The organism is Myxacorys sp. (genome assembly GCF_059501405.1).
On sequence record NZ_JCACCM010000205.1, the window covers coordinates 1 to 57,671 of the forward strand.

At 48.4% G+C, this 57,671-nt stretch carries 54 protein-coding genes (1 of these 54 running past the window's edge); 25 read left to right on the forward strand and 29 right to left on the reverse strand.

Annotated elements, in window-relative coordinates:
• Positions 1–456 precede the first annotated feature (456 nt).
• The 5 genes from AC5I6P_RS29265 to cypC all read right to left on the reverse strand — a co-directional run bounded on the left by AC5I6P_RS29265 (position 457) and on the right by cypC (position 3,967).
• A complete protein-coding gene (locus tag AC5I6P_RS29265) occupies positions 457–717 on the reverse strand; it encodes a DUF3146 family protein (protein WP_495697306.1) in 261 nt (86 codons plus the stop codon).
• Between the two features lie 35 nt (positions 718–752).
• Complete coding sequence (gene pth / locus AC5I6P_RS29270) at positions 753–1,367, reverse strand: aminoacyl-tRNA hydrolase (RefSeq protein ID WP_495697307.1); 615 nt, start codon at positions 1,365–1,367, stop codon at positions 753–755.
• Positions 1,368–1,380: 13 nt separating this feature from the next.
• Positions 1,381–1,689, reverse strand: a complete 309-nt coding sequence (locus tag AC5I6P_RS29275) for a TatA/E family twin arginine-targeting protein translocase (RefSeq protein ID WP_495697308.1) — start codon at positions 1,687–1,689, stop codon at positions 1,381–1,383.
• 255 nt (positions 1,690–1,944) lie between these two features.
• Positions 1,945–2,544, reverse strand: a complete 600-nt coding sequence (locus AC5I6P_RS29280) for a DUF981 family protein (protein ID WP_495697309.1) — start codon at positions 2,542–2,544, stop codon at positions 1,945–1,947.
• A gap of 172 nt (positions 2,545–2,716) precedes the next feature.
• A complete protein-coding gene (gene cypC, locus AC5I6P_RS29285) occupies positions 2,717–3,967 on the reverse strand; it encodes a CYP152 family fatty-acid peroxygenase CypC (protein ID WP_495697310.1) in 1,251 nt (416 codons plus the stop codon).
• A gap of 654 nt (positions 3,968–4,621) precedes the next feature.
• On the opposite strand from cypC, the gene AC5I6P_RS29290 reads away from it, so the two are divergent.
• Both AC5I6P_RS29290 and AC5I6P_RS29295 read left to right on the forward strand, forming a co-directional pair.
• Complete coding sequence (locus AC5I6P_RS29290; protein WP_495697311.1) at positions 4,622–5,695, forward strand: fatty acid desaturase; 1,074 nt, start codon at positions 4,622–4,624, stop codon at positions 5,693–5,695.
• Positions 5,696–5,938: 243 nt separating this feature from the next.
• Positions 5,939–6,517, forward strand: coding sequence for an S-layer homology domain-containing protein (locus AC5I6P_RS29295; RefSeq protein WP_495697312.1), 579 nt, complete (start codon positions 5,939–5,941; stop codon positions 6,515–6,517).
• A gap of 90 nt (positions 6,518–6,607) precedes the next feature.
• Here the strand turns inward: AC5I6P_RS29295 and fumC are convergent, their stop codons facing one another.
• Positions 6,608–8,011: a class II fumarate hydratase gene (gene fumC / locus AC5I6P_RS29300; RefSeq protein WP_495697313.1), complete on the reverse strand. Its 1,404-nt coding sequence runs from the start codon at positions 8,009–8,011 to the stop codon at positions 6,608–6,610.
• Positions 8,012–8,209: 198 nt separating this feature from the next.
• On the opposite strand from fumC, the gene AC5I6P_RS29305 reads away from it, so the two are divergent.
• The gene (locus AC5I6P_RS29305) at positions 8,210–9,208 is read left to right on the forward strand and encodes an ABC transporter substrate-binding protein (RefSeq protein WP_495697314.1); all 999 of its coding nucleotides are present in this window, start codon (positions 8,210–8,212) and stop codon (positions 9,206–9,208) included.
• A 166-nt stretch (positions 9,209–9,374) separates the two neighbouring features.
• Positions 9,375–11,096 (forward strand): sensor histidine kinase, encoded by a 1,722-nt coding sequence (locus tag AC5I6P_RS29310; protein WP_495697315.1) that lies wholly within the window; start codon positions 9,375–9,377, stop codon positions 11,094–11,096.
• Between the two features lie 23 nt (positions 11,097–11,119).
• Here the strand turns inward: AC5I6P_RS29310 and AC5I6P_RS29315 are convergent, their stop codons facing one another.
• Positions 11,120–13,222: a S8 family serine peptidase gene (locus AC5I6P_RS29315; RefSeq protein WP_495697316.1), complete on the reverse strand. Its 2,103-nt coding sequence runs from the start codon at positions 13,220–13,222 to the stop codon at positions 11,120–11,122.
• Positions 13,223–13,869: 647 nt separating this feature from the next.
• On the opposite strand from AC5I6P_RS29315, the gene AC5I6P_RS29320 reads away from it, so the two are divergent.
• Positions 13,870–14,484, forward strand: coding sequence for a hypothetical protein (locus AC5I6P_RS29320; protein WP_495697317.1), 615 nt, complete (start codon positions 13,870–13,872; stop codon positions 14,482–14,484).
• A gap of 99 nt (positions 14,485–14,583) precedes the next feature.
• On the opposite strand, the gene rsgA is transcribed toward AC5I6P_RS29320, so the two are convergent.
• The 5 genes from rsgA to grpE all read right to left on the reverse strand — a co-directional run bounded on the left by rsgA (position 14,584) and on the right by grpE (position 20,092).
• A complete protein-coding gene (gene rsgA / locus AC5I6P_RS29325; protein WP_495697318.1) occupies positions 14,584–15,708 on the reverse strand; it encodes a small ribosomal subunit biogenesis GTPase RsgA in 1,125 nt (374 codons plus the stop codon).
• 20 nt (positions 15,709–15,728) lie between these two features.
• A complete protein-coding gene (locus tag AC5I6P_RS29330) occupies positions 15,729–15,968 on the reverse strand; it encodes a sulfurtransferase TusA family protein (RefSeq protein WP_495697319.1) in 240 nt (79 codons plus the stop codon).
• Positions 15,965–17,089, reverse strand: coding sequence for a molecular chaperone DnaJ (gene dnaJ, locus AC5I6P_RS29335; protein ID WP_495697320.1), 1,125 nt, complete (start codon positions 17,087–17,089; stop codon positions 15,965–15,967). The genes AC5I6P_RS29330 and dnaJ overlap by 4 nt, the downstream gene beginning before the upstream one ends.
• A 108-nt stretch (positions 17,090–17,197) precedes the next feature.
• Positions 17,198–19,138 (reverse strand): molecular chaperone DnaK, encoded by a 1,941-nt coding sequence (gene dnaK, locus AC5I6P_RS29340; protein WP_495697321.1) that lies wholly within the window; start codon positions 19,136–19,138, stop codon positions 17,198–17,200.
• A gap of 234 nt (positions 19,139–19,372) precedes the next feature.
• Positions 19,373–20,092: a nucleotide exchange factor GrpE gene (grpE, locus tag AC5I6P_RS29345; protein WP_495697322.1), complete on the reverse strand. Its 720-nt coding sequence runs from the start codon at positions 20,090–20,092 to the stop codon at positions 19,373–19,375.
• A 321-nt stretch (positions 20,093–20,413) separates the two neighbouring features.
• Here grpE and AC5I6P_RS29350 point away from each other — a divergent pair, with 321 nt between their 5' ends.
• From AC5I6P_RS29350 to AC5I6P_RS29365, 4 genes are all read left to right on the forward strand, one after another.
• Positions 20,414–22,411 (forward strand): GspE/PulE family protein, encoded by a 1,998-nt coding sequence (locus AC5I6P_RS29350; RefSeq protein ID WP_495697323.1) that lies wholly within the window; start codon positions 20,414–20,416, stop codon positions 22,409–22,411.
• Positions 22,412–22,664: 253 nt separating this feature from the next.
• Positions 22,665–23,771 carry a type IV pilus twitching motility protein PilT gene (locus AC5I6P_RS29355; RefSeq protein WP_495697324.1) on the forward strand — a complete coding sequence of 369 codons (1,107 nt, stop codon included), beginning with the start codon at positions 22,665–22,667 and terminating at the stop codon, positions 23,769–23,771.
• Between the two features lie 202 nt (positions 23,772–23,973).
• Entirely contained in the window at positions 23,974–25,191 is a 1,218-nt protein-coding gene (locus AC5I6P_RS29360; protein ID WP_495697325.1) for a type II secretion system F family protein, read from the forward strand.
• Positions 25,192–25,351: 160 nt separating this feature from the next.
• Complete coding sequence (locus AC5I6P_RS29365) at positions 25,352–25,924, forward strand: hypothetical protein (protein ID WP_495697326.1); 573 nt, start codon at positions 25,352–25,354, stop codon at positions 25,922–25,924.
• A gap of 196 nt (positions 25,925–26,120) precedes the next feature.
• Here the strand turns inward: AC5I6P_RS29365 and AC5I6P_RS29370 are convergent, their stop codons facing one another.
• Genes AC5I6P_RS29370 through AC5I6P_RS29380 form a run of 3 tightly spaced genes read right to left on the reverse strand, consistent with a single transcriptional unit; the run spans position 26,121 to position 27,226 of the window.
• Positions 26,121–26,588, reverse strand: a complete 468-nt coding sequence (locus AC5I6P_RS29370; protein WP_495697327.1) for a ferredoxin — start codon at positions 26,586–26,588, stop codon at positions 26,121–26,123.
• Positions 26,588–26,974, reverse strand: a complete 387-nt coding sequence (locus AC5I6P_RS29375) for a DUF1257 domain-containing protein (protein WP_495697328.1) — start codon at positions 26,972–26,974, stop codon at positions 26,588–26,590. Before AC5I6P_RS29375 ends, AC5I6P_RS29370 begins: the two co-directional genes overlap by 1 nt.
• Before the next feature lie 39 nt (positions 26,975–27,013).
• Positions 27,014–27,226, reverse strand: a complete 213-nt coding sequence (locus AC5I6P_RS29380; protein ID WP_495697329.1) for a DUF2997 domain-containing protein — start codon at positions 27,224–27,226, stop codon at positions 27,014–27,016.
• A 728-nt stretch (positions 27,227–27,954) separates the two neighbouring features.
• On the opposite strand from AC5I6P_RS29380, the gene AC5I6P_RS29385 reads away from it, so the two are divergent.
• Entirely contained in the window at positions 27,955–29,832 is a 1,878-nt protein-coding gene (locus AC5I6P_RS29385; protein ID WP_495697330.1) for a protein kinase domain-containing protein, read from the forward strand.
• A gap of 136 nt (positions 29,833–29,968) precedes the next feature.
• Here AC5I6P_RS29385 and AC5I6P_RS29390 read toward each other — a convergent pair whose 3' ends face one another.
• From AC5I6P_RS29390 to AC5I6P_RS29410, 5 genes are all read right to left on the reverse strand, one after another.
• On the reverse strand, positions 29,969–31,381 hold the full coding sequence (locus AC5I6P_RS29390) for a DUF4335 domain-containing protein (protein WP_495697331.1): 1,413 nt from the start codon (positions 31,379–31,381) through the stop codon (positions 29,969–29,971).
• 79 nt (positions 31,382–31,460) lie between these two features.
• A complete protein-coding gene (locus AC5I6P_RS29395) occupies positions 31,461–32,054 on the reverse strand; it encodes a DUF3038 domain-containing protein (protein WP_495697332.1) in 594 nt (197 codons plus the stop codon).
• A 171-nt stretch (positions 32,055–32,225) separates the two neighbouring features.
• A complete protein-coding gene (locus AC5I6P_RS29400; RefSeq protein WP_495697333.1) occupies positions 32,226–32,939 on the reverse strand; it encodes a diacylglycerol/polyprenol kinase family protein in 714 nt (237 codons plus the stop codon).
• Between the two features lie 327 nt (positions 32,940–33,266).
• Positions 33,267–34,871, reverse strand: coding sequence for an ABC transporter substrate-binding protein (locus AC5I6P_RS29405; protein ID WP_495697334.1), 1,605 nt, complete (start codon positions 34,869–34,871; stop codon positions 33,267–33,269).
• 266 nt (positions 34,872–35,137) lie between these two features.
• Complete coding sequence (locus AC5I6P_RS29410; protein WP_495697335.1) at positions 35,138–36,070, reverse strand: SH3 domain-containing protein; 933 nt, start codon at positions 36,068–36,070, stop codon at positions 35,138–35,140.
• Between the two features lie 392 nt (positions 36,071–36,462).
• On the opposite strand from AC5I6P_RS29410, the gene AC5I6P_RS29415 reads away from it, so the two are divergent.
• The 3 genes from AC5I6P_RS29415 (at position 36,463) to AC5I6P_RS29425 (ending at position 39,890) form a co-directional block, all read left to right on the forward strand.
• Positions 36,463–37,602 carry an anhydro-N-acetylmuramic acid kinase gene (locus AC5I6P_RS29415; protein ID WP_495697336.1) on the forward strand — a complete coding sequence of 380 codons (1,140 nt, stop codon included), beginning with the start codon at positions 36,463–36,465 and terminating at the stop codon, positions 37,600–37,602.
• 141 nt (positions 37,603–37,743) lie between these two features.
• Positions 37,744–38,190 carry a hypothetical protein gene (locus AC5I6P_RS29420; protein ID WP_495697337.1) on the forward strand — a complete coding sequence of 149 codons (447 nt, stop codon included), beginning with the start codon at positions 37,744–37,746 and terminating at the stop codon, positions 38,188–38,190.
• Between the two features lie 143 nt (positions 38,191–38,333).
• Entirely contained in the window at positions 38,334–39,890 is a 1,557-nt protein-coding gene (locus tag AC5I6P_RS29425) for a serine/threonine protein kinase (protein ID WP_495697338.1), read from the forward strand.
• Positions 39,891–40,114: 224 nt separating this feature from the next.
• Here the strand turns inward: AC5I6P_RS29425 and psb30 are convergent, their stop codons facing one another.
• On the reverse strand, positions 40,115–40,234 hold the full coding sequence (gene psb30, locus AC5I6P_RS29430; protein ID WP_495697339.1) for a photosystem II reaction center protein Ycf12/Psb30: 120 nt from the start codon (positions 40,232–40,234) through the stop codon (positions 40,115–40,117).
• A 215-nt stretch (positions 40,235–40,449) separates the two neighbouring features.
• Here psb30 and AC5I6P_RS29435 point away from each other — a divergent pair, with 215 nt between their 5' ends.
• From AC5I6P_RS29435 to AC5I6P_RS29470, 8 genes are all read left to right on the forward strand, one after another.
• Complete coding sequence (locus AC5I6P_RS29435) at positions 40,450–41,157, forward strand: response regulator (protein WP_495697340.1); 708 nt, start codon at positions 40,450–40,452, stop codon at positions 41,155–41,157.
• A gap of 6 nt (positions 41,158–41,163) precedes the next feature.
• Positions 41,164–42,294: a sensor histidine kinase gene (locus AC5I6P_RS29440; RefSeq protein WP_495697341.1), complete on the forward strand. Its 1,131-nt coding sequence runs from the start codon at positions 41,164–41,166 to the stop codon at positions 42,292–42,294.
• 278 nt (positions 42,295–42,572) lie between these two features.
• A complete protein-coding gene (locus tag AC5I6P_RS29445) occupies positions 42,573–43,397 on the forward strand; it encodes an alpha/beta fold hydrolase (protein WP_495697342.1) in 825 nt (274 codons plus the stop codon).
• A 413-nt stretch (positions 43,398–43,810) separates the two neighbouring features.
• On the forward strand, positions 43,811–44,122 hold the full coding sequence (locus tag AC5I6P_RS29450; protein ID WP_495697343.1) for a hypothetical protein: 312 nt from the start codon (positions 43,811–43,813) through the stop codon (positions 44,120–44,122).
• A gap of 11 nt (positions 44,123–44,133) precedes the next feature.
• The gene (locus tag AC5I6P_RS29455; RefSeq protein ID WP_495697344.1) at positions 44,134–44,544 is read left to right on the forward strand and encodes a hypothetical protein; all 411 of its coding nucleotides are present in this window, start codon (positions 44,134–44,136) and stop codon (positions 44,542–44,544) included.
• A 107-nt stretch (positions 44,545–44,651) separates the two neighbouring features.
• Entirely contained in the window at positions 44,652–44,840 is a 189-nt protein-coding gene (locus tag AC5I6P_RS29460; RefSeq protein ID WP_495697345.1) for a hypothetical protein, read from the forward strand.
• A gap of 7 nt (positions 44,841–44,847) precedes the next feature.
• On the forward strand, positions 44,848–46,218 hold the full coding sequence (locus tag AC5I6P_RS29465; protein ID WP_495697346.1) for a GH1 family beta-glucosidase: 1,371 nt from the start codon (positions 44,848–44,850) through the stop codon (positions 46,216–46,218).
• A gap of 188 nt (positions 46,219–46,406) precedes the next feature.
• Positions 46,407–46,784, forward strand: a complete 378-nt coding sequence (locus AC5I6P_RS29470) for a hypothetical protein (protein WP_495697347.1) — start codon at positions 46,407–46,409, stop codon at positions 46,782–46,784.
• Here AC5I6P_RS29470 and AC5I6P_RS29475 read toward each other — a convergent pair.
• Positions 46,781–47,500: an SPOR domain-containing protein gene (locus AC5I6P_RS29475; protein ID WP_495697348.1), complete on the reverse strand. Its 720-nt coding sequence runs from the start codon at positions 47,498–47,500 to the stop codon at positions 46,781–46,783. The two genes, AC5I6P_RS29470 and AC5I6P_RS29475, sit on opposite strands and share 4 nt — an antisense overlap.
• Before the next feature lie 217 nt (positions 47,501–47,717).
• Between AC5I6P_RS29475 and mnmA the strand changes: the two genes are divergently transcribed.
• Complete coding sequence (gene mnmA, locus AC5I6P_RS29480) at positions 47,718–48,773, forward strand: tRNA 2-thiouridine(34) synthase MnmA (RefSeq protein WP_495697349.1); 1,056 nt, start codon at positions 47,718–47,720, stop codon at positions 48,771–48,773.
• Here the strand turns inward: mnmA and AC5I6P_RS29485 are convergent.
• Positions 48,770–49,660: a YihY/virulence factor BrkB family protein gene (locus AC5I6P_RS29485; RefSeq protein ID WP_495697350.1), complete on the reverse strand. Its 891-nt coding sequence runs from the start codon at positions 49,658–49,660 to the stop codon at positions 48,770–48,772. The genes mnmA and AC5I6P_RS29485 overlap by 4 nt on opposite strands.
• Before the next feature lie 216 nt (positions 49,661–49,876).
• On the opposite strand from AC5I6P_RS29485, the gene AC5I6P_RS29490 reads away from it, so the two are divergent.
• The 3 genes from AC5I6P_RS29490 to AC5I6P_RS29500 all read left to right on the forward strand — a co-directional run bounded on the left by AC5I6P_RS29490 (position 49,877) and on the right by AC5I6P_RS29500 (position 53,323).
• Positions 49,877–50,767, forward strand: a complete 891-nt coding sequence (locus tag AC5I6P_RS29490; protein ID WP_495697351.1) for a S1 RNA-binding domain-containing protein — start codon at positions 49,877–49,879, stop codon at positions 50,765–50,767.
• Positions 50,768–51,041: 274 nt separating this feature from the next.
• Positions 51,042–51,917: a Tab2/Atab2 family RNA-binding protein gene (locus tag AC5I6P_RS29495; RefSeq protein WP_495697352.1), complete on the forward strand. Its 876-nt coding sequence runs from the start codon at positions 51,042–51,044 to the stop codon at positions 51,915–51,917.
• Between the two features lie 98 nt (positions 51,918–52,015).
• Positions 52,016–53,323 carry a TldD/PmbA family protein gene (locus AC5I6P_RS29500; protein WP_495697353.1) on the forward strand — a complete coding sequence of 436 codons (1,308 nt, stop codon included), beginning with the start codon at positions 52,016–52,018 and terminating at the stop codon, positions 53,321–53,323.
• On the opposite strand, the gene AC5I6P_RS29505 is transcribed toward AC5I6P_RS29500, so the two are convergent.
• The 6 genes from AC5I6P_RS29505 to AC5I6P_RS29530 all read right to left on the reverse strand — a co-directional run.
• A complete protein-coding gene (locus AC5I6P_RS29505) occupies positions 53,320–53,499 on the reverse strand; it encodes a hypothetical protein (protein WP_495697354.1) in 180 nt (59 codons plus the stop codon). The two genes, AC5I6P_RS29500 and AC5I6P_RS29505, sit on opposite strands and share 4 nt — an antisense overlap.
• Before the next feature lie 145 nt (positions 53,500–53,644).
• Positions 53,645–54,814: a zinc-dependent alcohol dehydrogenase gene (locus AC5I6P_RS29510; protein WP_495697355.1), complete on the reverse strand. Its 1,170-nt coding sequence runs from the start codon at positions 54,812–54,814 to the stop codon at positions 53,645–53,647.
• A gap of 72 nt (positions 54,815–54,886) precedes the next feature.
• Positions 54,887–55,309: a hypothetical protein gene (locus tag AC5I6P_RS29515; protein ID WP_495697356.1), complete on the reverse strand. Its 423-nt coding sequence runs from the start codon at positions 55,307–55,309 to the stop codon at positions 54,887–54,889.
• 124 nt (positions 55,310–55,433) lie between these two features.
• On the reverse strand, positions 55,434–56,603 hold the full coding sequence (locus AC5I6P_RS29520; protein WP_495697357.1) for a zinc-dependent alcohol dehydrogenase: 1,170 nt from the start codon (positions 56,601–56,603) through the stop codon (positions 55,434–55,436).
• Positions 56,604–56,654: 51 nt separating this feature from the next.
• Entirely contained in the window at positions 56,655–57,359 is a 705-nt protein-coding gene (locus tag AC5I6P_RS29525) for an SRPBCC family protein (RefSeq protein WP_495697358.1), read from the reverse strand.
• 110 nt (positions 57,360–57,469) lie between these two features.
• Positions 57,470–57,671, reverse strand: the 3' end of a protein-coding gene (locus AC5I6P_RS29530) for a DJ-1/PfpI/YhbO family deglycase/protease (RefSeq protein ID WP_495697359.1). 896 nt of this gene lie beyond the right edge of the window; the window shows 202 of its 1,098 coding nt (coding positions 897–1,098); the start codon falls outside the window, past its right edge; its stop codon occupies positions 57,470–57,472.

The window sequence follows — 57,671 nt, forward strand, 5'->3', positions numbered from 1 at the left end:
AAATAAAATTTTGATTTCTCAAAAGTGTATCTAATACATTAAGTGTAACGCTGTTTGGTCATGACATGGAATCGAGAGCAGAAGTCTTTCTAAGCTTCACGTTTCTCTCTATTTACAAAAACTTGTGATCTTGCGATTGAGCGCAATAGTTACAGAATTAAGACCTATAACTTTCTTTGGGAGAGGGATGCGAAACATCCCTCTCCCAAAGAAAGTTATTTTTGCAAGGATCCTAAGGACTGCAAATAGAATAGAACCTAGAGTTTTGTATCCGACATTCCGCCCTTTCCACTGGCACATTGACTATTAACGACGAAGCAATCAGCTTCATAGCGATTCAATTGAGAATTGCTATTCTTTAGTTCAAGTGAACCAACAATTTCTGGAATCCTTTCAGGGAAAGGGCCTCAGTTTTAATATCTTGAGTGTGCCAGTTAAAGAGCAGGGATTATTCGTTTACAAGTCTGCCCGGATTGTAAACGAATAATCCCCGCCCGGTTCCAATTGATAGTCCTTTGCTTCTAAAAATCGCCCCAACGGTTCCTTAATTAAGGCCCGCCCTAGCGATGGATGAATGACCAACTGACCGCAGCGAAACAGCCAGCGAAATTGCCATTCATACTGATTAGCGATCACTTCGCCCTCAATTTCGCCCTGTTGCCAGGACTGGCGAAAGATGCGGACATGAGCAGTCGTTTCAGGAAGGCGCTTAGACACAATACTTAAATCTAGAAGTGCTTGAATTTAGGTTTTTATTCGACACTACGATTGTTGTAAAGACTCATCGCTTTTTCAACCCCCTGCTTGAGGCTGACTTCGATCGCGCTCACAGTTAAGTCTAAAACGTCTTCGATGATCGGTTTTTCGGATGGGGCAAAAGTGCCGAGGACATGAGAAACAGCGTTGTCACCCGGAGTAGATTTAGGGCTACCAATGCCGATTCGCAACCGGGGAAAGGTCTGCGTGCCGAGGTGCGCGATCGCAGATTTCATGCCGTTTTGCCCGCCTGCTGAACCAGACAGTCGCAGCCGCAGTTTGCCGACGGGCAAATCCATGTCGTCGTAAACCACCATCACCGACTCGCTCGGCAGTTTATACCAATCGATCACGGCGCGAATTGCCTGTCCCGAATTATTCATATAGGTGGTCGGCTGGAGTAGGCGAATTTTTCCCGTCGGACCCATGCCTTCACCAAATAAGCCTTGAAACTTCTTATTTTCGGACAGGTTGATTTGCCAAACTTTCGCGAGTTTCGCGATCGCCATAAACCCGACGTTATGCCGGGTCTGCTCATATTTCGTTCCTGGGTTGCCCAGTCCTACAATGAGTTGCGGAATGACTAGCTTAGAGGGCGTATCGTCGCTCATACGTCAGGTCAAACTAGCCTTCTTTCTCGGTGGTATTGGTCACAGCCTCTTCAACCACCTCTTCACTCGTTGCGTTAGCTGGTGAAAGACTAGGTTTCTCAGGAGTTTCTAGAGTCGCCTCCATCGTTTGGGGAGTAGATCTCTTTAATTGATCTGCTTCTCGCTGAAATTCTGACTCAAATTCTTTAGACGCATCCTGAAAGCTCCGAATGGCTTTTCCCATGCTTTTGCCAATTTCTGGTAGTTTTTTGGGGCCAAACACCAGCAGGGCGACGACCATGATTAGCACCATTTCTGGTAAGCCGATGCCAAAGACGTTCATGAAAGGAGGCTCCTAGAGAAGAAGGGATGAGGGAGGACGGATGAGGGATGAAAAGTTAAGACAGATACATTGTAGTAGTTTAGGGATTTGAGTTGACGCACACGAGCAAATCCCATCTTTAGCAGCGCTTGTTTAGTAGCACTGGGGGAGTAGCCCGCTTCAAACCTTCACCATTGATGCTCAAGGCACCGTTGATGCTCAAAAAGTTGGCGTTGATTTCAAAACTTTTCCAGAGTCGCGGATGGCGAATTAAGCCTACGGCGATCCTGTTGACGGAGTGACTCCTCGCATCGGTAATGGCTTCCAGTTCGAGAATCCTTCTAGGTGTGACCAGTAGGCTCTGAGGGCAATGACGGTAAAGATAAGCGCCGCTAGACCTAAAACGATCGCTCCAACGGTTCTAAGCGATCGCGTTGATTTCCAATGCAGCGTTGGAGCCGCAAAAATGCCTCCTAACCCTGTCAAAATAAACGCGACACCTGTAACAAGAGGCGTTTGGGTTAGTCCTAAGTTGATGATGCGAACACCAATTATCGTTGCTGCTAAGCCTGCAAAAAATCCATAGGCGGCAAGCGTGATTAACTCCCAACCCACCGCTAATGCCCACGCTGTCCCTACAAACAGAATTCCAAACAGGACAGACGTTTCTCCAAATGCGATGTTGTAACTGCCCGGAACTGCCCAGGTAAAAACCATGTGCAAGCCCGTAACCAACGCGATCGCACCGACCACGCCAAATCCGGGAACCCATCGTTTTTGAATGGGCTCATCTAGTCCTCGATACACGTAAGCCGACAGAAGAGAAAGTCCGGCTGCCAAATTGATCAGCATCAATGTGATGTAGTCGATAAACATGGGTGATCTCGTAGAGAACGCTAGGACTTGATGAGTGATTTTAAGGCACTCATCAATTAAATCAATTCCTGAGCGAATCTTATCAGCCGTTGGCATTTAATTTAAGCGCGGGAGTTCTGTGGTTTGCCAAGCAAGTTCTCCTGCGGGTCATCGCTGCCGTCAAAGCGCAGTATCAGTCTGTTCGTCGGACGTTGCGAATGACAAAACGACTGTTTGGAATGGCGGGTATTCGCGATAGACTGATGCGCAAATCCTGTTCGGGCACATCATACTGTATCGATTGAGTCAAGAACTTTACCGAGGCTTTCATCAGTTCTATCGTGATCCATTCACCCGCGCAGCGATGCCCCACTTGGTAATCGCCTCCCCCTTGGGGAATGAAATTAAAGGGGCTTCCATCCCAATCGCGGAACCGTTCTGGCTGAAATTCATTCGGGTTCTCCCACAACCGGGCATCGTGGTTCGTGCCATACAGGTCTAGAAACACTCTTGTCTTTTTAGGGAAGTGGTAGCCATTCCAGTCGAAGTCCTGCCGCACACGCGCGGCGATCAGCGGGAAGAAGGGATAGAACCGACGAACCTCTTGCACAAATCGCTCAATATCCTTGTCGTCGCCCTGCTGAAGCGTCTGCTGACAGTCTGGATAGTCATGCAGCGCCAGTGCCGAGAAAACCACAAATTGCCCGATCGCAACGGTCGGTCGCAGCAGGTTAATCAGCTCTATGGCGGCTGTCCGCTTATTTAGCAGTTCTTCGTTTAGGTCTCTGTGCCACGCGATCGCGTGAACCGGACTCCCTTCAGCGACTTCTAGAGCCTGGCTACGCACGTTTTCGATGATATCTTCGATCCATTTTTCGGTTTGCTGACGAGCGATCCTTCCCCGCAAGTGCCGTAACCCGGCAGATCCTCCTCCCTCAAACAATGCCGCCAGTTCGTTTGTCCGTTGTTTGACTTCTCCCTCCTCAAGCGGAACGCCAGTCCACTGGCACACAGCGCGGCATAGGATTTCCCGCACCTCATAGAGGAGTACAACCTTGTCCATTGTTTCCCATTTTTTGCTGTAAGCGTGCCATTGTTCGGTTGTTAAAGCGGCTAGCTGCTGAATGCTCTCGCGGGTCATCAGCGACATGAACATCTGCTTGCGGCGTCGATGGGCATCACCATCTAATCCTTGCACACTACCTTCACCGAGCAATGTCTTCTTCAAGGGTTCAGGATTGGCATCTTTTCGCTCGAACCGCTCGGTATCGTAAAACAGTTTGGCTGCCTCTTGTCCAGTCATGCAGATGGATGGCTGGAACAGGAGTCGGGCTTGAAAGATATCCGATTGATAGCGTTGACACCTTTTGGGAATGAATAGGTAGCCATCTAGCAGCAGTGCCAGCGTGCTATCCAAGGCTTTGTCGCGAGGGATCTGTTGCATGAAGTCTCCTTGTATTTGCGTGACGAAATGACTAAGGATGAACTAAATGGATGCAGGCAAACACTACCGTCGGTATAAAAGCAACTGCTGTTTAGCAACAAATGGGAACTCAGAAACACGCGCTCGTTACTTACATCCCAAGGTGGGAACGAAGGATCACGGGATGGGAACGAAGATCATGGGATGGGAACGAAGGATCACGCGATCGTACCTAAGATCCCAAGGTGGGAACGAAAGATCACGGGATGGGAACGAAGGATCATGCGATCGTACCTAAGATCCCAAGGTGGAAACGAAGATCACGGGATGGGAACGAAGGATCATGCGATCGTTACTTTCATCCCATCATGGGAACAAAGGATCACGCGATGGGAACTTAACATCTCATCATGAGAACAAAGAATCTACGCGATCGCATCCAAGTTCACACGTAGAGAACAGTGCAACAAAGAGCGCTTGCTTCTCATGCCTCCAGGCAAATATTGCTTCAGCTTCTGATGAAAGCTTTGCCAGAGTTAAAGATCGGCTTCGTCACGCTTTTTGCGATCGCGCCACTTGCGTAGATTTCTAGAACGTGCATTGTGATAGATACCACCTCCTAAAGGTAGAATGTCCAAGTTACGTTTTGTTAATCTGACAAGAACAAGAAAATAAGTGCAAGTTCAACCTGTTCCATCTGTTTCATCTGGTGTAGGCTCCCATTCACGAGTTCAGGATCTACCATTCACACTGAAAGACGTTCGAGCCGCTATTCCAAACGTTTGTTTTGAACCTTCTACCGCGCGATCGCTGTCTTATTTCTTTCTTGATATTGGCATCATCGCTGCACTGTATGCAGCCGCCGCTTATCTCAATACTGGCTGGTTTTTTCCAATTTTCTGGTTCGCTCAAGGCACGATGTTTTGGGCGCTTTTTGTCGTAGGACATGATTGCGGACACGGTTCATTCTCAAAGCACAAGTGGTTAAACAATCTGATTGGGCATCTGTCTCATACGCCCATTCTTGTGCCCTATCACGGTTGGCGCATTAGCCATCGAACGCATCACGCCAACACAGGCAATATTGAAACCGATGAAAGCTGGTATCCCATCGTCCAATCCAAATACGAGCAGATGCCTTGGTATGAGAAGTTGTTCCGCTTTCACCTACCGCTCCTGGCGTATCCGATTTATCTATTTCGTCGTTCGTCCGGTAAGAAGGGATCGCATTTTATGCCGACCAGTCCGCTCTTTAAGCCGTCTGAACGCAACGAAGTGATCACCAGCACGGTTTGCTGGAGTATGATGATTGGCTTTCTGGGAGTTCTGACGGCGCAGTATGGGCTGTTGTTTTTCGTGAAATATTATCTGATGGGTTACATCGGATTTGTCGTTTGGTTGGACTTAGTGACATTTCTCCATCACACAGAAGAGGATATTCCTTGGTATCGCGGTGATGATTGGTATTTCCTAAAAGGTGCATTGTCTACCATCGATCGAGACTATGGCGTGTTCAATTCCATTCACCATAACATTGGCACTCATGTAGCTCATCACATTTTCTCAAACATGCCTCACTACCATCTCAAGACAGCAACCAAAGCGATCAAACCTGTTTTGGGAGCGTACTATCGTAAGTCAAATGAGCCGATTTGGAAGAGTTTCTTCCGCTCCTATGGGGCGTGCCATTTCATTTCAGATACCGGATCAAAGATTTACTATCAAGCACCGAGCCGTTTGCAAAAGTAAGCGCGAGTAAATAAAAAGAAGCGATTCCTTGGAGTGTCAATCTCTGAGGAATCGCTTTTTTAATATTGCTGCATCAATATCACCCACATGGGTAATCCCGAAAATCTGGAACGGCGACGCATAACCCTGAATCCTATAACAACACAGGATAGAACGGCAGAACGGTTATCGCATAACGGTTTCATCTAATCTAACTCCGTTCTATCTCTTGCAGAACACCGCATTCCATCAAGGAGTATTTACATGTTTTCAGATATCAAAGGTCACTGGGCAGTTGCGTTGATCGATTCCTTGGCTCAAGACGGAAAAGTAAGCGGAGACGGCAACAACCTCTTCCACCCCGACAAGTTTATGACAAGAGCAGAATTTAGCGCTTTGATTGTTCGCGTATTTAATCCTGCTCCTACACGTCCCGCCATTGTGTTCTCAGACGTTCCGGCAAGTCACTGGGCGTTTAAGGCAATTCGCCAAGCGCATCAAGCGGGTTACTTATCGGGGTTTCCCAACGGCACGTTTAAGCCGAATGAATCGATTTCTCGCCAAGACGCGATCACGTCGTTAGCGTCTCGTAACACGGGCATTGGCACACCAAATCTTGCCCTGCTCAATAAATACATTGACGCGGCTAAAATTAGTGATTACGCGAGACCCGGAATCGCACGGGCAACCCAACGAGGCTGGATTCTCAATTACCCTAACTTAGAAGCGCTCAATCCAAAGCTGCCTGCCACTCGTGCAGAAGTTGCTGGAATGATTCGGCTGATGACCAGTGATCAGTACAATTCCAAGTACGCGGTGCGAAACCTGTTCGCGATCGCGTAAGACATAAATTAGGTTTGCTAAATTAGTGCTGATCTGCCCCTCTTGCAATCACTTGGAGAGGGGCTTTTTTAATGGGAGAAGATGTTCATCCTATGGGCTAATCATGTTTTCTGGACGCACGATCGCATCAAATTCTTCTGCACTGAGAAAGCCGAGCGCGATGCACGCTGCTTTTAATGTAGTTCCTTCCCGGTGAGCTTTCTTGGCAACTTGAGCGGCGCGATCGTAGCCAATGTGGGGATTTAATGCCGTCACTAACATCAGTGAATTTTCAAGAAAATGTTGAATCTGCTCGCGATTCGGTTCAATGCCAACGATCATATGATCGGTAAACGAAGAACAAGCATCAGAAAGAATGCGAACAGAATGTAAAAGGTTATGGATGAGAACAGGTTTAAATACGTTTAGTTCAAAGTTTCCTTGAGTGCCAGCAATTGCGATCGCGGTATCATTTCCCAACACTTGCACACAGACCATTGTCATCGCTTCGCACTGAGTTGGGTTCACTTTGCCCGGCATGATCGAGGATCCGGGTTCGTTAGCGGGCAAAACCAGTTCGCCCAAGCCACAGCGTGGCCCCGAACCCATCCAGCGCAAATCATTGGCAATCTTCATTAAAGCGCAGGCGAGGGTTTTGATCGCCCCACTTGTTGCCACGATCGCATCGTGTGCTGCCAGCGCTGCAAACTTATTGGGAGCGCTGACAAACGGTAATCCTGTTAGAGTTGAAATTTCAGCCGCCGTTCGTTCTGCAAATTCCGGATGAGTATTGAGTCCAGTTCCCACGGCTGTCCCCCCGATCGCTAGTTGGTACAATCCTGACAGACTTGCTTCAATTCGGTCTAATGCTTGATCGAGTTGAGCGACGTAGCCCGAAAATTCTTGTCCTAACGTTAATGGAACAGCATCCATCAAATGAGTCCGACCAATTTTAATCATCGTTTCAAACTCAGTTGATTTCTGATGTAACGCATCGCGCAGTTTCTTGATCATCGGAATCAGTCGGTGATGAATCACTTCAACAGATGCAATATGCATCGCCGTTGGAAACGTGTCGTTAGATGATTGAGACATATTGACGTGATCATTTGGATGAATCGGTTCTTTACTGCCTATCACACCACCCGCGATCGCGATAGCTCGATTAGAAATTACCTCATTGGCGTTCATATTGGTTTGAGTTCCGCTTCCCGTCTGCCATACGCTTAACGGAAACTGATCGTCTAATTTACCTGCGATCACTTCATCTGCCGCTTGAATCAACACCGTTGCTTTATCTGAGGGTAATTTTCCAAGGGCTTGATTCACTGTGGCTGCTGCTTTTTTAAGGATGCCAAAGGCGCGAATCAATTCGGTCGGCATTGTGTCCTGACCAATCGCAAAATAGAGCAGCGATCGCTGCGTTTGTGCGCCCCAATAAGCCCGCGATGGAACTGCGATCGCGCCCATGCTATCCGTCTCGGTGCGAGTAGCGTTGAGTGATTCATCCTGCATATCTATCTCCCTAATCATCAAGCACTCTGAGAATAACAGAAGGCACGATCTAACGTGATGTCAGAGGTTTTGAAGTCAAGATTTTGAAGTCGAGGTTTTGACGCCAAGAAGTGAGCAAATCCTTCCTAGAAGAACGCTTATGTGAATTCCTTGGAACACTCCGGGCACTCTGTCACAGTACCTTGGTTTCAGGTCGTTATGAAACGTCATCGCTTCGGACTCGCAAACTGGATTGCTCGCCCCTCAACGTTTACGCCATTAGCACTGATCGCCTGTCTGTTGTCGATTTTGATTAGTTGCGCTCAACAACCTGAAACTCCCATTCGCGTCGGAGCAAACGTATGGCCTGGTTTTGAGCCTTTATTCTTAGCCAGAGAGCTTGGTTACTACCAAGGGCAACCGATCGAACTACACGACTATCCATCTTCAACAGAAATCAGTCAAGCGCTCCGCAATGGTGACCTCGACGTAGCAGCCTTCACGATGGATGAAGTGTTATCTTTAGCCGAGACAAACCCAGACATTCAAGTTGTCCTCGTGACCGACTTCTCTAACGGCGGGGATGTTTTCTTAGCAAAACCAGAGATTCAAACCCCAAACGACCTCAAAGGCAAGAAAGTTGGAGTTGAATCTAGCGCGTTAGGCGGATACATGTTGGCGCGATCGCTCGATAAGTTAGGGCTTTCGCTCGACACTCTAAAGATTTCAAGCTTAGGCGTTTCCGAACACGAACAGGCTTACAAGCAAAACGTAGTCGACGCGGTGATTACCTTCGAGCCTGTGCGATCAAATCTGATCAAAACGGGAGCCAAAGTCCTATTCGATAGTTCTCAAATTCCAGGTGAAATTATTGATGTCTTAGTCACCCGCAAAGATGTCCTTGCCAATCGTGAACGCACCATGAAAGCGTTGATTGAGGGTTGGTTTCGCGCCCTAGACTATCAGCAGCAACAGCCTCAAGACGCCGCCCGCAAAATGGCGCAACGCGAACAAATTACGCCTGAGCAATTCATAGAGTCACTCAAATTACTGACCATTCCCGATCGCCAAACCAACATCAAGCTGCTAAACAAGACCGAACCTTCTTTGATCGAAAATACGAAACGTTTAGGTCAAGTCATGCTGAAAAACAAGCTGCTAAAAAAGGTTGCGCCCATTGATCAGCTGATCAGCGATCAGCTAGTAAAGGAAAGTTAATGGAACTTCTGCCTCACGCGTGGCTCCGCGCTGCGCGGAGCCACGCGCAATCCTAAATAATTTATGATCTTCCATCATTCTGTTTTTATTACGCTCTCCACGAAGCAGAACGAAGGGATCAAATTAGCACAACATCTCGACTAAATTGAATGATTGATCAATTTTTATGAAAGCATTTCCCCTGCCTCTGCGGTTAACGATTCCGGTAACGCTCTTACTTGTGGGATGTATTGCAGGAGGGTTCTCTTTGTATCGCCAAGTTTCAATCTCTCATGAGCGGGCAGAAGACTACTTAACCCAACGGGCAAAACAAACTGCCACTGCAACGGCTCAACTCCTAGAGTATGTTTACCGTAGAGCAGAGGTTAAAGAGGAGCGGTCCGAGGGGGCTTCTTTGCTCATTAGTCGTCTCACTGGAGATGTTCATCTTAAACTAATCGTGTTGTGTGATGAATTTGATCGAGTTCAAAATTCTAATCGTTATGAACTACGCAACCGATTACTACAAGATACACCTTTAGCAGACACCGCTTCTGTCGTCGCCCAAGTGCGCCAGCAGCGAGCGGGAAAAGTTGCTCTCAACCGCCATCGCATGGGCATTACGGCAATCTATCCAGTGCTGCTGCCACCCAAACCAGGGCAACTCCGCTCAGACAACATTGGCGTACTTCTAATAGACTACGATCTGACGAAATTGGAACAGCGTGCGATCGTAGATGCTCAACAACAGTCGGTGCAGACCATTGGCGTGCTGATCTTGTTATGCATTCTCGTCGGATTTTTGTTTGATCAGATCGTCACGCGACGGGCAAGGCGACTGGTCTTAGGCAGCAATCGTCTTGCCCAAGGGAAGTTGACCACGCGAGTTAAACTGCAAGGCTCAGACGAATTGGCGCAGATTTCTGGTGCATTCGACCGCATGGCAGGACAAATTCAGCACAATACCGAAGCGCTGCAATTCTCAGAAATTCAACTGAAACATCAAGCAGAACAACTCGAAACAACACTGCGAGAATTGAGTCAAATGCAAGCGCAACTGATTCAAACTGAAAAAATGTCAGGATTAGGGCAAATGGTCGCTGGGATTGCCCATGAAATCAACAATCCGGTTGGATTTATTCACGGCAATCTCAGTTATGTTCGCCAGTACGCCGGGGACTTACTGAATCTCGTCGAACTGTACCAACACCATGTTTCCGCTCCGCCAACGGTCATTCGCGCCAAAATTGAGGAAATTGACCTAGAGTTTCTGACTGAGGATTTCAGTAAGGTTCTCCAGTCGATGGAAATTGGTACGCAGCGGATTCGTGAGATTGTTCTCAGTCTACGGAATTTCTCGCGGCTAGATGAAGCAGAATACAAACAAGCAGATGTCCATGAAGGAATTGATAGTACGCTACTCATTCTTCAGCATCGGCTCAAATCTAAAGATAACCATCCCACCATTGAAGTCCTAAAAGAGTATGGCGAACTGCCAAAGATTGAGTGCTATCCGGGACAACTCAATCAGGTCTTTATGAATCTCTTGGCAAATGCGATCGATGCGCTAGAAGACGCTGCTCTCAAAACTGAGCAACCTGCGTCACCTCAAATTACAATCCGAACGACTCGCCTCGATGCAGAGTGGATCAGAATCTCGATTGCAGACACTGGATCTGGCATTCCTGAATCGGTTAAAGCAAAACTGTTTGACCCGTTTTTTACAACAAAATCCATCGGAAAAGGAACAGGCTTAGGACTCTCGATTAGCTATCAAATTGTCAACGAACGCCACCAAGGTAAGCTGTACTGCAACTCTACACTAGGACAGGGTACAGAGTTTGTGATCGAAGTTCCGGTGCACCACGGTGCGGTTTGTTCCAAGCAAACGATCGCTGTTCACTCTTGATCGAGCGGGTTGATAGAATTAGCTCACACGCCCAAGGTCAGTTTCCAAAAATTGAGGGTTCCGGTATCGTTCGCGATCACATCGACAACTCGCAACTGCCAGCGCCCGCCAGCGCTTTGTCCTAACAATCGTCTCAGCGTCGGTGTCGTCTGCACAGTATAGACCGCTTGCAGTTGAGTTCTTCGTCCCAATGTCCGACCTTGCAACAAGATGACCGTTCCTACTGGAGAGATTAAGCTGACTTCAATATCTCCAAGGTAGGTGTGATCAATTCCTACACTGATTTGAATGTCACGGATGGTTGCCGAATCATTGATTTGAAGAACGCTAATCAACCCGCTAGCATTACTATCGGGAATGGCAGTTGGAGTTAAAACTTGGGCTGAAACCGAGCGAGTTGACGATAGTGGCGATCGCCGTTGCACTGCCGCTTGAACGGCTTTTGCAGCGTTAACCTTACCATACCCAAACCAATCACAGCGACCATTGGATTCGTATGTTCCTTTGCGTAACCCTAACTGTGGATCAGCATCCGTATCAATGATTTTATCTGCTGTTTGCTGCAAGATTTGTCGAACCTCCTGCGCGGTTAACTCTGGATTGGCAGAAAGCACTAACGCCGCGACTCCCGCCACGAGCGGACAGGCACTGGACGTTCCGCCAAAACCAGAGGTAAAGTTCGTGCGATCGTAGCCTCTATCCTCAACGCGGTCGGCTGTAAACACGCCTAATCCCCGCAGTGGAACCCGAATTTGCGGCGGCGTGTAAACGTACCCTAAATTCGGTAATCCTAACCCTGGAGGCGCGTTATTGCTGGGTGCACAGACCGAAATCTCCGCGCCCCAGTTGCTGTATGCCGCTTTCTTGTTCAAACTGGTGCAAGCAGAAACAGCAATCACGTCAGGATGTGCCGTAAAGCCGCCCAACCACTTTGTGGCTCCGCTAATCGCGTTGTTCTGCCAACCGGATTCATTCACCGTCCCATTGGTCGGACGGTTGGCGTTACCAGCCGCGAAAACGATCACGCAGCCTTTTCCGTCTCGTCCGGCGGTGGCAGCACGAGTAATGGCCGCTTTTTGTCTCAGAGACGGCGGATAGTAAACCGCGCTCGGACCCCAACTACACGAAATCACCGATGCGCCTCGATCGGCTGCCCAACCGAACAATTCCTCGATCGTCTCATCATCTAAAAAACCAGTTGTGCGAATCGGCATCAAGGCGCACTCAGGAGCCGCCCCAACGACGCCATAGCCGTTTTCTTCTGCCACGGCAACGCCTGCGCAAGCCGTACCGTGGTCTTCATTTGTTTCATCAGGAGTGGGGAGAAAATCTTTTCCCTTAAAGTCTCGCGGCGCAACAATTTTACCGAGTCCTTGGAAATCGGGATGATTGAGATCAACGCCATCATCCATAATTGCCACCGCGATCGCGCGACTGCCCCGCGTCATTTCCCAGGCTTGTTCTGCAAACACATGAGACCCGGATGCCAAATCAGAGCCGCCGCTGTGATTGAGATACCATTGCTTTGAATACAGGGAGTCTTGGGGGCGGTAGTGCGATTGCTGACGCACAATAATGTTCGGCTCGACCGTGAGAATACCTTGCCGAGTAATTAGGCGATTGGCGATCTTGACCGGATTTTCGGTGGCGCTAGCGGTGAGTTGAAAGACAAAAGTATTCGGAATACTAGAAATTGGTTTGACTTGCTCTAAACCAAATTCTTGTGAGATCGCCGCGATCGTGTCGGCGTTGACTTGAGGCGCAAACTGAATTGTAATCTGATTAGTCAGATACACCTGAGAGCCGGGATTATCTTTAAATTGATAAATATGGCTTGCATAATTCACCTGATCCAAAGCACGAATCTCTTGCATCACCTGATCTGATTGCGCCGGATCGACCATGAATTCTGTCAATTTGGGCGGAGCCATTCCCACCTTTCGTTCTGCCGGAAAATGGTTTGCCAAATCCCAAGCGGCTTCCTTCGAGGTCGCATTTACGGCAAAGCGATCGTCCACTTTTTCGAGTAATAGTTCTTCGCCTCCTCGCTGAAGGATGCTACCTCGATTTTCTGCTGAAATCTTGGCATTTCCTGCTCCATTTTCTGGCGTCGGCTGATTGGTCATAGCAATTCTCTAGATAGCGGTCTATGGCTCAGCGTCCTACGTACACGCTCCCCACCAGTTTAGTCTGCACAAGAGTGTTTGATTTTCAACAGCCATCTCTCCTTCACGGTTTTTAACTAACGGTTGAATAAATCCCTTTCAAGCGGTTGAGGAAGCGCTCGAAAGAGAGACCGCACAAAACTAAATTTCAACCTAACAAAAAAGCTATCTTGCGATCGTTGCGATCACAATCCAAATAATTAACAGCGATCGCAAAGTTCTTAGAATGCTAAATCAAAATCTTGCTCAGCAAAAACTGCTCGATCTTCTAGCAATGCATTGAAAATCCAAGACTGTATGATGAATAGGTTTGTTGGTGCTTATTAATGACAGCCACAACATTCTATTTGTTCCCGAAAGCGCGATTGAGAATTGAAACTAGCTAAGAGCGAAGGCTGTCTGATGATGGAAGTTAGAGAATGATCTACGAATACGCGGTAGATGCGTGATACTTCAATAGTGCTGACATCAAAACTTTGAATTTGGGTTTGAAGAAAGAATTAGCTCTTTAATTTGGTAAGATTAACGATTCAATTTCAGAAGTGTTTTAGCTAGTGATAAGATACCTGAAGTTTAATTACCCACTACTGAAATACGGTCTAGTTTTCATGATTGATTCTGGAACTGTTCGTCACCTTCGTACTTCAGGCTTGATTGCACTTTCAATCCTGAGTCTGGTGCTAACTCAATCGGTTAGCGCCCAAACGCCGAAACTGCCGTCGGGTGCGAATCAGGCACAACCGATCGATCCCAATGACCCTAGTGGTTCACGTCCTCTGTCGCAAACAAACACTCTTTTAAGCTTGCAGGGCGGACAACGCCTGATGAGCGATGCCGAGCGAGCAGTTTCTGCCCAAAACTACCCGTTAGCGATGAAGAAACTGCAAGATGCTCGTCAAGTCTACAATCAGTTGTCTAACTTCTACCAAGAACTCGCCACTAGCTTTTCTGGAATTGATATTCGGGTGGCAGATAGCCAGCGCAAGAAAGCGCTAGAAACGGCTCAAATGCGGGATCAGGCGACGTACCAATTGGCATTAGTGCATCGTGCCATGAATCAACCGGAATTAGCAGTTCCGCTACTCGTTCAAATCATCCGAAGTCAGCAACCAACGCGCGATTTGGGCAAGAAATCCTACCAACAGCTGCTTGAATTAGGCTTTGTGGACGTGCAATATCCGCGTACCGCCGAGCAACCGACTACTCCTTCAGCAAATAAATAAAAGCAGAATGGGATGTTGTAGAATATCCCATTTTCTATGTCCTCTTGAATTTTTCCTACCCTCTTGACCCTAGAGTGCTTTAGCTGATTTAGGACAAATTCAGTCTTCGTTGTCTTCATTTTCCATCAGGCTTTGCATATCATCGGTTAGTTTCTGAAGAGACTGTTGTTGCGATCGCCGCGACTCCTGACGATACTTTTTGGGGTCTAATCGCGCTTCATACTGCGTTCCCTTGCGTTTAGTCTTAAGCTTCAGCACCTCATCTCGATCGCTCTGTTGGTTTAGGTTAGTTTGATAAGCGATCGCGTCATCTAAAAAGTCTAAGTAATGTTCATAGCGCTCCCACTCTCCGCGCACGACGCATCCCGGCTCGTCGCGATGCCAGCAATCGTTAAACTGACAGGTCGCCTCGGCCAATTTGTGCCTGATTTCCGGAAAGTAACCCGCCAGATCTTGTGGCGCAACAAACAGATCTGGTTGATTAAATCCGGGGGTGTCGGCAAGGAAACCGCCCATGGGCAGTTCAAACAATTCAACGTGTCGAGTTGTGTGGCGACCCCGGGCCAGTTTTCCAGAAACCGCATTCACTCGTAAATCAACGTCAGGAATCAGCTGATTAATCAAACTAGACTTGCCAACGCCCGACGGACCGGAGGCAACGGTAATCTTCTGGCTCAAGCGCTGAGCTAATTCTGTCACTCCTATCCCTTTGCGGACGCTAATGAAGGTCGCTTCATAGCCCCAACTCGATAAGCGATCGCGCCACTGCTCTTGCTCACTCACGGCTGCCAGATCGCTTTTGCTGAGGCAGAGACACACCTCTAGCCCAGTCGATTCTGCTTTTACCAAAAATCGACTGAGTTGATAGGGTTCGATTGTGGGTTCGGCAAGCGCAAACACGAGCAGAATTTGGTCAACATTCGCGATTGGAGGGCGATCTAATTCCGATTGCCTCGACGCGACCTGCGAAATGGCTCCCCGTCCTCCTGCCCAATCGGGTTCTTCGACATAAACGCGATCGCCCACGATTACGCGCTGTCCGATCTTCTTCAAGCGCGTTCGTCGAGTACATAACAGCATCGAACTAGGGGCTGCCTGATCGCTCGCCAGCCGCACCCAATAGTAATTCGCTTGAACAGCTAGAACGGTTCCCTCAAACGGCTCTGAGAGCGGGTGTTGATCCTCGGCAAGAACCTTACTAACGTCTTCTGCCTCAAAACTCATAGATTGACCAGGGGTGAGGCTTAGCAACGCACTTTGATCGCAAAGAACTCTTTGCGATCGTCAATGCTCTCAATCTGATAGCCTTCCATCGCCAAACTGTCAGGAACTTGCTCGATCGGTTCTCCCGGATCGAGCCACACTTCTAGCAGTGAGCCGGAGGCCATCTGTTCTAGCTTGAGCTTGGTTCGCACAAAATTGATCGGGCAAGGGGTGCCTCGCAAATCCATTTGCGCGTCAGGAGTTGAATTTGAAGTACTCATCCGCCGAATATCTTTCCAATAAAGCCTTCAACCCCGCCTTTACCGATGCGATCGCCGCGAATCTTTGCCAATTTCTCAAGCAATTCCCGCTCTTCCGTCCCTACTTTGGTTGGGATATCAACCGACACAGTAATCAGATGATTGCCGCGACTGACCGGATTGCCCAACTTAGGAACGCCTTTATTCTCTAACGTTAAAACCGTATTTGGCTGCGTTCCCGCCGGGATCGTCAGTTCTTCTGCCCCGTCTACCGTGTTCACCTCGATGCGAGATCCAAGGATGGCTTGCAAATAACTGATTTTCACATCCGACAGAACGTTGATTCCCTCCCGACGAAACTCAGGATCATCGTTGATGAACAGATAAACATACAAATCCCCTGGAGGACCACTCCGTTGTCCCGCATCGCCTTCGCCCGAAACCCGAAGCCGAGTTCCATTATCAACCCCCGCTGGGATTGAGATCTTCAGTTTCTTCGTTTCTTGGCGTTGTCCGTTGCCGCCACACACTTCGCACTTATCTTCAATCACTTGTCCCGTCCCGTTACAGGTGGGACAGACTGAAACTTGAGTAAAACTGCCAAACGGGGTGCGGGTAGCGCGGCGAACCTGACCTGAACCTGTACAGGTCGAACAGGTGCGAGGACGAGTTCCCGGTTTTGCCCCGCTTCCACTACACGTAGCACAGGTCTCTAAGTGACTAATCCGAATTTCTTTTTCGCCCCCAAACACGGCTTCTCGAAAATCAAGCTTCAGATCGAGCCTCAGATCATCCCCGCGCACGGGGCCACCGCGCCGCCGAGTTTGAGTGCCGGGTGCGCCGCCCGAAAAGCCGCTAAAGAAACTTTCAAAGATATCGGCAAAGCCGCCCATATCTCCGAAGTCTTGGAAGCCCGCACCCGCACCAATGCCTGCTTCGCCAAAGCGATCGTACTGAGCGCGAGTTTCGGGTTCAGACAGCACTTCATAGGCGCGATTAATTTCTTTAAACCGATCCTCTGCACCCTCTTCTTTATTGACATCGGGGTGATACTTACGAGCTAAGCGACGGTAAGCTTGCTTGAGGTCTTCTTTATCTGCATCTCGCGAAACGCCGAGAATTTCGTAAAAGTCACGAGCCATAGACTGCTGCTAAGTGGGGGTAAGGGGGCTAAAGGGTCGGGAGTTTGGGGTTGAAGGCTCAGTAAACTTTCCCAAACAACCCTATATCTAATACCCTAACATTCTCATTTAATCAACTGCCTCATAATCTGCGGTCACGGTTGCATCTTCTTCAAAGTCGAGATGGGCAGATTCTGCAGATAGAGTTTCGTCATCAAACGCGGCTTGTGATTTTGAAGTGGCGGTTGCGCCATCAGACCCGACACCCTGATACACGGCCGATCCGATCGTAAACAGAGTCTGCTGAAGGGCATCGAGACGTTCTTTCATGTCCTCAATGCTGATTTTTGGATCGGCGATCGCGGCTTTAAGTCCTGCAACTTTTTCGTTTGCCTGCACTTTAAGCTCATTGTTGATGAATTCGGAGTTGTCGCGCATTGTGGTCTCGTAACTGTAGAACAGCGTATCTGCCTGGTTCTTCAGTTCGACTAGCCGCTTGCGCCGTTCGTCTTCATCGGCATAAAGCTCAGACTCTTGACGCATCCGCTCAATCTCACTGGTGCTTAAACCGCCCGTGTTACTAATCTCAATGCCTTGAGCACGTCCGGTTCCCTTGTCTCGCGCCGAGACTTTGAGAATTCCGTTCGCATCGATCTCAAACGACACTTCAATTTGCGGTATCCCCCTTGGCGCAGGCGGAATTCCGGTTAACTGAAACTTGCCAAGACTCTTATTATCTCTTGCCATTGCCCGCTCACCCTGCAAGGCATGAATTTCAACCGACGTTTGCCCATCCGTTGCGGTTGAGAACACCTGAGTTTTGCTGGTTGGAATCGTGGTATTGCGATCCATGATTCGGGTAAACACCTCTCCCAAGGTCTCGATTCCGAGTGAGAGGGGCGTTACATCTAGCAGCAGCAAGTCTTTGACTTCTCCCCCCAACACACCCGCTTGAATGGCAGCACCTAATGCTACCGCTTCATCTGGATTGACAGAGCGATCGGGCGTTCTGCCATTAAAAAAGGTTCGCAGCGCGTCTTGAACGCCTGGAATTCGAGTCGAACCGCCGACCAAAATGATGCGATCGATATCTTCGGTTGTTAGAGCGGCGTCTTTCAGGGCCTGCTCCATCGGGTCGAGCGTTGCCTGAATCAACTTGCCCACCAACTCTTCAAATTTGGCGCGAGTCAACTCTGCTTCTAAGTGTTTGGGTCCGGTCTCATCTGCTGTGATAAACGGCAGATTAATGGTGGTACTGAGCGTTCCAGATAGTTCAATTTTGGCTTTCTCTGCTGCCTCTCGCAGCCGTTGTAGGGCCATTTTGTCGCTGGCTAAATCAACGCCTTCCTGCTGCTTGAAAGCGTCACTCATCCACTGCACGAGACAGGCATCAAAGTCGTCGCCGCCCAAATGGTTATTCCCGGACGTTGCTTTGACTTCAAAAACACCGTCTCCCAACTGAAGGATAGAAACATCAAACGTTCCTCCTCCCAAGTCGAACACCAGAACGCATTGATCTTGATCTTGCTTCTCTAATCCATAGGCTAAGGCAGCGGCTGTGGGTTCGTTGATGATCCGCAGGACTTCTAATCCAGCGATCGTTCCAGCATCTTTAGTGGCTTGACGCTGAGCATCGCTAAAGTAGGCTGGAACGGTGATTACCGCTTGCGTCACAGGTTCGCCCAAATAGTTTTCAGCGTCCTGCTTCAGCTTTTGCAGGACCATCGCTGAAATTTCTTGAGGCGTGTAGTGGCGTCCTCGAATCTGAACATCAACGGTATCGTCTTTGCCCCTGACACAGTTGTAGGGAACCCGCGATCGCTCGATCTCGGTATCTTCCCAACGCCGTCCAATAAAGCGTTTGATACTAAAAACAGTATTCTCTGCATTGGTGACAGCTTGACGCTTGGCAAGCTGACCAACAAGTCGCTCGCCCGCTTTACCAAACCCTACAATACTGGGAGTTGTCCGTCCCCCTTCAGAGTTGGCAATAATAACGGGTTGACCGCCCTCCAGAACAGCAACACAACTGTTGGTCGTGCCTAAGTCGATACCAATGACTTTTCCCATAGCTTGCGGCGATAGAAGATACGCGGGTGAACTGCAATACGATGTAACGTAAACATCAGCAAATTAGCTATACGTAAGTAAGCTCCGTAAACTAATTGCTTAATCCGAAGGTTCCCCTATTCAGATTTTTCATAACGTTTTCACCGCCAGTGTTCGTTATACTCCCTACCTTCTTGCGTGAAATCACATAGAATCGCCGCATCTTCTCGTAGCCCCGCAGAGCGGAGCAGTCATTTAGGCATCAAGTTCTGGCTCAGCCGCTGACGTCTCTTCTGTAGGAGCGGCGACTTTGACCATCGCATGGCGCAACACGCGATCGCCGAGCATGTATCCCCGCACGAGTTCTTCCACCACCGTGCCTTCTGCATATTCGTTGGTCGGTTCTCGCATCACGGCTTCATGCAGGTTCGGGTCAAACTCCTTGCCTTCTGCTCGCATGGGAGCGACGCCAATTTTTTTGAGGCGGTCAACCATGTCTTTGTAAACGCCTTGGTAGCTCTTGTGAATGCCCATTTCTGCGTCAGTTTGGGGTTTAATGTGCGATCGCGCTCGCTCAAAGTTATCTACGACCGGCAGCAACTCATTCACGGTGTTGCACTTAATCTGCTGTTCCAGATCTTCTTTCTCTTTCTGAGTGCGTCTCCGAAAATTCTCGAAATCCGCCGCAATTCTCATATATTGGCTATTGCGGTCTTCAGACTGCACCTTGAGAGCTTCTATCTCTCGCTCTTTAGCCGCATAGTTCGAGCGAAGTTCCATAAACGCGGCTTCATAATCGGTATCATCCGTTTCGGCGGAAGCAACGGTTTCTTGAGACGTGCTTTCAGGCTGCGTCCCAGCAGAAGCATCTGCGGATTCTGTGGTCGTCTCAACCGTGGTTGCTTGACCCTCATCTAGTCCAGACGCTTCTGGAGAGGGTTGAGTGGAGTCTACTTGCTTTTCTTCCTCGATCATTGTTGCGCTAATCCCCTGTAAACAACGCCAGCTTTGGCTAATTCTTCTACTTATCCTAGCGAATTGTCTCAAGTCGCTACCGTCTGAATCAAGCCGTTAAGCATCATATCCTGCTGGCAACATTTTGACCTAGTGCAACTCGAAGTCAGGTTGCTTTGCAAAGGACAGTGCCATATGGCGTTTCAGAGATGTTACCGATGACTAGACCGTACTACGGAGAGCCTTCTTAAAGTTCTGGTGAATTCAATTCTGCTGGTAAACGAGTCTTTTCAAACCTTTTAGGGAATATTCACCTACGAGGACATCCTTCGTTCATCAGCTATGACTAACTTCTCTTCTCAGCGACGAGCGCTTGTCGTTCAAAACAATTTTTCTCACTTTGGAAATCAACTGATTCAATCTGGATATGTCAACAATGAGCAAATGCACCAAGCGCTCATTGATAGCCGGAAGTCAGGAAGACCACTTACAGCCGTTTTAGAGGCATTAACTGGACAGCAGCTTCCTCCAGATTTGCTGCGGCAGTATAAGAAGCAACAACTGTTTGAACTCAAAATCCTCTATGGGGTAGAGTCGCTCGATCCGGAGATTAATCAAGTTTCTGAGAATCAAGTTGGTCAACTGATTGATAACCTTATTCCGATCGAACTGTGCCGTCGCTACAACTTGGTTCCTCTAGCGCAAGGGGATTCTCAGCCGCCTTTCTTATTGGTGGCAATGGTTGATCCAGACAATCTTGCAGCCCAAGACGAGTTGAATCGAATTTTGCGTCCAAAAGGCTTGGGGTTGCAGCGACTGGTCATCACTCTAGAAGACTATCAACGGCTGATGTCGAGCTATCTCGACGATCGCATCGCCCGCGATCGCCAGCTAGAAGAGCAGTCGAGAGTCGATGTCAAATCGGATTTAGAGGGGTTAGAAGCGCTCGGAGAAGCAGACGATAGCGATAACGAGGTTGACTTAGACGCCTCTGCCGATGCGGACGCGGCTCCCATTATCGCGTTGGTCAATAAAGTTCTGATCAAAGCCCTTCAGATGGGCGTTTCTGATATTCACGTCGAGCCACAAGAAGAATTTCTCCGCATTCGCTTTCGCAAAGATGGTGTGTTGCGAGAAGCGTTTGATCCCTTTCCCAAGAAAATTATTCCTGCTGTCATTGCCCGCTTCAAAATCATCTCGCAACTTGACATCGCAGAACGCCGAGTGCCGCAAGACGGCCGGATTCGGCGCATCTACGACGGTCGCAAGGTCGATTTTCGGGTAAATACTTTGCCGAGTCGCTATGGCGAGAAAGTCGTTCTCCGAATTCTCGATAATTCCTCAACTCAACTAGGTCTTGATAAGCTGATCACCGATCGCGCCTCTCTCGAAACCGTTCAAGATATGGTGAAGCGTCCCTTCGGGCTGATTCTGGTTACAGGTCCGACGGGGTCTGGTAAAACAACGACGCTCTACTCAGCCTTAGCAGAACGCAACGATCCCGGCGTCAATATCAGCACTGCCGAAGATCCGATTGAGTATTCCTTGCCCGGTCTGACTCAGGTGCAGGTGATTCGGGAGAAGGGAATGGATTTCGCGGCGATCTTGAGAGCTTTCCTGCGACAAGATCCGGACGTGATTCTAGTTGGTGAGACGCGCGACAAGGAAACGGCGAAAACGGCGATCGAAGCGGCATTAACCGGACACCTAGTGTTAACCACCTTACACACGAACGATGCGGCGGGTGCGATCGCGCGTCTTGACGAAATGGGGGTTGAACCCTTCATGGTTTCGGGTGCTTTGGTGGGTGTTGTCGCTCAGCGTCTTGTGCGCCGCGTCTGCGATCAATGCCGCGTGTCCTACACTCCTAGTTCAGAAGAACTGTCTCGATTTGGCTTAACCAGTTCTCGCGATAGTCAGTTAACCCTCTACAAAGCCAATACGCTGCACGCCCACGAAATTCAGGAAGCACGCGCGAGGAATCAGCTTTGCGAGAAATGCGCTGGAGTCGGATACAAAGGACGGTTAGGCGTCTATGAAGTGATGCGAGTAACCGAACGCTTACAAACCCTGATCAACCAAGGAGCGCCCACCGAGCAAATCAAGGAGGCAGCAGTCGAAGAAGGAATGCAGACCTTGCTTGCCTACAGCATGAATCTAGTTCGTGAAGGACTATCCACACTAGAGGAAATTGAACGGGTGACCTTTACGGATACAGGTTTAGAAGCTGAACTGAGAGCTAAACGGAAGACCTCACTGACCTGTCGGTGCTGTAGTGCAGAACTCAATCAAGAATGGCTTGATTGTCCCTACTGCATGACGCCTCGCTTTCAAGATTAGCCGCTTTGATAGTTCAGATCGCACATTACTGCTCTCACTCAGCAACCTCCTGTTTTGAGAGTCTGTAGAGCGATCCTTTGGAGCTTACGGAGCGATCCTTTGGAGCTTGCGGAGCGATCGCTGGGCAGACTAGGTTCCGAAGTGGCAACTTTCACATTGCAATGCTTTCAGATTGCACTCTGCGCTAATCGCCCAATTCTTCCAAGCAAATTTTTCTAAGCCCTATTTTCTAAGCACTAACGGAGTGAGCCGCATGGAATTGATGATTGAAGATTTGATGGAGCAACTCATTGAGATGGGTGGCTCTGACCTACACCTGACAGCTGGATTGCCGCCCTATTTCCGAATTAGCGGACATCTTAAGCCGATCAATGACCAAGCACTGAGTGCTGAAGAATGTCAGCGGCTCATTTTCAGTATGCTAAACAACACGCAGCGTAAAAACTTAGAGCAAAACTGGGAGCTTGACTGTTCTTACGGCGTCCGAGGATTAGCCCGCTTTCGGGTCAATGTGTACAAAGACCGGGGAACCTACGCCGCCTGTTTACGCGCACTCAGTTCTAAGATTCCTAATTTTGAGAAGTTGGGATTGCCCGATGTCGTGCGGGAAATGGCAGAAAAACCGAGAGGCTTAATTCTGGTTACAGGTCCTACAGGATCTGGAAAAACAACCACTTTAGCGGCAATGATTGACCTGATTAACCGCACCCGTGCAGAGCATATTCTGACTGTTGAAGATCCGATCGAGTTTGTGTATGAACCGATCAAAAGTTTAGTTCACCAGCGCCAGTTGGGAGAAGATACGAAGAGCTTTGCAAATGCTCTGAAAGCGGCTCTGCGGGAAGACCCAGATATTATTCTTGTGGGTGAAATGCGTGACCTAGAAACAATTTCTCTCGCGATTTCTGCGGCTGAGACAGGCCACTTAGTATTTGGAACGTTGCACACCAGTTCTGCGGCTCAAACCGTTGACCGGATGATCGACGTATTTCCGTCTGAACGTCAAACTCAAGTTCGAGTACAGCTTTCTAACTCGCTCGTTGCGGTATTTAGCCAAACGTTGGTTCCGAAGAAAAATCCGAAACCAGGAGAGTACGGTCGAGTGATGGCACAAGAAATGATGATTGTTACGCCTGCAATCTCTAACCTCATTCGAGAAGGCAAAACGGCACAAGTCTACTCTGCGATTCAGACGGGCGGGAAGTTAGGAATGCAGACGTTAGAAAAAGTGTTGGCAGATTTCTACAAGGCTGGAACTATCAGCTTTGAGGCAGCGATGTCTAAAACGTCTCGCCCTGACGAACTCCAACGTCTGATTGGAGGAGCTCCAGCCACTGCTAATGCGGGCGTTAAACGTTAACTCAGATGAAGGATCGGCTTCTAATTAAAGTGTCACTACTCAACGGAAGCCAATTCTCTTCTCACTCTAGGTATTAAAAATTGCTTTCGTACCAAAATTTTAATTTTGATCTATTCCTTTGCTATAAGAAAAGGTTTTCCGAAGTAGCGATCGCTACTTAAACATCTTGCTTTCCGTTTCATTCTTCATTCAGAGCTAGACTATGCCTACTTACGTTGCCCGTGTTCGAGATGCCAAAGGAAACGCCAGAAAAGAAAAAGTGACGGCCGAGTCATTAGGAGATGCAAGAACAGCTCTGCGGGATCAGGGTCTTTTTGTGCAGGAGCTTCAAGAAAATAAAGGATCTGGTCTAGATCTGAAGAAATTTCAGACTTCGATGGTCAAAGTTTCTGTAAAAGATAAAGCCGTTTTCTCGCGTCAGTTTGCAGTATTGGTCAATGCGGGTGTGGCGATGGTGCGAGGATTGGGCGTTCTGTCTGAGCAGTGTACCAATCCTAAACTAAAAGCGGCGCTGATGGAGATCAGTAGTGATGTTCAGCAAGGAACCAATCTATCTGATGCCATGAGAAAGCACCCCCAATGCTTCGATGGTCTGTATGTCAGCATGGTTCAAGCGGGTGAAACGGGGGGTGTACTGGATGAAGTACTGAACCGACTGGCCAAACTACTTGAGGATGTAGCACGGTTACAGAACCAAATTAAGTCAGCAATGACCTATCCCGTGGTAGTTGGGTCGCTGGCGCTGATTATTTTTCTAGCCATGACGATCTTCTTGATTCCTATTTTCGCCGGGATTTTTAAGCAAATTGGAACGGATTTGCCTGCTTTCACTCAAGCGATGCTGAACATCAGCGAGTTCTTGCGGAGTCCAAAAGCCGTCATTATCGTAATTCTGGTTCCGATCGTCATGTTTGTCTACAAGCGCTACTACAGCACTCGAGTGGGGCGCGAAACAATGGATCGCTTTTTCTTAAAAATGCCACTCTTCGGCGATTTGATTCAAAAAACTGCAACCGCTCGTTTTTGCCGCACCTTTGGCGCATTAACTCGCTCTGGTGTGCCAATTTTGACGTGTTTAGAAATTGTGCGCGATACGGCTGGAAACCAGGTTGTGTCCAATGCGATCGATGAGGCACGTCGAGAGATTCAAACAGGTGGCATGATCAGCATTGCACTCCAGAAAGAGCAAGTCTTTCCAATGATGGCGATCCAAATGATCAGCATTGGGGAGGAAACAGGAGAAATCGATAAGATGCTGATGAAAGTGGCCGACTTTTATGAAGATGAAGTGGAGCAGGCGGTCAAAGCACTAACAAGCATCATGGAACCGATCATGATTTTGGTCATTGGAATTATGGTAGGTAGCATCCTGCTTGCGATGTATCTGCCGATGTTCAAGGTGTTTGAGAAGCTCGGCTAAGTTAGCGTACTAGTCAAGATGCCACTAAAGTAGTATCTCAATTCTTGCCATTCTCACTAGAGTCAGAAGCACAACGAAGCTAAGACGAGCTTACGCCCTAGTGCTTCTGACTATTTGTATTAAGGGTATTAAGGTTCTAAATCTCAGATTGGGTTGAAAAATGACCACTCAAAAAATTCACTACGAGGAACTACTTGCAACGTACAGCCAAGCCCTAGCTGCGATCGCGCTCCTCAAACACTACCGGACTTACTTGGAAATGTTGCCGAGTATGCGTCGTCCAGAAGAAAGCGTGATCACGATTCCTTTACCGATCGCTCGGATTCGCCATCCAACGGGGTCAGGAAATGGAATGGCCTCTGCAGAATCTACACTGCTGCCCTGTGAACTCGCAATTTTAATGTGTGATCCGGAATGGAAAATTAAAACCGGAAAAGAAATCTTTATTTTCATTCATCGTCCTGACGAGGACTTCTCAGAGTTCCTAGGACGATGGCGACACACGCAAGTTTTGTTGGGCAAGGACTACGAGTGGGTTCTGCCACCGCGCTATCAGCACATTCTAAATGAAGGCGCAGACAAAATTTATCCTCTATTTGTGGTGCTCGAAGAGACACCAGAGCGCATCTTACGGGGACTGAAAGGAGCGCACTTACCATTCGTGGTACACGCTTCGGTAGCAGATAATCAGCCTTCATTAGAACAAGATGTCTCTGTAGAAACGAAGGAATGATGGGTAGTGATGTAGACCTGCGGTTGAACCTGTAGTTATGGAATCGCATCGTCCTTGTCAAAAAGACACGCTCAATGGCGTCTTTACAATACGGCGTGGAAGCTATAGGTCTGCACCACTATCGAATATTGCAATAAAAAAGCTTCAGCAAATAACCTCTGCTGAAGCCTTTCGAAATAAAATTAAACGATTAGTTTTATTGCCTCCGCTTAGGTGCTAACTTCTGTCGTCGTCGATTAGTGGCAATCATTGCCTGCTCAATCGGAAAGCCAACAACGGGCATAACCTGGTACTTGCGATCGTCTTCTAGCTGCTTGAGCTTTGTGTACTCAATCCAGTGAATACAATCAACAGGACAAGTATCGATCGCCTCCTGAATCAATTCTTCAGAATCGCTGTCTTGACTGATTACACGAGAACGCCCGTAGTCTGGCTCGATATAAAAGGTGTTTCGAGCAACGTGGGCGCAGTGCTTGCAGCCAATACAGACCACTTCATCAACGTAAACGCCCTTTTGCCTTAAAACACCTCCCAACTCAGGCTCCAAACCAGAGCGATCTTGAGCGTCTCTTAAGAAGCCGCCCAGCTCTGGCTCCAAGCCCGTGCGATCGGAGTCAGAATTCGGCTCATCTGCAGAGTCGTACTGTCGGGAGGGGTCAAGCATTATGCACTCCAGCGTTGCAGGACTAAACGAATTGATCCATCTTGATTGGTCTTTTGCTCAGCAACCTGAAAGCCCTTGTGAGAACCTTCATTGACGATCGTGTGGTAAGCATAGCGCTGGGTAACTTTGCTGAGAAAACGATCAACCGAGCTGCTTTGCTTCCAAAATTGCAAATCGGCGACCAACTCATACTCATGACCATTCCAGACAAATCCAACATCATAGCCGTTGTCTTGTTCAACAACGACTTCGGCAGTCTGGGTCTGTCCGCGATAACCTCGAACATCGCGAGGACCGGCTTTCCAATCTACGCCTAGATCGTCTAGGGCAGCTTTTAAAGAAGGAAGATTCCGAATTTGGGTTTTAATTTGGCTAAAGTGTGACATGGCAATCGCTACGAAGTTTAACTGCAATCGATCAAAAAACTACCAATTGCTAAAAGTGGCTTGAGTGTTAACGGTTTCAGACTGCTGCACCGGTTGTTGAGCAAAGTATTCAGACGTTGGTTCTTGAGCAATGACTCGACCAAGTTGTGCCTCGATCGCCGCTGTCACCTCTTCGCAAGAGGCTCCAACAATGCCAGTTACTTTCTCCTGAACCCGACCATCTGGATAAATCACAAACTCTAACGTTTCCATGCTGGTTGCCTAAGATTACCTGTTTCTAAAAAACAACAACAGAAACCGGATCGAAGAAAAACGAGCAAGGACTCATTCAGAGTACTGTTCATTTCTCATGAAGCAATCCAGCTATATCTATTCAAAGCGTCACAGAACTTAGTAATTGATAGGAGTGCGTTCCGACTAACTGTCAGTTTCGCTTAACTTTAAAGGTGAGTCAAGATGGCAGTCCAACCGAAATCTGTTTACATAAATTTGTAGTTTTTTACCTTTCGCTATTCTTCTGTCTGGGGAGTGAGATGCAGTAATACACGAGCAGCCAGTAATTTAGATAGGAAAGCAATTTAAATTTACGCGCTCGACCTTCTATTTCCTAGTTCTTAAGTCGAGACACAAATTCAAATTTAGTCTTCTGAAAAGCGGTAATTCATAGGAGGTAATTCATAGGAGTTAGATGCTCTCGAAACTGAGCAATACAGAAACTCTAGTAAACAACTTTTTTCTCAGTAGATTTAGCTAATTTTTGTATGTTAATTTTTGTGAAACAACAACTACTTAGGACAAAATCCATTGAGTGTGATCGTTGTCACATGTTCTAAGAGACTTACATCACAAGAGTTTTGAGTGTCTAGCTTTTTTTAATTGAGGGGTCAAGCCCCATAGGGCTAACCCGTATCTTTAAGTAACAATAATTACAGTGATTCATTGATTAGTTGTTACTGCTCTCCGAAGCTATGCGACCCGAAATGGTGACTTCAATTCCGACAGGAACGCTCCTTAGACAGCGCTACTTGATCAAGCAAGTTTTAGGACAGGGTGGATTTGGTCGAACTTACCTTGCGATCGATCAAGAGCGATTTAACGAGCTGTGCGTTTTGAAGGAATTTACGGTTCCCTACCATGATGATGCTCTCATTGACAAAGCCAAAATCCTGTTTCAGCGTGAAGCAAGCACCCTTCATCAGATTCAGCATGCTCAAATTCCTCGATTCTGGGCTGCGTTTGAGCATGAGCAACGGCTTTTCTTGGCACAAGATTTTGTGAAAGGGCAGACCTATCGCACCTTGCTGCAAGGACGGAAACAACGCGGTCAAACCTTTTCGGAGACAGAAATTCTTTACCTGCTTAAACACCTGCTGCCAGTACTGAGTTATTTGCACAACTTCGGGATCATTCACCGAGATATTTCGCCTGACAATATTATTCTCCAAATCTCTAACGACTCTTATGAGATTGGTGGTGCGGATACGTTTAACGCCAAGTTACCTGTTTTGATTGACTTTGGATCAGTCAAAGAAGCCGCAAGTCATTGGCCCATCATTTCCACAATCACGCGTGTAGGAAAAGTCGGATATGCCCCGCCGGAGCAGTTGCAAACGGGTAATGTTTCGCCTCACAGCGATATTTATGCTTTAGGAGCATCCTGTTTAGTGCTGCTGACAGGTCGGGAGCCGCAAAGTTTGCTTGACAGCCAAACGCTGACTTGGCAGTGGCAACCTTACACGCAAATGAGTGAGGGGTTAGCAACTGTGGTGCAGAAAATGTTGGCGCTGCATCCGGGCGATCGCTATCAGTCAGCAGAGGATGTTTGGGCAGACCTACAGCCTTGGATTGAAGGTGAAGTAAAGTCAACTCTACTTAGCCCTGCAATAGCATCCTCTGTTGACCGAGATATTGCCCCTGCTGCAAGAGATATCAGCGATTCAGCCCTCATTACGACCCTCAAGACGAAGCTGTTTATGGGTTCTACTCATCCCAACAGTGGATCTTCAGATCCGCCACATACCATGATTAAACGGTCAGAATCTCAAAAATTATCTCGCAAGAGAGGGCTTACGCCGGGACTCGCGATCGCAACGAGTCTACTCATTGCCACAGGAATTGGAGCGCATTTGTTTAAGGTGACTTCTCCCCGTGTAAGCGCTCAAGCGATTGGTGTGGAGGCTGGAAAGAATGGGGACGATTCTCGCCCACTCGTCAGCAATGGGCAGCCCAAAAAAATCGAATTTGAGCCCGGCGCAATTTCGTCCGTGGAGCAGGGAAATTTGCAAGACCGAAATATGCAGCCCTACTACATTGAAGCGGCTCAGGGGCAAATTATGACCGTTACGCTAGACGGAGCAGGAGTAGAGATGAATCTACTGCGGGCCAACGGGCAAGCAATCAATAGTTCCGCTTACCGAAGCCACAGTTGGACTGGACAATTGCCGGCTGATGAAGAGTACATCATTGAGGTGAATGGCTCAGGCGCGTATTCTATGGATGTTGCCATTACGCCAATCTCTAATTCTCCATACTCGGACACTCAATTGGTGAAGTTTGAGCGGGGCAAAGACTCTACAACGGTAACAGGAGACATTCGGGCGAACCGGATTCGGCGTTATTTGCTTGAAGCTAGGACTCGACAAGTGATGGCAGTCCGGGCATTAAAAGGGGGCATGGCGCGTGGCGCAGTTCCTTCAGAGTTGCGCTTCGCGGTGATTGCGCCGAATGGTCAGCGGATCGGTGGAAGCTCAACAGGTTCTCGCGATTGGCAAGGACGATTACCAATGGAAGGAAAATACGTGATTGAAGTCTCATCACCGAAAACGGAAAACTTTGCGCTGTCGTTGGAGGTGAATTAGAGTTGGGACTGCTTCAGTGAGCTTGGTCCAATCAGCTAGCCTAATATCAACTAGCCTAATTAAGTAGTCTAATTAAACAGGGATCGGCTGATATCGATCCCTGTTCTGCTGTTGATGCGGCGTGACTTAGAGACGTTTACTCAGCCAACGCTTGCACGGTGCCATTTGTTTTGAGAAGCAGCCGAACTTTCGTTTCTTGCCCATTGGGATTGGGCGTGGCGATGACTTCTCCAAGAGCAGGAATAGAAGCGCGATCGCGGTATAAAGTTGCATTTGGTCCGACTGGCTCAACTGCTCGCAGGGAGCCATCTGGTGCCAAGGTCAGAACGAACTGAATATCATCAGGCAATTCTTTAGGCGCTTGCCAACGAGACGTGAAGTAAGTTTTAAGTTCGTCAACTTGAGTTTTCGAGGTTTCAGGAGAAGCCTGTCTTGCAGCATCGCGGACACTCGGCAACTGAGGGCGATCGTTAGCGGCTCCAGCGCCTTGGATACTAGCAGCAGAACTGTTGCTGGGTTCTGAACCAAGGGGAAGCGGATCACCGTCCGGGTCTTTAGCAGTCGAGCGAGCCGCTGGAGGGGCTTTAGCTACCACTTGAGGCGCTTGAGCACCAGCTGCAGTTTGATCGGGAATCGGTGCAACTTGAACAGATCCTTCTGGAGCTTCTCGAACGGGAAGTTGAATTCCTGATTGTGCTCCTTCTGGTGCTTTCTGCTCAACTTTAAATTTCGGCAAATTTTCTGGAGCGGTTGGAGCTGAGGGCGAACTATTTTCTAGTGATGGTAAAGGAACGGTCGTGGTCGGTAGACTTGGCAGTGTAAGAGAAGAGGATGGCTGAGGACTACTTGGTAATGGCTCAATGGCTAAGCGCTGATCGGCACTGCTTGCACCTTGGCTGGAAGCCGTTTGGGGATCAGGCTGTCGATCGAGCAATCGGACGGCAGTAGTCGTCAACCCGATCGCGACAAGCGATACGGCGGCAATCTTGCCCCAAGCGGGAGAAGTGCTTGCCCAACTGGGTCTATTTAAGGTGGGAATAGCCGTTACGTCCGCAGCGTATTCATCAAGTGCGGTTGCTAAATCGGCAAGTTGAACAGCACTCAGTTGAATGGTGGAACCTGACTCGTCGGTGGCAAGGCTACCTAAGTGTAGTTCGTGAGATAACATGCCTCTGGGTTCGAGGTAGATGCCTGCGGGATTGCTCTGAGCTTCAAAAGGCTGCCCAGTTGGCCCAACAAAGCTTTGGGGAGCGGCAACTGCACCATTGCTCGAGCTTTCGCGCTGTGTGATGAAGTTAGAGGACTGATGCAAGAATCTTTGAACATAGCTGGTTACTGCATCGCATAGGGCTTGAAGCTGGTTGCGATCGCCCCGGACGGCAACCCATCGATCTTCACTAACTCGAGGATCGTCAAAGCTGAGTTTGAAGCGGACATTCTTCAGCGCAGACTGCCCCATCCAACGAGAGAGGGGAGAATTGTTGGCTGCGATCTCTAGAGTGCAGGTGGGCGGCGTATACCGTCTTAAAACTGAGGTTGCAGAGGACATGGGTTCACTGTTGAATGCGGCAAAAAGAGCAGTTAGGGAAGCATGAGGAAATTGGAGCAGACGAGAGCAAGCTGCTCTGCTAAGCTCCGAGCGATCGCTCTAGCAAAGTTAACCAGAGACGCCGGACTCCATGATTGCTTCCGTAAAACAATAAATCAATTAGCAGCTTTAGCGCTAAGTTTGTGAGCGATTCAGTCGGAATAATTTCGCCATCTTCCATACGGTCTTGGTAGGTGTTGTGGAAGGCATCTAAATAGTTTCCCAGCAGAGCGGCTTGGTGAGGCTCGCGGTTTTGTTCTGTCATCTGTTCTAAAAGCGCGACGGCTCGACGAATGAGTTCGTTGTGCTGTTTGGCAAGATGGCAAATGATCAGGGTCAAGGCGCGTGCTTCGTCTACATCTAACTTTTTGCGTCCGCCTTGCCCCTTTCTCAGTGGACTCGATTGACGCAAGCGCCACAACGCCACGCGATCACTGATCATGGATTCAAGTTTAAGATCGGTTGCGGCTTGAAGCATGGCTTCGGAACTGATGCCTGCGATCGCTTCAAGTGCCAGCAAAATCAGATCCAATTGAGCTTTGATGTTATCTAGCTGCTTGGAATCGGGCTGAATTGGAAGCGTAAGTTCCTCTAGGGAAGAGGAAGAGCTAGAGGGCTGCACGGTAGAGGTCATAGTTTCAGAGTAGAAGACAGTCGGGGTGAATGTCCGGCGGTTACAAGTCTTGAAACAAAAGACTTGGCAGAAATTACGAAAGTTTCTGGTTGAAGGTTTTTATCAGTCTAGCGGTAGTGGTGCGATTGATCAGTCATCCAATGGACAGAAGACAACTATTTTTCTACTTCGTCAGCTAAATAAAAACTGGCTCAAAAAGAAGCCAACAGCAGCACTACCAATGGGTACAGTCAGATTGTCAATGCCAAATTTGGAGAAGGCTTCTAAGGTTGCAGCTACGATCGCGATCGCGAACGAGATCAACCACGCTTGCCAAAGATTTCCTTGGGTTGCAATCAAGATAATAAGGCTCACTAGGAAACTAATAGCTGCCATCGTGAGCGAGCCTTCCCAGCTTTTCTTCATGTCCCATAGCCAATAGGGATGGCGTCCAAAGCGCTGCCCAACTAGTGCGGCGAAACCATCTCCCCAGGTCATTACTAAGATTCCAAGCGCGGCAAATTGAGGCAGGTTTAATGTCCAAAACCAGGCGACTAAGACGCCAATGCTCACCGCATAGAAAAATGTCCCCAAACTCTTGCGACCGACACCGTTGATGCTAGGCAAAATGGGCACATAGTACGATAACAGTGCGATCGCGCTAAAGAAAACTGAGGCGACAACGCCAACCCACATCGGAATTTTGAGTAGCCACGCAAATAGAATGACGTTTCCGGTTCCGATGTGAACCACTTTACGAACAATTTCTGTACCCGCTTGAGTGTAGCGGTTTACGCCTTCTGCCAGTAAGCCAATGAGGAGTAGCCAGAGGGCTACGATCGCAGCATTCATCAGCACGCTTGGAGCCGTAGATGCGATCGGGTACTGAGTCAGTGAAGTGAGCAAGCTTGACCAGAAAATCACAGTCGAAACAATGGAAAGAGCATTTTAAAGAAGCTTTCTCTCTACACTTTATCGGGTTTCGCTCTGTTGCATCTATTACGGTTTCTTAGCATTTTGTTTTTGAGGGAAAAGAGACACAAGCTGGTTGTAAAGCAGCTAGGAATCGGCACTAACCAGCCTGAAGTTGATGCCAATTCTACCGAAGATCAAATTTTCAAGTCTTTAGATGGATGGTGAAACTAAAGAGCGTGAATAGCTGTTGAGCGATCGCGAAATTTTACCTTGAATAGCGCTTAACTTCCCTAATCTTTTTGATGTCAGCTTATACTACTAAGCTTTCTTCATGACCGAGAATGGAACCTTTTGCGTAACTTCTAGCGTTGCTCCTTGTATATTTTTTTGCACAAACAAGTAATCTTTGTTTTGCCACAGTGGAATGAACGGAACGTCCTGCATCAAGATTGTTTGCAGTTCAGCAAATAGTTTGTTACGGACTTCCGGGTTTTGTTCTTGACGGCTCTGATCGATTAGAGTATTGACGCGATCGCTGTAGTAATACGACCCTTGAGACGCGCTGGCTCCCTCTTCACAGCCTGCCTTCGATCCTTTGGTACACTCCATAAACGGTTGAATATAGTTATCAGAATCGAGAAAATCAGGTGTCCAATCCAGCAGGAACATCGGATACGCACCAGTATCAAGATTTTTGTAGGCTGTAGTTGATTCGACGCTTTTGAGATCAAACTGCATCCATCGACCTAGTCTTTTCTGCGCGATCGCTTTCAAGGTCAGGGCAGCTAACTGATCGGTGACAACATTAGAACGATACCAAAACTCTACTTTTAACGGATTCGCTTCCGAATATCCTGCTTTTGTGAGCCATGCCTTTGCCCGTTCAATATTCGCATCTCCCTCGGTTTGAAACACAGGTTTTTGTTCCTTCAAGGTAGCAGGAATCAAGCTATATAGCGGCTTAATCTGTCCTTGAAACACGCGATCCTGCAACAACGATCGATCCATGACTGCCGCGATCGCTTGCCTTACCTCTACTTTATTCAACGGCTCAGACTTGAGATTAATCGTCAAATAGTTAATACCACTGCCCGACTGCTCAATGACGTTCCAGCCTGACTGAGCCGCTTTTTCTTGCAAACTGCGAATTTGATCGAGTGCCATCCCTTGATACGCGACATCGATCGCTCCGGTTCGGAACGCGTTGAACAAGTTTGCAGGGCTAGAGAAAAACTGGACATTGACCCCCCGATTGGCTGGCTTTTCTCCCCAATATTGGTCAAACGCATCAAGACGCAGCGAATCGGTTCCATACTTTACCAATTTGTAAGGACCTGTCCCCACAAACCCATCTGGCTTAAAGTCTCCTGACTTAATTTGGTAAGCGTTAGGCGAAACGGCACATGCTCCTGAAAACGCTAATAGAGATGGAAACGCCGCAAATGGTTTTTTTAATTTGATCGTGAGTTGATCGGCTCCAGTAGCCGCGATCGAATCTACAGCGTCTGATAGTAAAAATGCAGGGGAACCCCCGTTTTGAATAAATCGTTGAAGCGAAAACTCCATCGCTTTTGCATTAAATAGAGTGCCGTCATGAAACACAACTCCTTTCCGTAAGGCAATCGTGTACGTCAATCCATCGGCGCTGACCTTGGGCAAGGCTGTCGCAAGCTGAGGCTGCAATTCGCTTGTGCCCAGTTTGTAGCCATACAGTCGATCGCCCAAGTTGTAAAGCAAGTTACCTGCAAAAATGCTGTAAGCATCCGCCGGATCAATTGTGCTAATTGTTGCTGTTGTGCCGACCGTGAGGCGACTCGTTTCGGTTGTGGAGGCGTCGGGAGTTGAGCGGGCGCAACTAATGGCGACAAAACAGCACAAGCAGAACAACAAGACGGGCTTCAACAGCGATTTCCAAGCGTTCATAGACGGTGATCGACACGGTACAGATAGTTTATACTAGCGCCATATATCCTTAAGAGTTTATGTAGCTCATTGCGTATAGCTTAGTGCGATCGAGACTCAATCAAAACCCACACCAAACTGTTTCGTTGGCAACGGATTTGATAGCGAATGTAGCGGTTGAACGAGCCCGTTACAGAAGCTGCTGCCAGTGCGTAAGCCCTGTTGATAGCTTTCTAAAACGCGATTCCCTTTTGTGCTGCTAAGTTAATGCCTGAAGCCAGTTGAGGCTAGGACTTAATATCAATGGAGACAAAATCTCCTCGCACCCACCCTGTTGCACCCGATTTGGGAAATTTCACTTGATACCAATACGCCTTGTCTTGTCCGGTGCGGCGAGTCAGTAATGCTACTTCATCGCCCGCATATCCAATATGGCGAATCTTTGCGGTTGTACTAGCTTCAGTTCGGATATTAATCGGAGTGTTATAGTCTTGGCTAGTTGTGAGCGTACCCACACCCCCTGCAAACGGCTCAACGTTTGGTGAAGAGAATGCCTGTACAGAGTTCGCTAATGCTAATACATCCGGTTTGAGTCCGTTCTTAATGAACACGCTATACAGCACAGCGTTAGACTTCCAAGCAACAGAGGCTGTACAGTATGCACCACAGTGATTACTATATTGTGCTGGTGTTCCGTTAGCTAATGTGACTGGCTCAACTGTATTGCTTGGATTTTGGGTTTCATCAGAATTTCTTGAATTTTGAGCTTCATCAGAAATTAGCTCTATCTCTCCCCCTTGTTGAGCCGAAATGCCGCCGAAGCTACAAGCTATTGTCCCACGACAGTCTTTTGTGTAATCGAAGCTAACCTCATAGCGATCGCGGCTTGCCGTGCCGTTGAAATACATCTGACCCTCGGCAAGCACGGCACTCGGCAATAGAACCGGAATTTGCGTAATCTGCTGGAGTTTTGATGCCAATACTTCCGATTCAGTGGAATTCGATTGTGTAGTGTTTAGAGAGTTCTGATTTGTGCTGGCTGGAGATGCTTCAGCAGAATTCGATTGTGTGGTGTTTAAAGAATTTTGATTCGTGTCGGTTGAGGATGGTTTTGCGGAACTCGTTTGAGGTTGACTACAGCCTGTAATTTGAAGGGCGATCGCTAAACCAAATGTAAAGCATAATTTGGCGGGAAATGGGATTGGGAGTGACGTCTTCATAGGTTTATTTCTAATCCCATAGCTCAAGGATTAAGGTTGCGATTGTCATTGGCTGTTATGGCTTAATACAGAAAATAGCGGAGCAATTCCGGATGGGAATTCGCTGAAAACGCCTGGTCAACTACGGATAAGCTGATTCGCTAGCGATTGTATTCAAGAGATGATTAGCGATATATTGCCTAAGCGATCGCAGATGTTGCTAAAAAATATCGGATGACTCAAATTGTGATTCGAGAAAGCCAGTACCCATACAGAGCGTTATTTCTCTGGCGATCACTCAACAGTTTCTTCGACTGCTTAAAGACATCAATATTTGCATTATTTGGATAGAAAAAGAAGTCAAGAGATAGAGAGGATGGCATGATGAGACCAACCATTTTTTCTCTCGTTCTATGCGTGTAATTGGTTTAATTAGTGGAACGTCGGTTGATGGCATTGATGCGGCTCTCGTTGACATTTCTGGCTCTGGATTTGATCTACAAGCAGAGCTAATTGAGGGCGCTACGTATCCTTACCCTGAAGAGTTACAGCAATTGATCTTGAGCCTTGGCGGGGGCGCTGCGATCGCAATGCCCGAACTTGCTGAGCTTGACGATCGCATTGCCGATCAGTTTGCCCGAGCTGCGCTTGCCATTCAGAACAATCATGCCAAGGCTGACCTGATCGGTTCACACGGGCAAACCGTCTTTCATCGACCTCCTCGCAAGAGCAATGGGTTACAGCTTGGGTATACGGTGCAGCTTGGGCGGGGGGACGCGATCGCGCAGTTGACCCAAATTCCAACCGTCAGCAATTTTCGGGTTGCCGACATTGCCCTAGGCGGAGAAGGCGCACCCCTAGTTTCTCCGGTTGATGCTGCCTTGTTGCGACATCAGACCTACGATCGCTGTGTTCAAAACATTGGGGGTATTGGGAATCTCACTTATCTTCCGGCTAAAAATTCAGAGCGCTCAACCAAGATTCTCGGTTGGGATACTGGACCTGGAAATATGCTGCTCGATCTCGCGGTTCAGCATCTGTCGAACGGCGAAAAACCCTTTGATGACAATGGAGCCTGGGCAGCGACTGGAACGCCGAATCGAGCGCTTGTAGACCACTGGCTTGAGCAAGACTATTTTCAAGCCCCGCCGCCTAAATCGACTGGGCGAGAACACTTTGGACAAGCGTACTTAGCGCAATGCCTAGCCGATGCCTCTGAGCTAAACGCGGCGGATCTTTTAGCAACGCTGACTGACTTCACCGCTGCAACGATCGCGCACAGTTACCAAACCTTTCTGCCTCGCCTGCCCGATCAGGTTCTCCTATGTGGAGGCGGCAGCCGGAATGGTTATCTAAAACAGTGCTTTCAAGCTCGTCTGGAGCAATCTACGGTGATCACCACCGATGACGTGGGGCTAAGTGCCGACTTAAAAGAAGCGATCGCGTTTGCCGTGCTTGCCTACTGGCGATATCACACCTTCCCTGGTAATCTCCCGGAGGTGACGGGAGCAACTCGGTCTACCCTTTTAGGGGAAATTCACCACGTACCCTAAAACCCAAGCGTGATAGCATAGGCAGCCATTGAGGAAGGCTAAACGATGAGGGGATACCTTCGACCAACGCTTTGTCAAACCGCACAGGCAATCATCCCAAACCGCCCTTTCCCCATCCCTTAGCACCCAAGGACTGCCATTGTGAACCATACCTTTTTACTGGAATCCGGACGCTGGACTCTTCAAGGAAACTGGCTAGAGCGGCATGGACCCCCCATTCTTGTAAAAGGCAAAATTCTGGTTGCCTGGAGCCGCGATGATTGGTTCACGATGGTGACAAAGCTGGTTTTTCCGGCGTCCGATCGCGAGGAAATCAGCTTTCAGTACAGAGGGCGGTTAGATGCAGGCGATCGCCGCTATACGTTTGTGCTGCAACACAGTCTCCTCGGTCGCGTTGAAGGAGAAGGTTGGATTGCCCCGGAATCAATTGTGCAGCGCTATTGGGCCTTGGGTGATCGCCAGCGACGCAGCGGCTTTGAAACGTTGTATCGCGTAGATGACCATAAGTATTACTTGTCGGGTAATGTCCTGTCTGGGCACTATCTAACGAATACGATGGAAGCGACCTTAGAGCGCCAGTCGGAATAGAGCATCAGTGGTGAGTCTCCAGACCTGACGGTTACTTTACAAACCGAACTGTCCATACTGGGAGCAGGCTTTTTCTCATATTTGGCTACCTCTTCATCTCAAATCTCCCCTCTCATTTTTGTCCCCATTCCCCCAAGACTCCTGTGCAGACTCGCTCCCGTAAAGACCCTAGAATCGGACAGCTTCTCTCCAATCGCTATCAGCTAATCGAGTTGATTGGACGTGGGGCAATGGGACAAGTGTACAAAGCGGAAGACGTGTTACTCGGTGGTGTGATTGTGGCGATCAAGTTTTTAGCCCAAACGCTGCTGACTCGCAAAATGCGCGATCGCTTCCGCAGTGAAGCCCGAACTTGCGCCTTGCTCAGTACCAAAAGTATGCACATTGTGCGAGTGATGGACTATGGCGTTGATGAGCAGGAGGTGCCTTACTATGTGATGGAATACTTGCAGGGTAGTAGCTTCAGCGATATTATCTCAACCCAAAATCTGCCGTTACCTCGGTTTCTCAGTTTGGCGCGTCAGATTTGCGCGGGCATTCAGTGCGCTCACCAGGGCATCACGATCGATGGCTCGACCTATCCGATCATCCATCGCGACATTAAGCCGAGTAACCTGCTGGTCATTCAAGACTCGGGCTTTGGCGAACTCGTTAAAATTCTCGACTTTGGCATTTCTAAACTGTTGCAAGCAGACGTTAGCCAAACGAGTTCCTACATGGGCACGTTGGCATATTCGTCCCCAGAGCAAATGGAAGGGCGCGAACTCGACTCGCGATCGGACATCTATAGTTTGGGTGTCATGTTGTTTGAGATGCTGACCGGAAAAATGCCGCTCCAAGCCGATACTCACTCATTTGGTGGTTGGTATAAAACGCATCACTTCCAAGCTCCCCGCACGTTTGAATCGATTAATCCCAATCTCAAAGTGCCGAAGATGCTGGAGAACTTGGTAATGAGTTGTCTGGCGAAGGATGTAAATGCTCGTCCTCAAACGATCGCTGATATTCTCAAAGCCTTAGAACCGTTAGAACAGCGTTACAGTGCGACGCGGCAAATTAGCCATCGCATTAGTGAAGCATTGCTTAGACGCCCAGTAGCAGCTCCTGCTCGCGATCCTGATGCCCTGACACCAGATGAAGCGTGTCAACTAACGACGTGGCCCAAAGACAAACCCGTGGCTCAAATTGTGTTTCCGCACGTTCTAGAAACCAAGCGAGAAACGCTTGCGACAATTTGGGTGATGTTGCCTCAGCAAGAGATTGAAAACATTCAGATTGGTAAGCTCTACAATCGGCTTTACAAGAATTTTTTGTGTACGATGTCGCCTCATCCCATGATTTTGTGGGTTACGGCGTTGTATAACCAACTCCACCACAAAGAGACTGATCCGCGATGGTTGCGCTGCTATTTAGATCTTAAAACCGAGCAGGGCGAGAAGATTTCGCGCTTGCTGATCGATAAAGAGAAATATTACATTCTGTTTTTCGCGATCGAAGATCCGCACCATTGCGCTTATGTTCTGCCATTGCAAATGACGCCGATACAGCGATCGCAGTTGCTCCAGTGGACGTTAACGAGTCGTACTTGGGCCGCGATCGGCAAACCGACGATCAGTAAAGATGTCCTTAAAGACGAATTTGAGAAGCTCAAACCCAAAATCAAAGAAGAACTACAGGCGCAGGGAGAGAGGCTTGGATAACGACAAGCAAAGAGACAAAGAATCTGTTATTCGACAACAGATAGCGACAAAAAAGCCCGGTCAGTGATGACCGGACTTTGGAGCTACTCTCTCTTAAACCTGTAAAAATTCTGAGTTCACGGGGAACTGTTTTTTCTGTCAAACCTATTTATTCTGTCAAACACTGTTGCGGGTTCTCAAAGCCAACAAACACTGAAAGCGCTTGTAACGGTTAGAGATTGCTACTAGAGATCGCCACCGCGAAAGGCTAACAGAAAGATCACCACCGGACCTGCCAGCATAATCATGCCTACCAGGGTCAACTGTGCGATCGCTTCAAAGTTAATGTTACTTAGAAACTCCATCTCTCCTCCCAAACAAGCCCAACTGGGTCATGAACAATGCTGCGCTAAGCGCTATTCTATCGGTCGATTTGTACCAATCTTAAGAAAGTTAACAAAACTCAATAAAACTCTACTTTGTCAGAAGCAAGGTCTTGATAAGCAGCACTTTCCCAAAAATAGTTTCTCATATTCTGGGAGTTGTTAAACTCTAGAGTGTTGTCTTTTCAACGCGACACATGGAAATTCTGATTGTTGAAGATGAAGCAGAAATTGCTCAACTGATTCAGCTTTACCTTGAGAAAGAAGGATTCTCCTGTCGCACCTGCCGAGATGGATTGACTGCACTAACCATGTTTCAAGATCAAAAGCCTGATCTAATCATTCTGGATCTAATGATTCCAGGCTTAGATGGTTTGGAAGTGTGCGCCAGAATCCGTCAAAAGCCAGGGCTGAAAGATCCGTATATTCTGATGCTGACGGCAAAAGGAGAAGAACTCGATCGCATCATTGGGCTTTCGACGGGAGCTGATGACTATATGGTTAAACCATTTAGCCCCAAGGAACTGGTTGCGAGAGTTCGAGCGTTGCTTAGACGAACTCTCCGCCAAGGCGGACAGAGCCAGAGTTATCGGACTCAGAACTTTGTAGTGGATCTAGATCAACGCTCAGCGGTTCGTCAAGTGGATGGAGAGCGCACTGAAGCTTTAGATTTGACCACGCTAGAGTTTGACCTGCTCTCGACGTTTATGAGTTACCCCGGTCGCGTCTGGAACCGGACTCAACTGATTGATAAGCTTTGGGGCAGTAACTTCTTTGGAGATGAACGCGTGGTCGATACTCATATTGCTCGGCTGCGCAAAAAGATTGAACCCGATCCGGCAAATCCGACGTTTGTAAAGACGGTGATCGGCGTTGGATATAAGTTTGAAGATGCCGTTGCTTAGGCTTAGATGAACAGAATTAACCTCAGTACGCGCCTCTTTTTATCCCACATGATCGTGATGATTGTGGGCATCAGTACGCTGTTGGTGGTCGGAAAAATTTATTCTCCGCAGCTATTTATTTGGCATCTTGAAAAGCTGCAAGGGTACGGTTTTAACTTGATCTATTCCCGACGGCAACTTTTAGAGGGATTTGATTCGGCGTGGAGTCGAGGCGCGTTCTGGTCAGTCATTGTTGGAGGAACCTCTGCGATCGCGCTGAGTTATTGGGTGTCCAAACGCATTATGCAACCCCTGATTCAGATGGAACGGATCACTCGCCGCTTTGCCTCTGGACATTTAGAAGAACGAGTTCCGGCCAACGAAATTCCTGAACTGAATCGTCTGGCTCAAAGTTTTAATCGCATGGCAAAAGACTTGGAAGGAGTGGAACAGCGCCGCCGTGAATTGGTTGGTGACTTGACTCACGAATTGCGAACGCCTTTGACGGTTCTGGAAGGCTATTTGGAAGGGTTGGGCGATGGCACGATCGCGCCTTCGACTGATATTTATCACCGTCTTGCCAAAGAAACGACGCGGCTTCGCAGGCTCGTGAATGATCTACAAGAATTGTCTAAAGCAGAAGCGGGCTATTTGCCGATCAATCTGCAATCGCTTAATCTCTACCCGTTGTTAAATTCCCTGATTCAAAAATTCTCCGATCAACTATTGGACGATAATCCGAGTCTAAGGCTCGACTGTCCTCAAACTCTACCGCTCGTTCTCGCTGATCCAGAGCGCGTCGAACAGATTTTGATTAACTTAATTGGTAATGCGCTGCGCTATACTCCCGAAGGCAGTGTCACCCTGCGGGCGTGGGAGGCGACGGCTCAAGTTTGGGTTGCCGTCGAAGATACCGGACAAGGGATTGCGCCAGAAGAACTGCCGCATGTGTTTGAGCGATTCTGGCGCTCGGATCGATCGCGCGATCGCCACTCTGGAGGAACGGGCATCGGCTTAGCCATTTCTCAGCGATTGGTCGAGTTGCAAAACGGGGTGATTCAAGCTGAGAGTGAATTGGGCAAAGGCAGTATTTTTCGATTTTCTCTACCGATCGCACCATCTGGGGCATTTAGCATTTCTGCGATCGCAAAACGTTAACTCTTTGCATTTTGGATTGCATTTTGGATTGACTCGCTCCTGCTGCCTGTTAAAGCGTCGCGATAACAGAGTCATGCAAATGTCAAAGCACAACTGTACATTAAGACTGAGTAACCTGAGATTCGCTAAACTGTGATGTTGCCCTATGGTTTTTGAGCTTTTGATGGTCGGTGTCATTGTCGTATGTGCTCTCGCCTCAATTCGGTATCTGTTTCCTCGAAGCAAGCTTTCGTACTCATCAAGACGAAAGCGCTAATCTGGTTTTGCCCTCAATGCTTATGCCGTATTCTTCCGCGATAGAGGAGCCAATCACACTCGCAGGAACGCAGATTCAACTGCGGAGCGTTGCCCTGCAAGTGGCTTATGCGCCGGGACGATTGCCCGCGATCGTCTTTGTTCATGGCGGGCTTGGCAGTCGCTACAATTGGCGGCTGCAATGGAAATTTTTTCGGGCGTCTGGGCAGGCGGTTCTTGCCTATGATTTGGCGGGACATGGGGACTCTGGGCGCTATCAGCGCTATTCGGTGGGGCGACATCGACGCGATTTAACGCGGTTGCTGAGACACTTTCAGATTGAAAATCCAATTTTGTGTTGTCATAGCTATGGCGTTCCGATTGGTTTGGAGTGGGCAAAACGCCATCCGACGCGAGCCATCATTGCGATCGCAGGCGGCACGCACGATTTAACGCCGTGGTGGGAAATTCCCGCGATCAAATTTTTTGCGCTCCTTTGGGGCTTCGCAGAGCGAGTTGCTGGACATCATCTCCATCGGTGGCAGCAACACGTGTTAATTGCTGCTCTTAGTAGTGATGACGATGAGCCTGAACGGTCTAATGATCTCCCGACTGATCCTCACCCCTACGAAGCGATCGAAGCATTTTGGGGCTACGACGGACGCCATCACGAATTTGATTGCCCGATTACGATTATCACAGGCAGCAGCGATCCGATGTTTCCGCCTGTGATGGGGCATGAATGGTTAGCGCGGCTGCAACATCAGCACCCAAATAGTACTCACATCACGGTGTCAGACGTAGGACATTTGATCATGGCAGAAGCTCCAGATGTGGTGAATGACGCAATTCTTCAGAGCTTGGTGTAGCCGTTTTTCAGAGTTGTACTCTGCGCTCATTGCAAGTGCAGTTAGCTATTTCAGAACAGGCAGCAGATTGGGTAGTAGATGAAACGGATGTAGCTTCCAGCACTCCTCTGCAAAAAACAGATAGTGGTAACTAATCTATTCCTTGCAGAGTGTTGCCGCAGGCATCCGCTACATTCGTAGGCGAAGCCTCTTCCAAAGTACCCAACAAAATTTGCTGCCAACGCGCGATCGGCTCTGCCAAACTCCGAAGAATCGCGGCCTAAGTCCTAAATTCTTAAGCAAGGCAATTGTCTCTCAGTCTTGGCTGCACTCTCTATTCCGTATCATTTCTGAAGCTGCCCAAGCCCAGTAAAAAACCCAGTAGCGCGACACTACTGGGCTGGTAGCTGTGAAAGTTGATACTCTCTAATGAAATGACTTATGTAACTATAGTTGCAGACAGATACCTAAACCTCATCTGTGTTTTTACGGAATTTCAGATTCTACCTGAAAAAATGTTTTTAAGAGTCGTGCGGGCTCATAAAACTGCGGTAGTGGGTTGCGCCTATCGCGTTTGGAAGCTGGAGCGTGAGGGATGGAGTGAATTGAACCATGATTATGATTCTGATGGCGCTCAGTGTTGTTCATGGGCAAGTGATTCGCTTTTCCAAACTCTGAAAGATCGCTTGATCCAAGCTCTACTAGGACTTACGCAAATCATTGCAGATGTTGCAGTGTCTTTATAAACAGAGTCGCTGTGATAAGGAAGGTTGCTTTTGGCGTAACGAACCTTGCTTCTAAGGTAAGGAAGGTTGCTTTTGGCGTAAGGAGGGTTGCTTCTAGGGTAAGGAAGGTTGCTTTTGGCGTAAGGAGGGTTGCTTCTGGCGTAACGAACCTTGCTTCTAAGGTAAGGAAGGTTGCTTTTGGCGTAAGGAGGGTTGCTTCTAGGGTAAGGAAGATCGCTTTCGACGTAAGGAACCTTCCTTCTGCCAAAAGGAATCCTACTTCTAGGGTAACGAACCTTGCTTCTGGCGTAACGAACCTTGCTTCTAAGGTAAGGAAGGTTGCTTCTATGATTAAGTTTAGGTTCGTGTCGTTTAAGGTCGGTGTCTTAATGTCACCAGTGCGTAAGTCCTGTCTATATCGAAAAACAACGGGTGAAAAATAGTATGAACAAATAGTATGAACAGTAGAGAGTAGATAAGTGGCTCTTCCAGGAATTAGCAATTCTTCAGAGATTTGCGGTTAGGTTCGAGATGGTTCACCAAAATCAAAATGGATACGTTTATTTTTATTCTCAAAGTGGTGCTTCCTTCGTTAGCACTCTCGATCGCTATCAAATACCTTGCTCCGTTTCTTAACGTTGCACCAACGTTGACTACCGTATTAATTGCTGTACTGTCACCGTCGATTGTAATTGCGATCGCGCTCCTCATTCAGACCCGCGCTCACCGTAAAAACTAGATTCGCTATGACAAGCTATCAATTTCCAGAAGACTTCCAGTGGGGCGCAGCGACGGCGGCCTATCAAATTGAAGGAGCCACTGAAACAGACGGACGCAAGCCGAGTGTGTGGGATACCTTTAGCGCGACTCGCGGACGGACGGTAAAAGGACATACGGGCGCGATCGCCTGTGACCATTACCACCGCTACGAAGATGACATCAAGCTGATGAAAGAGTTGGGCATCCAGAATTATCGCTTCAGCGTCTCTTGGTGCCGCATTATTCCCGATGGTCGAGGCAAGGTGAACGAGGCTGGAATTGATTTCTATAGGCGATTGGTCGATCGCTTGCTCAAACATAACATCACCCCCTACGCGACGCTGTTTCATTGGGATAGCCCGGCGGCGTTGGAGCAAAAATACGGCTCTTGGCGCAGTCGAGAAATGGCGCAAGACTTCGCAGACTATGCAACAGCAGTCGTGAGTCGATTGGGCGATCGTATTACAAACTGGATGACACTCAACGAAATATCTTGTTTTACACACATGGGATATGCCGTGGGCAAAACGCCTCAACATGCGCCCGGAACTCGTGTGAAATCTCAAAAAGACGTTTGGCAAACATCGCATCACGCGCTGTTGGCACATGGATTAGGATGTCAAGCAATCCGAGCAGCCTCGACGAAGGCGCAAATTGCTTTGGTTGATAACTTCGGAGTCACGGTTCCGCTCACCGAATCAGCAGAGGATATCGAAGCGGCAAAGCGAGCCTTTCCGTACCACTGTGGCAATGGTGGAATGATTTATCCAGCATTAACGGGAGCATACCATCCAGCGTTGTTAGAACAACTTGGAAGCAATGCACCGGATGTTCAAGATGATGACCTGAAAACTATTCATCAACCCCTTGATTTTTTAGGTTTCAATATCTATACAGGAACCTACATTCGCGCTGCTGATAACTGGCAAGGCTGTGAATGGCTCGACTTTCCAAAAGCTTATCCTGCACTGAATATGCCTTGGCTACAGCTTGTTCCAGAAAGCTTGTATTGGGGGATTCGTCACGTTAGCGAAACAATGAATCGCCCGGATTTACCAATTTACATCACTGAAAATGGTTGTGCGGCTCAAGACCAAGTAAAACCTTCAGGTGAAATCATTGATCTCGATCGCATTTTGTATTTACGTCACTATCTCCAAAGTGTTCATCGGGCTGCTGTCGAGCACTATCCGATCAAAGGATACTTTGTCTGGAGCTTGATGGATAATTTTGAATGGTCTTACGGCTACGATCGACGATTTGGCATCACCTACATCGACTACAAAACGCAGCAGCGAATCCCAAAATCTAGTTATCGCTGGTACGCAGAATGTATTCGCCAAAACCGAGTGGTCTAGGTTTCCTAAAGGGTTCTAAAAAATAAAAAATGCTCGCCTTGGTGAGAGGAGCGAAAATCTAAAATCGACGATCTGCACGCCTTAACGTTGGGAGTTAACGTGTTACTAATGAATGGGTAAACGCCTCTCGTTTTCAACCTATGATTTCAATTTGTAGAAGATGTCCTTGGCTTTCGCTGTCGCTATTAATGGTAGCCTATGCCATTTTTGGTAAATTTATTCTATCCGTTCATTCTCCTGTGGTATTTGGAATCGCGATCGCATGGGGGCTTGTTCTGGCCATCTTGATGATGAGTCCGATTCGGGGGCTGCAACGTATGCTGATCAAGTGGTTTAACTCGGACACCGTTGCGTTCACGTTTTTGATCGGAGCGGCTGCTTTTGCTTCCATCTTGCTCAACTGGTTCAAGCTATTCCTGCCGTTCTTCATGGTTTTCTCGGCTGAGTCCTTAGCACGGCTCGACATTCAAACAGCAGAATTTAACAGCGTTCAAGCTCTAATTATGCTGACGCTGGTTGCTTGGTTAGGGTTGGGACTCGGATGGGTAGCCGCTCAAGTGATTTAGCGACCGTAAAAAACTCGCGCATCAAACTGGCGATCGCGCAGAAACTGCTTCACAATTTCAGCATCGCTGCGAGTGGCATAGGGACCTACGGCTATATGAGGACCAATCGGGCGATCGCGCAGCCGGATTGCCGTTTGAGAGACACCCAATTGAATCGCGCGATCGCGCAATCTAGGTAATTCACTTTGAGATCCCGGTACGATCGCGTAATAGCCACTCGGACTTTCCCCTCCACCGGGAATTTGCCCTCCTGATTGGGTCGTAACGCTCGCCCTTATCCCTTGAGAGGCAAGCAAAGCCACCTGCTGACGGGCATTCGCCTCACTGTTATATGTGCCTGTCTGAATCACGCGCCGTCCGCCAAGTGTTTGAAAAAACGCGCCAGGTTCAAACGTTTTGATTTGCTGCAACAGATACGGATCACTGCTATCAACGTAAACCCGGTATTGTCCAACCGTCGGCTGCGAATAGCTTCCGCTGGGTGGAGTATAGACTCGTTCTCCGGGCACGGGGTAGGTTTGAGGGGGTGGATAGGTTTGAGGTGAGGGGTAACTTTCGGGCTGGGCTGGAACTAGAACGGGGGGTGGTGGCAGAGTTTGCTGCGCGGCGACTGGCGGCTGTGCTAGACCAATCTGTGCTACACCCATACAAATAGTCGCCACCGTCAAGCGCACTCCCAACGGAACCGCCCTTAATACCTGTCTCCCACACCCCATGGTTTTTGCCCCGATTCAGTAAACAACGTCGCAATGAAATTTTAGCGGCAGTGTAACACGGACATTAGCCGTTAATTCAGCAACTTTTTCTCTGTGCTTCCTACGGCTAATTTATTTCGTTAGGATTGGCGCTTTCTTGCAGAGCCTTGCCACCCCCTCATTCAACCTTCAGCGAACAGTGTTAGCCTAGAGCTATATTTTCTTTCTCTCGGTTTCCATGAACAAAGTCGTGGTTGGGCTCTCTGGTGGAGTCGATAGTTCTGTTGCTGCTGCTACTCTACATGACCAAGGCTATCAGGTCGAAGGCATGACCCTCTGGTTAATGAAGGGCAAGGGACAATGCTGCTCAGAAGGAATGGTAGATGCCGCCAAGCTTTGCGAAGAACTGGGTATTCCGCATCACATTGTCGATACTCGCGATGTGTTTCAAGAAAATATTGTCGATTATTTGGTGTCTGGCTACGGGGATGGCATTACGCCCTTGCCGTGTTCGCAGTGCAACAAAGCCGTCAAATTTGGTCCGATGCTGAAGTATGCCCGTGAGCAGTTGGGTATTGATGCGATCGCAACAGGTCATTACGCCCGGACTCGATTTGATCCGGCGACCGGACGCCACCAACTTCTTAGAGCCGTGGATCGCTCGAAAGACCAAACCTACTTTTTATACGATCTCAGCCAAGAGATTCTCGCTCATGTGGTGTTTCCGTTGGGAGAAACGCGCAAAACCGAAACGCGCCAAATGGCGGGTGAGTTCGGCTTGCACACCGCAGAAAAGCCCGAAAGCCAAGACCTGTGCTTGGTTGAAGCAAACGGTTCGATGCGAGCATTTCTTGACAAGTACATCACGCCCCAAAATGGCGAAATTGTCGATCGCGCGGGAACTGTCCTCGGCCAGCATGAGGGCGTGCATCATTACACGATTGGACAGCGCAAAGGACTTGGGATAGCCCACAGCGAGCCGCTTTATGTAATTGGTTTAGATGCGGTGAAGAATCAAGTCATTGTTGGAGAGCGGGATGCGGCATTTCGTCCAGATTGCACCGTGCAGCGCGTCAACTGGGTGTCAATTTCTCAGCCTACTACCCCAATCAAAGCCGAGGTGCAAATTCGCTATCGCTCGGCTGCCACCCCAGCGATCGTGGTTCCGCTTGAAGGGGGGCGGGTGCAAGTTGTGTTTGATGAGCCGCAGTTTAGTATTACTCCAGGTCAAGCCGCCGTTTGGTATCACGGAGAGGTACTGCTTGGTGGGGGCGTAATTGAGCGATCAACTTAAGCATCGGGTCGTGAGGTCGGAACCGCGTGTTTCGACGGTTGAATTGGCTTGCCTCGATATTTGGAGTAGACTTGCGTGAATTCTGCTCCAAACAGCAGAATTTGGGCTGAATAGAACACCCAAATTAGGATGATGATCAGCGATCCAGCCGCGCCATAACTAGAACTGACACTACCATTTTCTAGGTAAAGCCCAATTAGGAACCTGCCAATGTTGAACAATATTGCAGTGACAGCCGCCCCGACCCAAAGATTGCTCCAAGGAATTTTCGCATCGGGAAGAAATTTATAGATGGCTGCAAAAAGAAAAGTAATGACTCCAAAAGAGATAACGAAATTAAGAATTTTCCCAACGATCACAAAACCAGGAACAAAATTACCAAAATAACCGCTAATGAGAGCCAATATTGCCGTAAGAACTAGTGAAACAAGTAACAAGAATCCGATTACTAACACCATTGCAAACGACAAGAAGCGGGATTGAATAAAACTCTTTACCGCTCGTCCAGGCTTAGGTTTCACTTCCCAGATAATATTCAGCGCCATTTGGAGTTGTCCAAATACGCCAGATGCACCAAATAGCAAAATTCCAATGCTAATGATCGTAGCGATCGTACCGCCCGAATTTGGTTTGTTCGCATTATCGATCATCGCAGAAATGGCGTCTGCGGCAGGTCTGCCAACAATGCCTTGAAGCTGAGCGACGACTTCTCCCCGAGCGGCTTCTTCGCCTAAAAATGCACCCGCGATCGCGATCGCAATCAGCAATAGGGGCGCTAACGAAAATACAGTGTAATAGGCTAGTGCTGCCGCCAGCATCGGAACATTATCTTCATTCCATTCCTGAACTGTGTCTTTTAGCAGGCGAATTCCAGTTTTAAATCTCATGGCGAAGGTTGCATACACTAGCTCTTTTGATATCGTCCACGACCAAGTAATAGCGCCACATCGCCCTTGAGAAAGATTTATGAAGCAAGATTAAGGGAACCCCTTCTGATCGGGCTGAAGGATCAATTCTTCGTTCCCAATTTCTAAGCGCATACTACACTGGATGTTGACAAATGTGCCTCAAAAGCATCTCAATTGTTCGTCATGGAAAAATCAATGCAATCTAAGTCCCCCGACGCTTCCTTCTCGATGGAAGATTTCGCCAAAGCCCTTGAGCAACACGACTATCAGTTTCAGAAGGGTCAGGTTGTAACAGGAAAAGCATACAGCTATGAAAGCGGTGGCGCATTGGTTGATATTGGGGGAAAGTCTCCAGCATTTTTACCCGTTGAAGAGGCGAGTGTTCGGCAAGTGGCGGATGTCTCAACAATTCTGCCGTTGCAGGAAGAGCGAGAGTTCGTGATTGTTCGGGAACAGAATGAAGATGGGCAGGTGACAATCTCGCTGCGTCAGCTTGAGTATCGAAAAATTTGGGAGCGCTTGGCAGAACTGCAAGACAGCAACCAAAGTGTACAGGTGCGCGTCACGGGCATGAATAAAGGTGGTGTGACCGTTGATGTTTTAGGATTGCGAGGATTTATTCCGCGATCGCACCTCGTCGAGCGAGAGAACTTGGAAGCCCTCAAAGGCCAAACCCTGACCGTGACCTTTCTAGAATTGGATCGCGATCGCAACAAAATTGTTTTATCTAACCGTCTCGCAGCTCGCGCTCAAAACTTCAGCCAACTCGAAGCCGGACAACTGATTGAAGGTAAAGTCACAAGTCTCAAACCGTTTGGTGCATTCATTGAGTTTGATGGCACAACCGGATTGCTGCACATCAATCAAATCAGCCAAAAGTTCATTGCCTCGCTTCCAGCCCTCTTAGAAGTCGGTCAGCCGATCAAGGCGATGATTGTCGATCTCGATGAAGGTAGAGGTCGAATCTCGTTGTCAACCAAAGTGCTAGAGAACCATCCGGGCGAGATGGTGGAGAATCTGGCAACGGTGATGGAAGAGGCAGAATCGCGGCAAGATCGCGCCCGGAAAAACTTGCTAGGCAGTTAAACAATAGAGCAGTTTTCCTTGCGATCGCTTCCCGCTTTCTCGAACAGTGCCTGTTAAACATCTCTACGGGCACTGTTTCATTTTTATAGTTTGTTTCAATGAACTTCCCACGAGCACGTGTAGCCATCGGCATACACCGTTGTGAGAAACAACGATTAATTAACGCTCCAAGGTGTGATTGTGGTCAGCCAAGGTGCGATCGCCTTCTGTAGAAATTGCACTTCCATCACCCAATTGCAATAGGATTGCTATAAGACACCCCCGCTTTTAACTTATGACTACGATTTGGGAACTCGATTACTACTCTCGTCCAATCTTGGATGAGCAAAAGAAAAAAGTTTGGGAAGTGTTAATTTGTGAAAGCCCGACCACTGTAGATGCCCAGCCCGAAACCTTGTTTCGATTTTCGGAGTACTGTTCCAGTTCCCAGGTCAATTCAATTTGGCTGGCAAGCGCGATCGAAGAGGCGATATCTCGCGCTCCGAGTCCGCCCGATAAAATCCGATTCTTTCGACAGGCCATGAATAATATGATCATGACGGCCTGCAAAGAATTAAATGTCCCCGCTTACCTGAGCCGTCGTACCTACGCGCTCAATGCCTGGCTGCACGATCGCCTGCTCACGGTTTATCTAGAACATCCTGGCTATCAGGCGGCTGCCACTCCATCCGTGGCCTTTCCTATTACTCCCCCGCAGCCCTTACCGGATGCCTTAACGGGTCAGAAATGGATATTTGCCACCTTACCTGCAAATGCCTTGCAAGAGATGAATGACTGGTCGATCGAGTTTGGAGAAGCGTTTCCGCTAACGCTCGCCCAACTGGACGCAGAAACCCCTGTATCGGGACTGATTATCTACTCGTCTCGCGCCACAACCATGGCAGCTTGGCTGTCAGGATTAGAACTCGCAGATATCAAATTTGATCCAGCCTTGCCCAACCGGCTGCTGCTGGAAACCGGAATCAGCGATCGCTGGTTTCTTACGAGTTTAGATAAACAAACCAAACCTGAAGCCGAACAGTTTGAGATTGCCAAACAACAAGCAAACGGCGTTCACTTTCTCGCGATTCAAACCAGCCCTGATATTGAAGCCTTTGCAGGATTTTGGTTACTGCAAGACATCAACTTAGCATCCTCCACAAAAATCTAGACCATTCCCTAAAATCGGGGAAATAGGGGAATCGAATCATGGTTTGATGAAATGGGATTTCTCATTTGTCGTTCCAGCGTTTGCTCTGAGAATTTTTTATGACTTCTAGCAATGCTCAACACACTCTATCTGAACAGTTATTAACGTTGGCGCTGCGATCGGGCGCAGAAGCCGCAGAAGTCTTTCAGTCGCGATCGCTTTCGCGTCCCGTTTATTTTGAAGCCAATCGGCTCAAGCAACTCGAAAGTGCTCAGGCAGAAGGAACGGCACTCAGGCTTTGGAAAAGAGGGCGTCCGGGTTTGGCGGTAGCGTATGGAGATGTCGAGCCTCAAGCCCTCGTGGATCGAGCGATCGCGATTAGTGACCTGAACGAATCCGAAGAAATTGAATTATCTCCCGCTTCAAAACAAATTTATCCAGATGTGGGCGACGCTGTTACAGTCGAAACTCTAGTTGAATGGGGAAAACAAGCGATCGAACTCGTGCGCGATCGCTTTCCAGAAGTTCTCTGCGGCGGCGGGTGGGAGTGCGAAGCTGAGACCACTCGATTGATCAACTCCAATGGGCTAGATTGCGGCTACACCGACACCACCTTGAGCGGCTACTTAGAAGTGGAATGGGTGCGCGGAGATGACTTTCTCAATGTAGGCGATGGACAAACTGAGCGGGGCAACTTGAACCCCGACGCGATCGCACAGCAGGTTTTGCGTCGGTTGGAGTGGGCAAAAGAGAATACCTCGACTCCAACCGGGCGAGTGCCAATTCTGTTCACCTCTAAAGCGGCAGATATGCTGTGGGGCACTGTGCAAGCGGCATTAAACGGTAAGCAGGTGATTGAAGGGGCATCTCCCTGGAGCGATCGCTTAGGACAACAAGTCACTTCAGATGCCATCACCATCTCACAGCAACCCACCTCTGGCCCGTTTAGCTGTCCGTTTGATGATGAAGGAACGCCAACGCGACCAATTACATTTATCGATCGTGGCGTGCTGCAATTGTTCTACACCGATCGCACCGTCGGTAAAACCTTAGGAAGCGGCACAACAGGCAATGGCTTTCGATCGGGGTTGGGTAGCTATCCCACACCGGGATTGTTTAATCTCTTAATTCAACCGGGGTCGAAGTCGCTTGATCAGCTAATTGCAACGTTAGACAATGGGTTAATTCTTGATCAGATGCTGGGCAGTGGGGCCGGAATTTCGGGTGAATTTTCCATCAACGTCGATTTGGGCTACCGAGTGCAGAACGGTCAAATCGTCGGTCGCGTGAAAGACACGATGCTGTCGGGAAGCGTCTACACGGCGCTAAAAAGTTTAGTTGAGATGGGCGGAGACGCAGACTGGAATGGATCTTGTCATACCCCTTCCGTGATTGTAGAAGGACTGTCTATTACAGGACGGAGTTAGGGTCTTGCTGCTCCAATCAGGCCAGAGATGACGAACAAAATCATGCTGAGGGCAAGGATGGAAAGCTGCAGAGCGCTTCTGGTCGGAAGAAACAGAATTGCCGCGATCAGCAAAACGATACCCATCATAAAGATACTGAGCCACAGCCGATTTGGCTTACTGTCTCGATTAGTCACCTCAGACCTCCTATGCCTAGACTCTATATTTAGATTAGACTCTATGTCCAAACTAATGCTGTTTGATAACGTTTAAAGCAACGATAGGGATGTTTTACACAACATCCCTATCTGCGATTGGCTTCGCCAACTTTAATATTTAGATTTACGGCTTCAGAACAACTTTGATACAGTCCTCTTTTTTCTCCTTGAATATCTTGTATCCTTTGGGAGCATCTTCCAGCGAAAAACGATGCGTGATGATGAAAGAGGGATCAATGTCTCCGTTCTGAATTCGCTCCATCAGAGGGCGCAAATACTTGTGAACATGAGTTTGACCCATTTTCATCGTTAAACCTTTGCTAAACGCTGCCCCAAACGGAACTTTGTCCAACAGTCCGCCATAGACGCCCGGAATTGAGACAGTTCCGCCCTTGCTGCACGCCACCAAAATTTGCCGTAGCGCCGTTGGACGATCGGTTTCTAATCGAACAGCTTGTTTTGCTAAGTCGTAGAGCGCATCTACCCCAGCACCATGAGCTTCCAGTCCGACCGCATCAATACAAGAATCAGGTCCGCGTCCTCCAGTCATTTGCTTGAGTGCTTCGCCTGCATCGACTTCCTTAAAGTTGATGACTTCTGCACCACACTGCTCTTTCGCCATTTTCAGGCGTTCGGGAACCTCATCGATCGCAATTACTCTCTCGGCTCCGAGCATATAAGCGCTGCGGATGGCAAACTGCCCAACTGGGCCACAACCCCAGACCGCTACCACGTCCCCAGGCTGAATATCGCAATTTTCGGCTGCCATGTACCCGGTGGGGAACACGTCAGTTAGGAATAAAACTTGCTCGTCCGTCAGTCCTTCAGGAACTTTAAACAAACCTGTATCGGCAAAGGGTACGCGAGCATATTCTGCCTGACCACCAGCATAGCCGCCAAACAAGTGCGAATAGCCAAATAAGCCTGCCGCAGAATAGCCATAAAGGGCTTCTGCCATGAATTGATTGGGGTTAGAGTTGTCACACAATGACCACTTATCGCGGCGGCAGAAAGCGCAGTTGCCGCAGGCGATCGTAAACGGTACAACCACGCGATCGCCAATACTCAAGTTCTTTACAGCAGAACCCAGTTCGACGATTTCGCCCATGAACTCGTGTCCTAAAATGTCACCCGATTGCATGGTTGGGATCACACCATCGTATAGGTGTAAGTCAGAACCACAAATCGCTGTAGACGTAATTTTGATAATGGCGTCGCGAGGATTCAAAATCTTAGGATCAGGAACCGTATCTACTCGAACGTCCTTTGATCCATGCCAACAAACTGCTTTCATCTATTTAGTTTCTCCTGTAATTTACCTTTAGTAGACCTGGATCCTCGGCTGATTTTTCTAGTGATACCTAAATTAATCGTTAGAGTTACCCAAAACTTCGTTTGCTTTGCCCTTAATATCGTTTCCAAAATCTTTTGTACTTTGGGAAATAGGCTCATCAAGGTTGAGTTTTTCCTTGACGTTCTCAGCAATTTCTTCAAATTTATTTTGGGTGTTGCTAACGAGCGGATCTCTGCGATCGGGCTTGCCTGCCTCAACCCGCTCTCTCACTTCTTTTGCCGTGTCCAACGTCTCGCGATTACGGAGCTTATCAGAGGAGTCTGAAGCCCTCAGCTTTGCGCCTGCTTCTTGAGGACTACTCGACTCCTGAATGATAGTTTTAGCTTCCGAAGGGGTAATGGCAGCGAGGCTATAGTCGCTCGTACTAAACAGAATGCCAACAAATAGAAACACACTAGTTAATAGAACGGTTAGAGTTTTGCGTAGTTGCGTCATTGATTTTAGTAAATTATAGGTTTTGGTAAGTTGTACGAGTTGAACATTTCAATGAGCAACGCTGAATCAGCAGCTAAGATGTCTTGTCTGTTGTTTGACAGACAAGACATCTATTTCGGTAGCATCAGGGCCTCAGCAGCACCTTGATGCAGTTATCCCGCTTGTGCTTAAACATTTCGTAAGCTTGTTTGGCTTCAGTAAGGGGCATCTGATGAGTAAATACATCAGACGAATCGACATCACCATTCACAACATGTTCAAGCAATTTGGGCATGTACTTTTGTCCATACATTTGGCCCATGTTGATTTTCAAGCCTTTGTTAAAGGCTGCACCCATTGGCATCTTGTCGATAAATCCGGCATACACTCCCATGATGGAGAGCGTGCCACCTTTGCGACAAGCCAGGATCATTTGTCGGAGTACATGAGGACGATCGGTTTCAAGTCGAACCGCTTGCTTAGCTTCATCGTAGAAGCCCATTAAGCCCGTTCCATGTGCCTCTAACCCGACTGCATCAATACAGGCGTCTGGTCCTCTGCCGCCTGTCATTTCTTTCAGCGCTTCCCCTGCATCAATCTCTTCGTAGTTAATAATTTCGGCTTTGCTGTGGTTCTTTGCCATCGCCAATCGCTCAGGAATTCTGTCGATCGCAATGACTCGTTCTGCACCCAACAGGTAAGCACTCCGCATCGCAAATTGTCCGACTGGGCCTGCACCCCAAACCGCAATCACATCTCCGGGCTTAATATTGCAAAGATCAGCTCCCATATAGCCTGTGGGAAACGCATCTGAGACAGGCAAGGCTTGCTCGTCGCTCAGTCCGTCTGGAACTTTGACGCATCCGTAATCGGCAAACGGCACTCGCACATATTCTGCTTGAGCGCCTGCGTAGCCACCGAACAGGTGTGAATAGCCGAAGATACCGGCCGTTCCATGACCAAACAAAGGCTCTTGCATCCAGCCATTGGGATTGGAGTTATCGCACAATGACCATTCTTGATGTTGGCAGAAATAGCACTGTCCGCAACCAATAATGGAAGAAGTCACCACGCGATCGCCTCGCTTCAGTTTCCTGACTTCTTGACCGACTTCAACCACTTCTCCCATGAACTCGTGACCAATGATGTCACCCGGTTGCATCGAAGGAATGTAGCCATCGTAGATATGTAAGTCAGAGCCACAAATAGTAGTGGCTGTGATCTTTAAAATGGCGTCACGGGGATTGAGAATTTTTGGATCGGGTACGGTTTCAACCCGCACATCGTTAGCACCGTGCCAGCAAACGGCTCGCATAAGTTGTTTCGCTCCAAATTGATGTTGTTGAAATGTCCTTAACCTCTGGTCTTAACCTCGGGGTTGTCCGTCAGTCGTAGCAATCTCGCCTGCTTCCATCAGTTGCTTGAAGCGATTCAGTTCATCACCAATTTGCTGTTCCGGTTCTTCGCCAAACAGCTTAGCAGCGACAGCAGCTAGTGCCCCGCCAGGAACGCTGTATTCTAGAACGACCTTAACTTCAGTACCCCGGTTTCCGGGTGCAGGTTGAAAGCGGACGAATCCAGAGTTGTCAACGTCTGCTCCTTCGAGCGATGCCCACGCGATTAAATGGTTGGGCAGATCGTTGATGATGTCAGCGTCCCACTCAACTGTTTGTCCTAGCGGTGCGGTCGCGACCCAGTGGGAGCGGCGAGCATCTTGCACTGTCACAGATTGGAGGTGCTTCATAAATGTCGGCAACCGTTCAAAGTCGTGCCAGTAGTTGTACAACTCTTCGGCTGATCGGTTGATTGTGACCGTCTTTTCGACTTTGATGGCTTTGTTGGCTCCCACCGCGTCACCAACTTTATCTGTCAAGCTTTTGTCAGTCGTTGCGCCGTGATAAGCAAGACCACCGCCTGCGATCGCGGTTAAAATTCCCCGCAGCGATCGCTGTTGCAGTCCGGCTAACACCATCGCACCGCCTCCAATAATCGATGCCCATTTTTCGGTGTCCGACACGCCTACCTGCTGAGCGTCGGTAGAACTCGTGATTTTATTAGACTCAGTTTCCATTTGAATTCCTCTAAAAATTACTTAAATGCGCGAAGCAACCCCAGATGAGGAACGGATGACTTACCTAGAATGAATCATCCGTTTCATCCGCTTTTAATGTGTTGCTAGTCCTATCCCGCTGTAACCGAAGGACTGCTCGACGGTTGTGGAGATTGGGGGGCGCGATCGCCTAAACGATCTTTGTACATTTCAGCGATGCGAGCTTCGTCCCTAGCGAGAACAATTTCCATCTGATCGAAAATGTCAACGGTAGCCGGATCGGTAAGCTTGTTACGCAAGGCGTAAATATCGACAACGCCCGTTTGCATATCG

Excerpts from the sequence above, each read along its gene's own strand:
- AC5I6P_RS29470 (WP_495697347.1), top strand. The coding sequence starts at position 46,407 with ATGGTAGCCTATGCCATTTTTGGTAAATTTATTCTATCCGTTCATTCT.
- AC5I6P_RS29320 (WP_495697317.1), top strand. The coding sequence starts at position 13,870 with ATGATTGATTCTGGAACTGTTCGTCACCTTCGTACTTCAGGCTTGATT.
- AC5I6P_RS29495 (WP_495697352.1), top strand. The coding sequence starts at position 51,042 with ATGACTACGATTTGGGAACTCGATTACTACTCTCGTCCAATCTTGGAT.
- AC5I6P_RS29390 (WP_495697331.1), bottom strand. The coding sequence starts at position 31,381 with ATGTCCTCTGCAACCTCAGTTTTAAGACGGTATACGCCGCCCACCTGC.
- AC5I6P_RS29475 (WP_495697348.1), bottom strand. The coding sequence starts at position 47,500 with ATGGGGTGTGGGAGACAGGTATTAAGGGCGGTTCCGTTGGGAGTGCGC.
- AC5I6P_RS29490 (WP_495697351.1), top strand. The coding sequence starts at position 49,877 with ATGCAATCTAAGTCCCCCGACGCTTCCTTCTCGATGGAAGATTTCGCC.
- AC5I6P_RS29370 (WP_495697327.1), bottom strand. The coding sequence starts at position 26,588 with ATGCTTGACCCCTCCCGACAGTACGACTCTGCAGATGAGCCGAATTCT.
- AC5I6P_RS29280 (WP_495697309.1), bottom strand. The coding sequence starts at position 2,544 with ATGTTTATCGACTACATCACATTGATGCTGATCAATTTGGCAGCCGGA.
- AC5I6P_RS29365 (WP_495697326.1), top strand. The coding sequence starts at position 25,352 with ATGACCACTCAAAAAATTCACTACGAGGAACTACTTGCAACGTACAGC.
- fumC (WP_495697313.1), bottom strand. The coding sequence starts at position 8,011 with ATGCAGGATGAATCACTCAACGCTACTCGCACCGAGACGGATAGCATG.
- cypC (WP_495697310.1), bottom strand. The coding sequence starts at position 3,967 with ATGCAACAGATCCCTCGCGACAAAGCCTTGGATAGCACGCTGGCACTG.
- AC5I6P_RS29415 (WP_495697336.1), top strand. The coding sequence starts at position 36,463 with ATGCGTGTAATTGGTTTAATTAGTGGAACGTCGGTTGATGGCATTGAT.
- AC5I6P_RS29350 (WP_495697323.1), top strand. The coding sequence starts at position 20,414 with ATGACTAACTTCTCTTCTCAGCGACGAGCGCTTGTCGTTCAAAACAAT.
- AC5I6P_RS29520 (WP_495697357.1), bottom strand. The coding sequence starts at position 56,603 with ATGCGAGCCGTTTGCTGGCACGGTGCTAACGATGTGCGGGTTGAAACC.
- grpE (WP_495697322.1), bottom strand. The coding sequence starts at position 20,092 with ATGATCGAGGAAGAAAAGCAAGTAGACTCCACTCAACCCTCTCCAGAA.
- AC5I6P_RS29450 (WP_495697343.1), top strand. The coding sequence starts at position 43,811 with ATGACTTATGTAACTATAGTTGCAGACAGATACCTAAACCTCATCTGT.
- AC5I6P_RS29395 (WP_495697332.1), bottom strand. The coding sequence starts at position 32,054 with ATGACCTCTACCGTGCAGCCCTCTAGCTCTTCCTCTTCCCTAGAGGAA.
- psb30 (WP_495697339.1), bottom strand. The coding sequence starts at position 40,234 with ATGGAGTTTCTAAGTAACATTAACTTTGAAGCGATCGCACAGTTGACC.
- AC5I6P_RS29410 (WP_495697335.1), bottom strand. The coding sequence starts at position 36,070 with ATGAAGACGTCACTCCCAATCCCATTTCCCGCCAAATTATGCTTTACA.
- AC5I6P_RS29295 (WP_495697312.1), top strand. The coding sequence starts at position 5,939 with ATGTTTTCAGATATCAAAGGTCACTGGGCAGTTGCGTTGATCGATTCC.
- AC5I6P_RS29510 (WP_495697355.1), bottom strand. The coding sequence starts at position 54,814 with ATGAAAGCAGTTTGTTGGCATGGATCAAAGGACGTTCGAGTAGATACG.
- dnaJ (WP_495697320.1), bottom strand. The coding sequence starts at position 17,089 with ATGGCTCGTGACTTTTACGAAATTCTCGGCGTTTCGCGAGATGCAGAT.
- AC5I6P_RS29380 (WP_495697329.1), bottom strand. The coding sequence starts at position 27,226 with ATGGAAACGTTAGAGTTTGTGATTTATCCAGATGGTCGGGTTCAGGAG.
- rsgA (WP_495697318.1), bottom strand. The coding sequence starts at position 15,708 with ATGAGTTTTGAGGCAGAAGACGTTAGTAAGGTTCTTGCCGAGGATCAA.
- AC5I6P_RS29330 (WP_495697319.1), bottom strand. The coding sequence starts at position 15,968 with ATGAGTACTTCAAATTCAACTCCTGACGCGCAAATGGATTTGCGAGGC.
- AC5I6P_RS29485 (WP_495697350.1), bottom strand. The coding sequence starts at position 49,660 with ATGAGATTTAAAACTGGAATTCGCCTGCTAAAAGACACAGTTCAGGAA.
- dnaK (WP_495697321.1), bottom strand. The coding sequence starts at position 19,138 with ATGGGAAAAGTCATTGGTATCGACTTAGGCACGACCAACAGTTGTGTT.
- AC5I6P_RS29355 (WP_495697324.1), top strand. The coding sequence starts at position 22,665 with ATGGAATTGATGATTGAAGATTTGATGGAGCAACTCATTGAGATGGGT.
- AC5I6P_RS29435 (WP_495697340.1), top strand. The coding sequence starts at position 40,450 with ATGGAAATTCTGATTGTTGAAGATGAAGCAGAAATTGCTCAACTGATT.
- AC5I6P_RS29465 (WP_495697346.1), top strand. The coding sequence starts at position 44,848 with ATGACAAGCTATCAATTTCCAGAAGACTTCCAGTGGGGCGCAGCGACG.
- AC5I6P_RS29440 (WP_495697341.1), top strand. The coding sequence starts at position 41,164 with ATGAACAGAATTAACCTCAGTACGCGCCTCTTTTTATCCCACATGATC.
- AC5I6P_RS29460 (WP_495697345.1), top strand. The coding sequence starts at position 44,652 with ATGGATACGTTTATTTTTATTCTCAAAGTGGTGCTTCCTTCGTTAGCA.
- AC5I6P_RS29275 (WP_495697308.1), bottom strand. The coding sequence starts at position 1,689 with ATGAACGTCTTTGGCATCGGCTTACCAGAAATGGTGCTAATCATGGTC.
- AC5I6P_RS29375 (WP_495697328.1), bottom strand. The coding sequence starts at position 26,974 with ATGTCACACTTTAGCCAAATTAAAACCCAAATTCGGAATCTTCCTTCT.
- AC5I6P_RS29525 (WP_495697358.1), bottom strand. The coding sequence starts at position 57,359 with ATGGAAACTGAGTCTAATAAAATCACGAGTTCTACCGACGCTCAGCAG.
- AC5I6P_RS29360 (WP_495697325.1), top strand. The coding sequence starts at position 23,974 with ATGCCTACTTACGTTGCCCGTGTTCGAGATGCCAAAGGAAACGCCAGA.
- AC5I6P_RS29310 (WP_495697315.1), top strand. The coding sequence starts at position 9,375 with ATGAAAGCATTTCCCCTGCCTCTGCGGTTAACGATTCCGGTAACGCTC.
- AC5I6P_RS29405 (WP_495697334.1), bottom strand. The coding sequence starts at position 34,871 with ATGAACGCTTGGAAATCGCTGTTGAAGCCCGTCTTGTTGTTCTGCTTG.
- AC5I6P_RS29515 (WP_495697356.1), bottom strand. The coding sequence starts at position 55,309 with ATGACGCAACTACGCAAAACTCTAACCGTTCTATTAACTAGTGTGTTT.
- AC5I6P_RS29500 (WP_495697353.1), top strand. The coding sequence starts at position 52,016 with ATGACTTCTAGCAATGCTCAACACACTCTATCTGAACAGTTATTAACG.
- AC5I6P_RS29385 (WP_495697330.1), top strand. The coding sequence starts at position 27,955 with ATGGTGACTTCAATTCCGACAGGAACGCTCCTTAGACAGCGCTACTTG.
- AC5I6P_RS29305 (WP_495697314.1), top strand. The coding sequence starts at position 8,210 with ATGAAACGTCATCGCTTCGGACTCGCAAACTGGATTGCTCGCCCCTCA.
- pth (WP_495697307.1), bottom strand. The coding sequence starts at position 1,367 with ATGAGCGACGATACGCCCTCTAAGCTAGTCATTCCGCAACTCATTGTA.
- AC5I6P_RS29315 (WP_495697316.1), bottom strand. The coding sequence starts at position 13,222 with ATGACCAATCAGCCGACGCCAGAAAATGGAGCAGGAAATGCCAAGATT.
- mnmA (WP_495697349.1), top strand. The coding sequence starts at position 47,718 with ATGAACAAAGTCGTGGTTGGGCTCTCTGGTGGAGTCGATAGTTCTGTT.
- AC5I6P_RS29445 (WP_495697342.1), top strand. The coding sequence starts at position 42,573 with ATGCCGTATTCTTCCGCGATAGAGGAGCCAATCACACTCGCAGGAACG.